Annotated in this window: 41 protein-coding genes (1 of these 41 running past the window's edge); 33 read left to right on the top strand and 8 right to left on the bottom strand. The window is 73.5% G+C overall.

All coding sequences use genetic code 11. From position 1 onward, the window contains the following. The 3 genes in view from BLR33_RS32190 to BLR33_RS32180 are tightly spaced (at most 35 nt apart) and all read left to right on the top strand, a layout consistent with a single transcriptional unit that may run on beyond the window. A protein-coding gene (locus BLR33_RS32190; RefSeq protein WP_093788216.1) for an ABC transporter permease crosses the window boundary here: on the top strand, positions 1–348 show its final stretch. It extends 663 nt beyond the left edge of the window; 348 of the gene's 1011 nt are visible here — the last part of the coding sequence; the start codon falls outside the window, past its left edge; the stop codon is at positions 346–348. After that, on the top strand, positions 345–1487 hold the full coding sequence (locus BLR33_RS32185; RefSeq protein ID WP_093788214.1) for an ABC transporter ATP-binding protein: 1143 nt from the start codon (positions 345–347) through the stop codon (positions 1485–1487). The genes BLR33_RS32190 and BLR33_RS32185 overlap by 4 nt, the downstream gene beginning before the upstream one ends. Positions 1488–1522: 35 nt before the next feature. Next, positions 1523–2722 (top strand): ABC transporter ATP-binding protein, encoded by a 1200-nt coding sequence (locus tag BLR33_RS32180; RefSeq protein WP_176930708.1) that lies wholly within the window; start codon positions 1523–1525, stop codon positions 2720–2722. An 86-nt stretch (positions 2723–2808) separates the two neighbouring features. On the opposite strand, the gene BLR33_RS32175 is transcribed toward BLR33_RS32180, so the two are convergent. Continuing rightward, entirely contained in the window at positions 2809–3975 is a 1167-nt protein-coding gene (locus BLR33_RS32175) for a cysteine desulfurase family protein (protein WP_093788212.1), read from the bottom strand. 480 nt (positions 3976–4455) lie between these two features. Further along, a complete protein-coding gene (locus tag BLR33_RS32170; protein ID WP_093788210.1) occupies positions 4456–5316 on the bottom strand; it encodes a thioesterase family protein in 861 nt (286 codons plus the stop codon). A 122-nt stretch (positions 5317–5438) separates the two neighbouring features. Here BLR33_RS32170 and mnmA point away from each other — a divergent pair, with 122 nt between their 5' ends. The 12 genes from mnmA to BLR33_RS32105 all read left to right on the top strand — a co-directional run bounded on the left by mnmA (position 5439) and on the right by BLR33_RS32105 (position 23583). Then, a complete protein-coding gene (gene mnmA / locus BLR33_RS32165) occupies positions 5439–6626 on the top strand; it encodes a tRNA 2-thiouridine(34) synthase MnmA (protein ID WP_093788208.1) in 1188 nt (395 codons plus the stop codon). A 200-nt stretch (positions 6627–6826) separates the two neighbouring features. Beyond that, positions 6827–7357, top strand: a complete 531-nt coding sequence (locus BLR33_RS32160) for an LOG family protein (protein WP_093788262.1) — start codon at positions 6827–6829, stop codon at positions 7355–7357. After that, positions 7354–8040 carry an SDR family oxidoreductase gene (locus BLR33_RS32155; RefSeq protein WP_093788206.1) on the top strand — a complete coding sequence of 229 codons (687 nt, stop codon included), beginning with the start codon at positions 7354–7356 and terminating at the stop codon, positions 8038–8040. The genes BLR33_RS32160 and BLR33_RS32155 overlap by 4 nt, the downstream gene beginning before the upstream one ends. Positions 8041–8312: 272 nt before the next feature. After that, on the top strand, positions 8313–9272 hold the full coding sequence (locus tag BLR33_RS32150; protein WP_093788260.1) for a methionine synthase: 960 nt from the start codon (positions 8313–8315) through the stop codon (positions 9270–9272). A 47-nt stretch (positions 9273–9319) separates the two neighbouring features. After that, positions 9320–11536 (top strand): NAD-dependent DNA ligase LigA, encoded by a 2217-nt coding sequence (ligA, locus tag BLR33_RS32145; protein WP_093788204.1) that lies wholly within the window; start codon positions 9320–9322, stop codon positions 11534–11536. 234 nt (positions 11537–11770) lie between these two features. Continuing rightward, complete coding sequence (locus tag BLR33_RS32140) at positions 11771–13864, top strand: putative bifunctional diguanylate cyclase/phosphodiesterase (RefSeq protein WP_093788202.1); 2094 nt, start codon at positions 11771–11773, stop codon at positions 13862–13864. A gap of 116 nt (positions 13865–13980) precedes the next feature. Further along, positions 13981–14280 (top strand): Asp-tRNA(Asn)/Glu-tRNA(Gln) amidotransferase subunit GatC, encoded by a 300-nt coding sequence (gene gatC / locus BLR33_RS32135; RefSeq protein WP_093788200.1) that lies wholly within the window; start codon positions 13981–13983, stop codon positions 14278–14280. 5 nt (positions 14281–14285) lie between these two features. Beyond that, entirely contained in the window at positions 14286–15779 is a 1494-nt protein-coding gene (gene gatA / locus BLR33_RS32130; protein ID WP_093788258.1) for an Asp-tRNA(Asn)/Glu-tRNA(Gln) amidotransferase subunit GatA, read from the top strand. Then, positions 15776–16036 carry a hypothetical protein gene (locus BLR33_RS32125; RefSeq protein ID WP_093788198.1) on the top strand — a complete coding sequence of 87 codons (261 nt, stop codon included), beginning with the start codon at positions 15776–15778 and terminating at the stop codon, positions 16034–16036. The genes gatA and BLR33_RS32125 overlap by 4 nt, the downstream gene beginning before the upstream one ends. 30 nt (positions 16037–16066) lie before the next feature. After that, positions 16067–17569, top strand: coding sequence for an Asp-tRNA(Asn)/Glu-tRNA(Gln) amidotransferase subunit GatB (gatB, locus tag BLR33_RS32120; RefSeq protein ID WP_093788196.1), 1503 nt, complete (start codon positions 16067–16069; stop codon positions 17567–17569). A 167-nt stretch (positions 17570–17736) separates the two neighbouring features. Then, positions 17737–20022: an MMPL family transporter gene (locus BLR33_RS32115; protein ID WP_093788194.1), complete on the top strand. Its 2286-nt coding sequence runs from the start codon at positions 17737–17739 to the stop codon at positions 20020–20022. Positions 20023–20571: 549 nt separating this feature from the next. Next, entirely contained in the window at positions 20572–23583 is a 3012-nt protein-coding gene (locus BLR33_RS32105; protein WP_093788192.1) for a helix-turn-helix transcriptional regulator, read from the top strand. 114 nt (positions 23584–23697) lie between these two features. On the opposite strand, the gene BLR33_RS32100 is transcribed toward BLR33_RS32105, so the two are convergent. Together BLR33_RS32100 and BLR33_RS32095 are read right to left on the bottom strand one after the other, a co-directional pair. Then, positions 23698–24858, bottom strand: coding sequence for a PQQ-dependent sugar dehydrogenase (locus BLR33_RS32100; RefSeq protein WP_093788191.1), 1161 nt, complete (start codon positions 24856–24858; stop codon positions 23698–23700). Positions 24859–24976: 118 nt separating this feature from the next. Next, positions 24977–25966 (bottom strand): aldo/keto reductase, encoded by a 990-nt coding sequence (locus BLR33_RS32095; RefSeq protein ID WP_093788190.1) that lies wholly within the window; start codon positions 25964–25966, stop codon positions 24977–24979. Positions 25967–26014: 48 nt separating this feature from the next. On the opposite strand from BLR33_RS32095, the gene BLR33_RS32090 reads away from it, so the two are divergent. From BLR33_RS32090 to serA, 6 genes are all read left to right on the top strand, one after another. Continuing rightward, complete coding sequence (locus BLR33_RS32090) at positions 26015–27007, top strand: 2-hydroxyacid dehydrogenase (RefSeq protein ID WP_093788189.1); 993 nt, start codon at positions 26015–26017, stop codon at positions 27005–27007. 247 nt (positions 27008–27254) lie between these two features. Then, positions 27255–30299, top strand: coding sequence for a putative bifunctional diguanylate cyclase/phosphodiesterase (locus BLR33_RS36535; RefSeq protein ID WP_245771807.1), 3045 nt, complete (start codon positions 27255–27257; stop codon positions 30297–30299). Positions 30300–30495: 196 nt separating this feature from the next. Further along, positions 30496–32367 carry an acetolactate synthase large subunit gene (locus BLR33_RS32080; RefSeq protein ID WP_093788188.1) on the top strand — a complete coding sequence of 624 codons (1872 nt, stop codon included), beginning with the start codon at positions 30496–30498 and terminating at the stop codon, positions 32365–32367. Positions 32368–32433: 66 nt separating this feature from the next. Further along, entirely contained in the window at positions 32434–32961 is a 528-nt protein-coding gene (ilvN, locus tag BLR33_RS32075; RefSeq protein WP_093788187.1) for an acetolactate synthase small subunit, read from the top strand. Positions 32962–33036: 75 nt separating this feature from the next. After that, on the top strand, positions 33037–34035 hold the full coding sequence (gene ilvC, locus BLR33_RS32070; RefSeq protein WP_093788186.1) for a ketol-acid reductoisomerase: 999 nt from the start codon (positions 33037–33039) through the stop codon (positions 34033–34035). 268 nt (positions 34036–34303) lie between these two features. After that, positions 34304–35896, top strand: a complete 1593-nt coding sequence (serA, locus tag BLR33_RS32065; RefSeq protein ID WP_093788185.1) for a phosphoglycerate dehydrogenase — start codon at positions 34304–34306, stop codon at positions 35894–35896. Positions 35897–36215: 319 nt separating this feature from the next. Here the strand turns inward: serA and BLR33_RS32060 are convergent, their stop codons facing one another. After that, positions 36216–37496, bottom strand: a complete 1281-nt coding sequence (locus tag BLR33_RS32060; protein ID WP_093788184.1) for a PucR family transcriptional regulator — start codon at positions 37494–37496, stop codon at positions 36216–36218. 189 nt (positions 37497–37685) lie between these two features. Between BLR33_RS32060 and BLR33_RS32055 the strand changes: the two genes are divergently transcribed. From BLR33_RS32055 to BLR33_RS32010, 10 genes are all read left to right on the top strand, one after another. Next, a complete protein-coding gene (locus BLR33_RS32055) occupies positions 37686–38615 on the top strand; it encodes a proline dehydrogenase family protein (RefSeq protein WP_093788183.1) in 930 nt (309 codons plus the stop codon). Positions 38616–38679: 64 nt separating this feature from the next. Beyond that, positions 38680–40311 (top strand): L-glutamate gamma-semialdehyde dehydrogenase, encoded by a 1632-nt coding sequence (gene pruA, locus BLR33_RS32050; RefSeq protein ID WP_093788182.1) that lies wholly within the window; start codon positions 38680–38682, stop codon positions 40309–40311. A gap of 519 nt (positions 40312–40830) precedes the next feature. Beyond that, positions 40831–41874 carry a 3-isopropylmalate dehydrogenase gene (locus BLR33_RS32045; RefSeq protein ID WP_093788181.1) on the top strand — a complete coding sequence of 348 codons (1044 nt, stop codon included), beginning with the start codon at positions 40831–40833 and terminating at the stop codon, positions 41872–41874. 162 nt (positions 41875–42036) lie between these two features. Further along, the gene (locus BLR33_RS32040) at positions 42037–43125 is read left to right on the top strand and encodes a branched-chain amino acid aminotransferase (RefSeq protein WP_093788180.1); all 1089 of its coding nucleotides are present in this window, start codon (positions 42037–42039) and stop codon (positions 43123–43125) included. Between the two features lie 427 nt (positions 43126–43552). Beyond that, positions 43553–45160 carry a citramalate synthase gene (gene cimA / locus BLR33_RS32035; protein ID WP_093788179.1) on the top strand — a complete coding sequence of 536 codons (1608 nt, stop codon included), beginning with the start codon at positions 43553–43555 and terminating at the stop codon, positions 45158–45160. A 104-nt stretch (positions 45161–45264) separates the two neighbouring features. Next, entirely contained in the window at positions 45265–45759 is a 495-nt protein-coding gene (locus BLR33_RS32030; RefSeq protein ID WP_245771806.1) for a GNAT family N-acetyltransferase, read from the top strand. Positions 45760–45823: 64 nt separating this feature from the next. After that, a complete protein-coding gene (locus BLR33_RS32025) occupies positions 45824–46885 on the top strand; it encodes an HpcH/HpaI aldolase/citrate lyase family protein (RefSeq protein ID WP_093788178.1) in 1062 nt (353 codons plus the stop codon). Further along, the gene (locus BLR33_RS32020) at positions 46882–47754 is read left to right on the top strand and encodes an HpcH/HpaI aldolase/citrate lyase family protein (RefSeq protein ID WP_093788177.1); all 873 of its coding nucleotides are present in this window, start codon (positions 46882–46884) and stop codon (positions 47752–47754) included. The genes BLR33_RS32025 and BLR33_RS32020 overlap by 4 nt, the downstream gene beginning before the upstream one ends. A 167-nt stretch (positions 47755–47921) precedes the next feature. Next, positions 47922–49505: an acyl-CoA carboxylase subunit beta gene (locus BLR33_RS32015; protein ID WP_093788176.1), complete on the top strand. Its 1584-nt coding sequence runs from the start codon at positions 47922–47924 to the stop codon at positions 49503–49505. Positions 49506–49609: 104 nt separating this feature from the next. Then, entirely contained in the window at positions 49610–49810 is a 201-nt protein-coding gene (locus BLR33_RS32010) for an acyl-CoA carboxylase subunit epsilon (protein WP_093788175.1), read from the top strand. A 137-nt stretch (positions 49811–49947) separates the two neighbouring features. Here BLR33_RS32010 and gltX read toward each other — a convergent pair whose 3' ends face one another. From gltX to BLR33_RS31995, 3 genes are all read right to left on the bottom strand, one after another. Beyond that, positions 49948–51447, bottom strand: a complete 1500-nt coding sequence (gene gltX, locus BLR33_RS32005) for a glutamate--tRNA ligase (RefSeq protein WP_093788174.1) — start codon at positions 51445–51447, stop codon at positions 49948–49950. After that, complete coding sequence (locus tag BLR33_RS32000; protein WP_093788173.1) at positions 51440–52234, bottom strand: fumarylacetoacetate hydrolase family protein; 795 nt, start codon at positions 52232–52234, stop codon at positions 51440–51442. Before BLR33_RS32000 ends, gltX begins: the two co-directional genes overlap by 8 nt. 131 nt (positions 52235–52365) lie before the next feature. After that, entirely contained in the window at positions 52366–52614 is a 249-nt protein-coding gene (locus tag BLR33_RS31995; RefSeq protein WP_093788172.1) for a hypothetical protein, read from the bottom strand. Positions 52615–53001: 387 nt separating this feature from the next. On the opposite strand from BLR33_RS31995, the gene BLR33_RS31990 reads away from it, so the two are divergent. Then, positions 53002–57306 carry a sensor histidine kinase gene (locus BLR33_RS31990; RefSeq protein WP_093788171.1) on the top strand — a complete coding sequence of 1435 codons (4305 nt, stop codon included), beginning with the start codon at positions 53002–53004 and terminating at the stop codon, positions 57304–57306. A gap of 9 nt (positions 57307–57315) precedes the next feature. Beyond that, a partial coding sequence (locus tag BLR33_RS31985; RefSeq protein WP_322987220.1) for a roadblock/LC7 domain-containing protein occupies positions 57316–57671 on the top strand: 356 nt, incomplete at its 3' end.

Genomic DNA, 57671 nt, shown 5'->3' with positions numbered 1-57671 from the left:
ACCCGGGCCGGCATGCTGGAGACGATGGGCGAGGACTACATCCGCACCGCCCGCGCCAAGGGCCTGCCCGAGCGGACGGTGGTGCTCAAGCACGGGCTGCGCTCCGCGCTCACCCCGATCGTCACCATCTTCGGCCTGGACTTCGGCCTGCTCATCGGCGGCGCCCTCCTGACCGAACAGGTCTTCTCCCTGCAGGGCATCGGCAACTACGCCGTCGGCGCCGTCCAGGACAACGACCTGCCCAAGATCCTCGGCGTCACGCTGATCGCGGCGTTCTTCATCGTGGTCTGCAACCTGCTGGTCGACATCGTGTACGCCGCCCTCGACCCCCGCGTGAGGTACTCGTGAGCAGCGACGACGGCAACAGCAGCACTCCGGGCGTATCGGTCGCCAAGGAAGCGGCCGGGCCGGTCCCCGAGCAGCGGGGGGCGGTCGGCGAGCCGGTCGCCGCCGCGGCCCCGGCCGCCGCCGACGCCTACCTGTCGGTGCGGGACCTGCGGATCCAGTTCCACACCGACGACGGCATCGTGAAGTCGGTGGACGGCCTCAGCTTCGACGTCCGGCGCGGCCGCACCCTGGGCATCGTCGGCGAGTCCGGCTCCGGCAAGTCCGTCACCTCGCTGGGCATCATGGGCCTGCACCGCGGCGCCCGCGCCAAGGTCAGTGGCGAGGTCTGGCTGGACGGCGAGGAGCTGATCGGGGCCGACCCGGACAAGGTCCGGCGGCTGCGCGGCAGCAAGATGGCGATGATCTTCCAGGACCCGCTGTCCGCGATGCACCCGTACTACACGGTCGGCAGCCAGATCGTCGAGGCGTACCGGGTGCACCACAAGGTGTCCAGGCGCGAGGCCGCCGAGCGGGCGATCGAGATGCTCGACCGGGTCGGCATCCCCGAGCCGCGCAAGCGGTTCCGGGACTACCCGCACCAGTTCTCCGGCGGTATGCGCCAGCGCGCCATGATCGCCATGTCGCTGGTGAACAACCCCGAACTGCTCATCGCCGACGAGCCGACCACCGCGCTCGACGTGACGGTGCAGGCGCAGATCCTGGACCTGATCCGGGACCTGCAGCAGGAGTTCGGCTCCGCGGTCATCATGATCACCCACGACCTGGGCGTGGTCGCCGAGGTCGCCGACGACCTGCTGGTGATGTACGCGGGGCGGGCGATCGAACGCGGCACCGCCGAGAAGGTGTTCACCCAGCCGCAGCACCCCTACACCTGGGGCCTGCTCGGCTCGATGCCCCGGCTGGACCGCGAGCGGTCCGAGCGCCTCAACCCGGTCAAGGGCACCCCGCCGAGCCTGATCAACGTGCCGTCCGGCTGCGCCTTCCACCCGCGCTGCCCGTACGCCGCGCTCACCGGCGGCTCCTCGGATTCGGTCGTCCCCGAGCTGCGCGAGGTGGCCCCCGGCCACGTCGTCGCCTGCCACCTGGCCGAGGACGAGCGGACCCGGATCTGGACCGAAGAGATAGAACCGAAGCTGTGAAGGGCCAGGACGAAGCCGTGGCGGAGAACACCTCGCTGGACCAGGCGGGCAAGGCACCGGACAGCACGCCGGACGGCCCCGGTACGACCGCCGAGGCGGCCGTGGCCAAGCCGCGCAAGGCGCCGGGCGAGCCGCTGCTGAAGGTCGAGGGGCTGGTCAAGCACTTCCCGATCACCAAGGGGCTGCTGCGCCGCCAGGTCGGCGCGGTCAAGGCGGTGGACGGGCTGGACTTCACGGTCGCGGCCGGCGAGACGCTGGGCGTGGTCGGCGAGTCCGGCTGCGGCAAGTCCACCATGGGCCGGCTCATCACGCGGCTGCTCGAACCCACCGGCGGCCGGATCGAGTTCGAGGGCCGCGACATCACCCACCTGAGCACCGGGGCGATGCGGCCGATGCGCCGCGACGTCCAGATGATCTTCCAGGACCCCTACTCCTCGCTGAACCCCCGCCACACGATCGGCACGATCGTCGGCGCGCCCTTCCGGCTGCAGAAGGTCGCCACCGAGAACGGGGTGAAGAAGGAGGTCCAGGGGCTGCTGGAGCTGGTGGGCCTGAGCCCGGAGCACTACAACCGCTACCCGCACGAGTTCTCCGGCGGCCAGCGGCAGCGCATCGGCATCGCCCGCGCGCTGGCGCTCAAGCCCAAGCTGGTCGTCGCCGACGAGCCGGTCTCCGCGCTGGACGTCTCGATCCAGGCGCAGGTGGTCAACCTGCTGGACGACCTGCAGTCCGAGCTGGGCCTGACCTACGTGATCATCGCCCACGACCTGTCGGTGATCCGGCACGTCTCGGACCGGATCGCGGTGATGTACCTCGGCAAGGTGGTCGAACTCGCCGACCGCGAGTCGCTCTACTCCGCGCCCTTCCACCCCTACACCCGGGCGCTGCTGTCCGCGGTGCCGGTGCCGGACCCCAAGCGGCGCCAGGAGGCGGTGGCCAAGACCGAGGAGAAGAAGGCGGCGCTGGCCGCCGGCACCGCGCCGAAGGAGGCCGCCGCCGACGGTCCGGCCCAGATCGGCGCCGGCGGCCGCATCCTGCTCACCGGTGATGTCCCCTCGCCGATCGCGCCGCCGCCCGGCTGCCGCTTCCACACCCGCTGCTGGAAGGCGACGGAGATGTGCGCGGTCACGCCCCCGCCGCTGGTCGAGCTGGCCCCCGGCCACCAGGTGGCCTGCCACCACCCGGAGAACGCGGAGGACCAGCACCCCGGCGACAAGGCCCTCGCCAGGGCCTGACCGGCGGACTCGGCAGAACGCCCCCGGGGCGCCCGCGCACATCGCGTGCGGGGCGCCCCGGGGGCGTTTCCGGCTACGGGAGGCCGTCAGGTCAGGCCCGCAGCGCGGGCGCGGCTGACGGCCGGGCCGATGGCCGCGGCGAGGTCGGCGACATCCTGCGGGGTCGAGGTGTGGCCCAGGGAGAACCGCAGGGTGCCGCGGGCGTCGTCGGGGGAGCGGCCCATGGCGAGCAGCACATGGCTGGGCTGGGCGACGCCCGCGGTGCACGCCGAGCCGGTGGAGCAGGCGATGCCCTGGGCGTCCAGCAGGAGCAGCAGGGCGTCGCCCTCGCAGCCGGGGAAGGTGAAGTGGGCGTTGCCCGCCAGGCGCCCCTCGGGTGACGGGTCGCCGTTGAGCACCGCGTCGGGCACCGCGGCCAGCACCTGCGCGACCAACCGGTCGCGCAGGGCGCCGATCTCGTGCGCGAAGTCGGCCTGCCGCTGGGCCGCGAGGGCGCCGGCGGTGGCGAAGGCGGCGATGGCGGGCACGTCCAGGGTGCCCGAGCGGCTGCGCTCCTGGCTGCCGCCGTGCAGCAGCGGTACGGGGGTGTCCTCCCGGCGCAGCAGCAGGGCGCCCACGCCGTACGGGCCGCCGACCTTGTGCCCGGTGACGGTCATCGCGTGCAGGCCGCTGCGGGCGAAGTCCACCGGGGTCTGGCCGAACGCCTGGACGGCGTCGGAGTGCATGGGCACGCCGAACTCGCAGGCGATCTCGGCGAGTTCGGCGATCGGGAGGATCGTGCCGACCTCGTTGTTCGCCCACATCGCCGTGATCAGGGCGACGTCGTCGGGGTTCTTCTCCAGGGCCGCGCGCAGCGTCGCGGGCCGCACCCGGCCGAGGTCGTCCACCTCCAGCCACTCGACGACCGCGCCCTCGTGCTCCTCCAGCCAGAAGACGGTGTCCAGCACGGCGTGGTGCTCCACCGGGCTGGACAGCAGCCGCACCCGGCGCGGGTCCTCCGCCCGGCGGGCCCAGAACAGGCCCTTCACGGCGAGGTTGTCCGACTCGGTGCCGCCGCCGGTGAACACCACCTCGCTCGGGCGGGCACCGAGCGCTGCGGCGAGGGCCTCGCGGGACTCCTCCACGGTGCGGCGCGCCCGCCGCCCGGGGGCGTGCAGCGACGAGGCGTTCCCCGTGGCGGTCAGCTGGGCGGTCATCGCCTGCACGGCCTCTGGGAGCATCGGCGTTGTGGCGGCGTGATCGAGGTAGGCCATGATCCCCCGAGTCTACGGCTCCCCCCGGGGTTCCCGGCGCCACGGTTGCCCCTCGCTTTCGGGCGGGCGGGGGCGGAGTCCCGCCGTCGGGGTTCGCCACCGTTGCCGCCTGCCGCGCCGTCGTGGCCGGTCGCGTAGTTCCTCCCCCAGAGCTTCGCCTGGGAGGTACCCCCAGCGCCCCTTTCGGGTTCCGTCTGCCCCACGGGGTTCGATGCCGTCCCGAGGCCGGTGGTCTCTTCTGGGGGTGCCCCCTCTGGGGGAGCAGTTCCCCGCGCCCCTGAGGTGCTCGCCCTGGGCGCGAAGGGCGAGGTTTTTCAGGGGCGCGGGGAACTGCGCGACCAGCCCAGGACCGGCCGGCGGCCGGGGACGCGGAGAAGCTCCTACGGCGGGGAGCCGTTCTTGGGGGCGCGGGGAACTGCGCGACAAGCCATGTGCGGGCGGCACTCGGCACCGTAGAGGAACCCTTGCGGCGGGGAGCCGTCACCCTCTCGGGGCGCGAGCCAATTGGCGGGACTGCGCCACGAGCCGGTCCTCGCAGTCCCACACCTCGGCGTCCTCCTCGAGGAGCCCGCCCGCCAGGTTGCGGGTGGTGATGGCGACCCGCAGGCGCCCCGGGGCGGGGCGGCGGCGGACGTGGACGGTGAGTTCGAGCGTCGGCGTCCAGCCCTTGAGCCCGAGGTCGAACGCGGTCGGCGGCAGCGCGTCCACCGCGAGCAGCAGGGAGAGCGCGTCGTGCGGGCGCCCGTCCGCGAGCCCGAACCAGCCGCGCATCTCGCCCCTGCCGGAGGGCGCGCCGACCGCCCAGCCGCAGGTCGCGGGGTCCAGCCGCAGGTCGATGCGGTCCAGGAAGTCCTGGGAGCCGCTGACCGGGCCGCCCTCGGGCCCGTCCGCGGACGACAGGCACTGCTCGTACGCCGGCATCCGCGGCGGCCGCGCGGTGGTCCGCACCTCCCCGGGCAGGGCGTCCAGCTCGCCGTACGCGGCGACGACCCGCATCCGCTCGACCTCGCGCCCCTCGGCGTCGAACTGGTACAGCGACGCCTGCCCGGTGGACATGCTGCGCCCGGTGCGCACCGCCTCGGTCCGCACCACGGCCGGGCCGGCCTGGGAGGGGGTGAGGTAGTGCGCGGTGATGGTGAGCGGGTCGCCGTGCGGCAGCGCGTCGCGCAGGGCGCGGCCGACGAGGGCGAGCAAGTAGCCGCCGTTGACCGCCGCGATGATCGTCCAGCCGCCGGAGAGGGCGCAGTCGTACACGCCGGGCTCGCCGGGCCGCGGCACCACCGCGGTGTCCCGGTCGAACTCGCTGTCCCCGATGGCCGCCAGGGCCGGTGCGTCTGCCATGTCCGTAGGTTACCCATCGGTAGGGAAGGGTTGTCCACCCGCACAGGGCGAACACCGGGGGACCGCCCGGTCTTCCTGAACCGTCCCGGCCGCGTCACGGCAGTGTCCCGGCGCCGCGGGAAATGCCGCGCGGGCCGCCCGCCCGCGGCCGTTACCCTGGACGGGTGAGCGACTTCCCCAATGAGCCCCCGCGGCAGCGGCTGCGCGTGCTGGCGGCGATGAGCGGCGGTGTGGACTCCGCGGTCGCGGCCGCGCGGGCCGCCGAGGCCGGGCACGACGTGACGGGGGTACACCTCGCCCTGTCGGCGAACCCGCAGAGCTTCCGCACCGGCGCCCGCGGCTGCTGCACTGTCGAGGACTCGCGCGACGCCGCCCGCGCCGCCGACGTCATCGGCATCCCCTTCTACGTGTGGGACCTCGCCGAACGCTTCCGCGAGGACGTCGTGGACGACTTCGTCGCGGAGTACGCCGCCGGCCGCACCCCCAACCCCTGCCTGCGCTGCAACGAGAAGATCAAGTTCGCCGCGCTGCTGGACAAGGCGCTCGCCCTCGGCTTCGACGCGGTCTGCACCGGCCACTACGCCGCCGTCGTCACCGGCCCCGACGGCCGCCGTGAGCTGCACCGCTCCGGCGACGCCGCCAAGGACCAGAGCTACGTGCTCGGCGTCCTGGACGAGCGGCAGCTCGCCCACGCGATGTTCCCGCTCGGCGACACCCCCGCCACCAAGGACGAGATCCGCGCGGAGGCCGAGCGGCGCGGCCTGGCCGTGGCCCGCAAGCCCGACAGCCACGACATCTGCTTCATCGCGGACGGCGACACGCAGGGCTTCCTCGCCAAGCGGCTGGGCGCCCAGGAGGGCCCGATCGTGGACGAGAGCGGCGCCGTGGTCGGCACCCACACCGGCGCCTACGGCTTCACCGTCGGCCAGCGCAAGGGGCTGCGGCTGGGCGTGCCCGCGGCGGACGGCAAGCCGCGCTACGTGCTGGACATCTCGCCGGTGCGCAACACCGTCACCGTGGGCCCGGCCGAGGCGCTGGAGGTCACCGCGCTCACCGCGATCCGCCCGCGCTGGTGCGGCACCCCGCCGCAGGGCCCGGCGGCCTACACCGCGCAGCTGCGCGCCCACGGCGAGGACGTGCCCGTCACCGCCGAACTGGCGGACGGCACCTTGTCGGTGGAGTTCGCCGAGCCGGTGCGCGGTGTCGCCCCCGGCCAGGCCGTCGTCCTCTACGACGGCACCCGTGTGGTCGGCTCGGCGACCATCGCCACCACCGACCGCGCCACCGCGTCCGTACGGCGCACCGCGTGAGCGGCTCCACCAACGGCCCGGCGGCCGGGTCCGCCGCCGGCCCCGAGCCGGTGGGCGAGCCCGTGACCGAAGTGACCGAACTCACCGAACTCATCGAAGTGACCGAGGTGACCGAGGCCGGCAGCGCTCCGGCCGGGCCCGGCCGGGGCGCCGCGACCGACCCGCTGACCGGTCCGGCCGCCGCGCCGCCCGCCCGGCCGATGAACGTCTGCGTGTTCCTGTCGGCCGCCGACCTGCCCGAGCGCTACACCGCCCCGGCCCGGGAGTTCGCCGAACTCCTCGGCAAGGGCGGCCACACCCTGGTGTGGGGCGGCTCGGAGGCGGGGCTGATGAAGGTCGTCGCCGACGGGGTACGGGCGGCCGGCGGCCGGCTGGTCGGGGTCTCCGTGGAGTTCCTGCACCACAAGGCCCGCCCGGACGCCGACGAGATGGTGGTCACCGCGGACCTGGCCGCCCGCAAGGCCGAACTGCTGCGCCGGGCCGACGCGGTGGTCGTCATGGTCGGCGGCATGGGCACGCTGGACGAGGCCACCGAGATCCTGGAGCTGAAGAAGCACGGGCTGCACGCCAAACCTGTGGTCCTGCTCAACAGCGCCGGGTTCTACGACGGCCTGCTGGAGCAGTTCCGCAGGATGGACGCCGACGGCTTCCTCCCGCTGCCGCTCGCCGAACTCGTGTACTTCGCCGACGACGGCGCCGACGCGATGGCCTACCTCCAGGAGCACGTGTGATCCACCTCGTCACGGGCGCCGGGTCCGGCATCGGCAGCGCGCTCGCCCGCCGGCTGCTCGACCGCGGCGACGAACTGTGGCTGCTCGCCAGGGACGCCGGGCGGGCCCGCACGCTGGCCGCCGAGTTCCCCGGCGCCCGCACCCTCGTCGGCGACCTCGCCGAGCCGTCCCGGCTGTCCTGGGCGCTCGGCCACCAGACCCCGCCGGACCGGCTGGACTCCCTGCTGCACGTGGCCGGCACGGTCGAACTCGGCGCGGTCGGCGACCTCACGCCGAAGGTCTGGAACGAGACCCTGGCGGTCAACCTCGTGGGCCCCGCCGAGCTGACCCGCCTGCTGCTGCCCCAGTTGCGGCTCTCCCGCGGCACCGTGGTCTTCGTCAACTCCGGTGCGGGCCTGAGCGCTTCGGCCGAGTGGAGCGCCTACGCGGCCAGCAAGCACGGCCTGAAGGCGCTCGCCGACTCGCTGCGCGCCGAGGAGCACGCCGCCGGCGTCCGGGTGACCACGGTGTACCCCGGCCGCACGGCGACCCCGATGCAGCAGAAGGTCCACCAGCAGGAGGGCAAGGCGTACGACCCGCAGCGGTGGATCGCGCCCGACTCGGTTGCCACCGCGGTCCTCACCGCCCTCGACCTGCCCCGCGACGCCCACATCCCCGACCTCACCATCCGCCCGGCGCACTAGCCGCCACAGCCTCCCGCGCCCCCGGGCCGTACGGGGCTCGCTTTGCGCGCGAAGGGAAAGGTTCGTCCAGGGGCGCTGGGGGTACCTCCCAGGCGAAGCTCTGGGGGAGGAACTGCGCGACCAGCCCGGACGGCGCGGCAGTCGGCAACGGCGGCGAACCCCGACGGCGGGTGGCCGCCCCCGCGCCCGGCGGCGGATATGGTGCGGGCGTGAGTAGCGATGATCTCGACAAGGCCCTGCTGGAGCCCGCCGCGGCGACCGGAGTCGGGTCGATGCCCGGGGGCGACGCACGCGAGGCGGTGAAGGTCGCGGTCGAGGCGGTGCCGCTGCCCTTCCTGCCGGAGCTGCCGGCCCGCGGCGCCGGGGCGGACATGATCGGGCGGACGCTCGGGATGCTCGTGGAGCTGTACGCCCGGGTGGAGCCCAGCGGGTGGCGGTTCGGCGACCGGCCGGGGCGGGACAGCCGGCGGTCCGTCTCGTGGCTGGGCGAGGACCTGGACGCCCTGGAGGAGTTCACCCAAGGCTACGAGGGCCCGCTGAAGGTGCAGGCCGTCGGGCCGTGGACGCTGGCCGCGGGCGTGGAGCTGCACAACGGCGAGGCCGCGCTCGGCGACCCGGGCGCCTGCCGGGACCTGGCCGCCTCGCTCGCCGAGGGCCTGGCCGCCCACCTGCGGGACGTCCGCCGCCGCGTGCCCGGCGCCAGGCTGCTGCTCCAGCTCGACGAACCCTCGCTCACCGCCGTCCTGCGCGGGCGGATCCGCACCGCCAGCGGCTACCGCACCCACCGGGCCGTGGACCGCGCGGTCGCCGAGGGCGCCCTGCGCGACCTGATCGAGGCGGCAGCCGCCGAGGGCGCCCGCACCCTCGTCCACTCCTGCGCGCCCGACGTGCCCTTCGCGCTGCTGCGCCGGGCCGGCGCGGCCGGCGTCTCCTTCGACTTCGACCTGCTCACCGAGCGTGACTGGGACCCCGTCGCCGAGGCCGTCGAGGCCGGCACCGCGCTCTTCGCCGGTGTCGTGCCCGGCAAGGATGCCCCGTTGTCGGACCCAGCCGGTAGCGTCAGTGGTGTCCGGGAGCTGTGGCGCAGGCTGGGGCTGGCACCGGGGGTCCTGGGGACCTCCGTGGCCGTCACCCCCTCCTGCGGTCTGGCGGGGGCCTCGCCGGCCTACGCCCGGGCCGCGCTCGTGCACTGCGCGAAGGCGGCCCGCTCGCTCGTCGACAACCCGGAGTGACCGCAAGGGCCGCCGGGACGCAGGCCGTACGAAGGAGGGACACGGACGTGGCAGCCGAACAGGACGCCGGGCAGGCGGAGATCCCCGCCGAGGCCCGCGAGGAGCACGCGCGCCTGGCCGAGCAGGTCGAGGAGCACCGCTTCCGCTACTACGTCAACGACGCGCCGGTGGTCAGCGACGCGGAGTTCGACCGGCTGCTGCGCCGGCTGGAGGCCCTGGAGGAGGAGCACCCGGGCCTGCGCACCCCCGACTCGCCCACCCAGAAGGTCGCGGGTGCCTACGAGACGGAGTTCACCTCCGTCCGGCACCGCGAGCGCCTGCTCTCGCTGGACAACGCCTTCACCGACGAGGAGCTGACCGCCTGGGCCGACCGGGTCGCCGCCGAACTCGGCCCGCCGGACAACGAGCGCAGCCCGTACCACTTCCTGTGCGAGCTGAAGGTGGACGGCCTCGCGGTCAACCTGACGTACGAGCACGGCCGCCTCACCCGCGCCGCCACCCGCGGGGACGGCATCACGGGCGAGGACATCACGCCCAACGTGCGCACCATCCGCACCATCCCCGAGCGGCTGTCGGGCGACCGCGTGCCCGCGCTGGTGGAGATCCGCGGCGAGGTGTACTTCCCCGGCGAGGCGTTCGAGGAGCTGAACGCCAAGCTGGTCGAGGGCGGCGACAAGCCGTTCGCCAACCCCCGCAACGCGGCGGCCGGTTCGCTGCGGCAGAAGGACCCGCGGATCACCGCCTCGCGCCCGCTGCGGATGGTGGTGCACGGCATCGGCGCCCGCGAGGGCTTCGCCATCGACCGCCAGTCGCACGCCTACGAGCTGCTGCGCGAGTGGGGCCTGCCCACCACCACGCACGCCAAGGTGGTCGACTCCATGGCCGGCGTCGCCGACTTCATCGCCTACTACGGCGAGCACCGGCACGACGTGGAGCACGAGATCGACGGCGTCGTCGTCAAGGTGGACGAGATCCCGCTGCAGGGCCGGCTCGGCTCCACCTCCCGGGCCCCGCGCTGGGCGATCGCCTGGAAGTACGCCCCGGAGGAGGTCAACACCAAGCTGGTGGACATCCGGGTGGGCGTCGGCCGCACCGGCCGCGTCACCCCGTACGCGGTGGTCGAGCCGGTCACCGTGGCCGGCTCCGAGGTCGAGTTCGCCACCCTGCACAACCAGGAGGTCGTCAAGAAGAAGGGCGTCCTGATCGGCGACACCGTGGTGCTGCGCAAGGCCGGGGACGTCATCCCCGAGATCCTCGGCCCGGTCGCGGACCTGCGCGACGGCAGTGAGCGCGAGTTCGCGATGCCCGCCGAGTGCCCCGAGTGCGGCACCGCGCTGCAGCCGATGAAGGAGGGCGACATCGACCTGCGGTGCCCCAACGCCCGCTACTGCCCGGCCCAGTTGCGCGAGCGGATCTTCTACCTCGCAAGCCGCCGCGCGCTGGACATCGAGGCGCTGGGATACGTGGCGGCCACCGCGCTCACCCAGCCGATCGAGGGCGAGCCGCCGCTGAAGGACGAGGGCGACCTGTTCGGCCTGGACATCGACCGCCTGCTGCCCATCCGCTCCTACGTGCTCGACCAGGACAGCGGCCTGCCCAAGCGGGACCCGGAGACCGGCGAGGAGAAGACCGTCACCTTCTTCGCCACCCAGAAGGGCGAGGCGAAGAAGAACGCGCTGGCCATGCTCGACAACATCGCCGCCGCCAAGGACCGCCCGCTGTCCCGGTTCCTGACCGGTCTGTCGATCCGGCACGTCGGCCCGGTCGCCGCGGCCGCGCTGGCCCGCGAGTTCCGCAGCCTGGAGCGGATCATGGCCGCCGAGGAGGAGCAGCTCGCCGCCGTCGAGGGCGTGGGGCCCACGATCGCCGCCTCCGTCGTGCAGTGGTTCACCGAGGACTGGCACCGCGAGATCGTCCGCAAGTGGCAGGAGGCCGGCGTCTCCTTCACCGAGCCCGGCGGCGACGAGGGCCCGCGCCCGCTCGAAGGGCTCACCGTCGTGGTGACCGGGACACTCACCGGGCATACCCGGGATGGCGCAAAGGAGGCGCTGGGCAGCCGAGGTGCGAAAGTGACCGGTTCGGTGTCGAAGAAGACCGACTTCGTGGTCGTCGGCGACAACCCCGGCTCCAAGTACGACAAGGCCGTGCAGCTCAAGGTGCCGATCCTGGACGAGGAGGGGTTCGCGGTGCTGCTGGAGCAGGGCCCCGAAGCGGCGCGTGAAGCTTCGGTGAATCCACCGGAAACTGCGCCCGCGGAGGACTGAACTACCCCAGGATGTCACTCGATCGGCCGATATCCGCATCCCTCGTTCCGGTGAGGAACTCCCCGTTCGCATTCGGGCAATGGCAGCCGATCGGTGCCCGCGGCGGCGCCGCGCGGCCTACTGTTGAGGGGCGCTCCTGTCGGGGCACCAACATTGCAGTGGCCGGGCGGGGATCGCCGGGCCGACCGGCGCGGCGCACCTGTGCGTACGACCACGCTGGGAGAGGGAACGGGCATGGAACCCACGCAGAGCGCCGGGGGCGCGCCGCCCGGCGCGGTGCTGCGCCTCCTGCCCGCTCCTCCCGCCCGGGTCGTGCGCTGGCTGGTGCCGCCGGCCGCGGCGGCCGCCCTCGTCCTCGGTCTGCTCGACGCGCTCTCCGACGGACACGCGCTCTTCCCCGGCGGCACCCTCGGCTGGGCGCTGGCGGTGCTCACCGGGATCGTGGTCGGGCACTTGGTGGCGATGGGGCGCGACCGATGGTGGGGCGGTACCGGTTCCGGTGCCGCCCTCGTGCTTGCGGTGCAGATGCTCGCCGGCTGGGTGCCCGCCGTGCTGGTCAGCCTCGCCGTGGTGGTGCTGGTCGGCGCCGCCCGCCGGCACCGCTGGCGGCAGGCGCTGCTGCACGGCGCCGTGGACATCCTCGGGATCGGCGCCGCCGCCGGGACGCTCGGCCTGTTCGGCCACCACCCCTCCGTGGAGCGGCCCTGGGTGCCCGACAACTGGTCGTGGACCGCGCTGCCCGCTGTCGTCGTCACCGCGCTGGCCTACCTGGCCGTCACCCGCATCCTGCTGTGGGCCGTCCACGCCCCCCGCGGCGGGCTGCCCACCGTGGCCCGGATCGCGCTGGCCCGGCAGGGCATGGTGGGCGTCGCACTGCTCGGCATCTCGCCGCTGATCCTCGTCGTCGCCTGCCACGAGCCGGCCGTGCTGCCGCTGTTCGCGGTGCCGCTGATCGCCCTGGACTCCACGCTGTGGATCGCCCACGCCCGCGCCGAGGAGCAGCTGCGCGACCCGCTCACCGGCCTGCCCAACCGCCAGTGGCTGCTGGAGCGCGCCTGGGCCGCGATCGACACCGCGGGCGAGGAGGACGACGCCAAGGTCGGGCTGATCCTCATCGACCTGGACAAGTTCCGCTCGGTCAACGACACCCTCGGCCACCTCGCCGGCGACCGGCTGCTGCTGCAGATCGCCGAGCGGCTGCGGCTGGCCCTGCCGCGCGGCGCCGAGGCGGCCCGGCTCGGCGGCGACGAGTTCGCGGTGCTGCTGCCCGCCTGCGACTCCGTGACCCGCGCCCAGCGGGTGGCCCGCGGCCTGGTCGCCGCTCTCGGCTCCCCGCTGGACCTGGACGGGATGACGCTGGTGCTGGAGGCGAGCGCCGGCGTCAGTGTCTACCCCGAGCACGCCTGCGACGCCGAGGGGCTGCTGCGCCGGGCCGACGTGGCGATGTACCAGGCCAAGCGGGACCGTAGCGGCGCCGAGGTCTACGAGGCCCGGCGCGACGCCAACACCCCCGACCGGCTCGGGCTGCTGGGCGACTTGCGCCGGGCGCTGGACTCCGGCGAGGTCCAGCTCCACTACCAGCCCAAGGTGCGCTTCGACGGCGAGGTGGCCGGCCTGGAGGCCCTGGTCCGCTGGGTGCACCCGGAGCGGGGCCGGGTCAGCCCGGAGGAGTTCATCCACATCGCCGAGACCTCCGGCCTGATGCCGCGCCTTACCGAATACGTGCTGGACACCGCGCTGGCGCAGATCGCCCGCTGGCGGCGGATGGGCCTGTTCGCACCGGTCGCGGTCAACATCTCGCCGCGGGACGTGCACAGCCCCGGGTTCGCCGGCGCGGTCGCCGCGCGGCTGGCCCGGCACCAGGTGCCGCCCGGCGCCCTGCAACTGGAGATCACCGAGCACGTGCTGCTGGAGGACCCGCAGCGGGCCGCCGACACGCTCAACGGGCTCACCGGCCACGGCGTGAAGATGTCGCTGGACGACTTCGGCACCGGCTACTCCTCCCTGGTGCACCTGCGGCGGCTGCCGGTCAGCGAGCTGAAGATCGACCGCTCCTTCGTCGCCCGGCTGATCGCCGACGCCGAGGACGCCGAGATCGTCCGCTGCACCATCGACCTCGCCCATTCGCTCGGCCTGCTGGTCGTCGCGGAGGGCGTCGAGGACGACGAGACGTGGGAGCGGCTGCGGGACCTGCACTGCGACGCCGTCCAGGGCTGGCTGGTCGCCGCCGCGATGCCCGCCGACGAGGCCACCGCGTGGCTGCGCGCCCGCCAGGCCCGCCCCACCGCCGCCCTGGACCTGCGGGGCTCCCAGGTCCCCAACCTGTAGGACCCCCGCGGGCCTCCGCGCGCCTCCGCGGGAGGGGCCGTCGCGACGCCGGGGGTGCGCGGGCCCGTAGGATTGGGGATCACGGAAACACCCACCCCCTCAAAAAGGATCGCTGCATGCCTGGCATCACGCGCGAGGAGGTCGCCCACCTCGGCCGGCTGGCACGTCTGGAGCTGTCCGGCGAAGAGCTCGACCACTTCGCCGGACAGCTCGACGACATCATCGGCGCCGTAGCCCGCGTATCCGAGGTGGCCGGCGAGGACGTCCCGCCGACCTCCCACCCGCTGCCCCTGACCAATGTGATGCGCCAGGACACCGTCCGGCCGTCGCTGACCGCGCAGCAGGCCCTTTCCGGCGCGCCCGCGCAGGAGCAGCAGCGTTTCAAGGTGCCGCAGATCCTGGGCGAGGAGGCGTGACCGCCGTGACCGACATCATCCGGCTGACCGCGGCCGAGACCGCGGCCCGCATCGCCTCCGGCGAGCTGACCGCCGTCGAGGTCGCCGAGGCGCACCTGGCCCGGATCGAGGCCGTGGACGAGAAGGTCCACGCCTACCTGCACGTGGACCGCGAGGGCGCCCTCGCGCAGGCCCGCGCGGTGGACGCCAAGCGGGCGGCGGGCGAGCCGCTCGGCCCGCTGGCCGGCGTGCCGCTGGCGCTGAAGGACATCTTCACCACCGAGGGCGTGCCCACCACCGTGGGCTCGAAGATCCTCGAGGGCTGGATCCCGCCGTACGACGCCACCGTCACCAAGCGGCTGAAGGACGCCGACGTGGTGATCCTCGGCAAGACCAACATGGACGAGTTCGCGATGGGCTCCTCCACCGAGAACAGCGCCTACGGCCCGACCGGCAACCCGTGGGACCTCACCCGCGTGCCCGGCGGCTCCGGCGGCGGCTCGGCCGCGGCCCTGGCCTCCTACCAGGCGCCGCTCGCGATCGGCACCGACACCGGCGGCTCGATCCGGCAGCCCGCCGCGGTCACCGGCACCGTCGGTGTGAAGCCCACCTACGGCGGGGTCTCGCGCTACGGCATGGTCGCCTTCTCCTCCTCGCTCGACCAGGGCGGGCCCTGCGCGCGCACCGTGCTGGACGCCGCGCTGCTGCACGAGGTGATCGCCGGGCACGACCCGATGGACTCCACCTCCATCGACGCCCCCGTGCCCCCCGTGGTCGAGGCCGCCCGCAGCGGCGACGTGGCGGGCCTGCGGGTCGGCGTGGTCAAGGAGCTCGGCGGCGAGGGCTACCAGGCCGGCGTCGTCGAGCGGTTCAACGAGTCGGTGGAGCTGCTGCGCGGTCTGGGCGCCGAGGTCGTGGAGCTGTCCTGCCCGTCGTTCACCTACGCGCTGGCCGCCTACTACCTGATCGCGCCCTCGGAGTGCTCCAGCAACCTGGCCCGCTTCGACGCGATGCGCTACGGGCTGCGGGTCGGCGACGACGGCAGCCACTCCGCCGAGGAGGTCACCGCGCTCACCCGCGAGGCCGGCTTCGGCCCGGAGGTCAAGCGCCGGATCATCCTGGGCACCTACGCGCTCAGCTCCGGCTACTACGACGCGTACTACGGCTCGGCGCAGAAGGTCCGCACCCTGATCGCGCGCGACTTCGAGCGGGCCTTCGAGCAGGTCGACGTCGTGGTCTCGCCCACCACGCCGACCACGGCATTCCCGATCGGCGAGCGGGTGGACGACCCGCTGGCGATGTACCTGGCCGACCTGTGCACCATCCCGGTCAACCTGGCGGGCAACGCGGCGATGTCGCTGCCCTGCGGACTGGCACCGGAGGATGGTCTCCCGGTGGGCCTGCAGATCATCGCGCCCGCGCTCAAGGACGACCGGCTCTACCGGGTCGGCGCCGCCGTCGAGGCCGCCTTCGTTGCGAAGTGGGGCCATCCGCTGCTCGAGGAGGCACCGCAGCTGTGACCACCGACAAGAAGTCCACCGCGAAGACCACGGACAAGGGCGAGAAGAGCGGCAAGGGCAAGGGCGGCACGTACCTGTCCATCGGCACCTCGCTGTTCAGCGGCTTCACCGCCGTGAAGAAGGTCCGCGCCGCCCGCGCCGAGGACGACACGCTGCAGCTGGTCGACGCCCTGCTGCGGGCCGCCGTGGTGACCACCGGCATCGTGCTGCTCGTCCGCGAGCTGCGCAGGGCCAACGACGACAGCCTCAGCGGCTGACCGGCCGGAGACGAAGAGGTAGAGCGAAAAGTGACCGTCACGGATCTGCTGTCCTACGAGGACGCGCTGGCGTCGTACGACCCGGTGATGGGCCTGGAGGTCCACGTCGAGCTCGGCACCAGGACCAAGATGTTCTGCGGCTGCTCCACCGCGCTGGGCGCCGAGCCCAACTCGCAGACCTGCCCGACCTGCCTCGGCCTGCCCGGCGCACTGCCGGTGGTCAACGAGAGCGGCGTGGAGTCCGCGATCAGGATCGGTCTGGCGCTCAACTGCGAGATCGCGCAGTGGTGCCGGTTCGCCCGGAAGAACTACTTCTACCCGGACATGCCGAAGAACTTCCAGACCTCGCAGTACGACGAGCCGATCGCGTACAACGGCTACCTGGACGTCCAGTTGGAGGACGGCGAGGTCTTCCGGGTGCACATCGAGCGCGCCCACATGGAGGAGGACACCGGCAAGTCCACCCACATCGGCGGTGCCACCGGCCGCATCCACGGCGCCTCGCACTCGCTGCTGGACTACAACCGGGCCGGCATCCCGCTGATCGAGATCGTCACCAAGCCGATCGAGGGCGCGGGCGCGCGCGCCCCCGAGGTGGCCCGGGCGTACGTCGCCGAGCTGCGCGAGCTGATCCGCGCGCTCGGGGTCTCCGAGGCCCGGATGGAGATGGGCCAGCTGCGCTGCGACGTCAACCTGTCGCTGCGCCCGCTGGGGGAGAAGAAGTTCGGCACCCGCAGCGAGACCAAGAACGTCAACTCCCTGCGCAGCGTGGAGCGCGCGGCCCGGTTCGAGATCCAGCGGCACGCCGCCGTGCTCTCCTCGGGCGGCACCATCGTGCAGGAGACCCGGCACTTCCACGAGGAGGACGGCTCCACCACCTCCGGCCGGATCAAGGAGGAGGCCGAGGACTACCGGTACTTCCCCGAGCCCGACCTGGTGCCGATCGCCCCGCCGCGGGAGTGGGTGGAGGAGCTGCGCGGCTCGCTGCCCGAGCTGCCGCTGGCCCGCCGGGAGCGGCTGAAGAAGGAGTGGGGCATCTCCGACTTCGAGATGCAGTCCGCCCTCAACGCCGGTGCCATCGACCTGATCACGGCCACCATCGACGCCGGCGCGGACGCCGCCTCGGCCCGCAAGTGGTGGATGGGCGAGCTGGCCCGGCACGCCAACGAGGCCGGGGTGGAGCTGTCCGAGGTGGCGATCACCCCGCAGCAGGTGGCCCGGATCTCCGCGCTGGTGGCGGCCGGCGAGCTCAACGACAAGCTCGCCCGGCAGGTCATCGAGGGCGTGCTGGCCGGCGAGGGCGACCCCGACCGGGTGGTGGAGAAGCGCGGCCTGAAGGTCGTCTCCGACGAGGGCGCGCTGAACGCGGCCGTCGACCAGGCCATCGCGGACAACGCGGCGGTCGCCGACAAGATCCGCGGCGGCAACCTGGCCGCGGCCGGCGCCCTGATCGGCGCGGTGATGAAGCTCACCCGCGGCCAGGCCGACGCCAAGCGGGTCCGCGAGCTGGTGCTGGAGAAGCTGCAGGGCTGACCCGGCGCCAGATCCCGCCGAAGGCAGGGAATCCAAGGAGCGGCACCCTTCGCGGGGTGCCGCTCCTTATCTTTTCCGGACACTTGTGAGGAGAAGCACGAAAGCGGCAAAGGATCACTTTCTCCTGGCAGAGTGTCGGGGACGTCTAGCACAGGGGTTCCCGCGGAATGGCCGTACTCGCCAGGTGGTGTCTGCACCGCCGCCTCACCGTCGTCCTCCTGTGGGTGGCTGTGCTGCTGGGCCTGACCGCCGCCGCGGCCGCCGCCGGGTCGTCCTACTCGCACCGGTACGACGCCCCGCACACCGAGTCCGGCCGCGCCGCCGCGCTGCTGCAGGAGGCGTTCCCCGGCCAGGCCGGCGACTCCGAGACGATCGTCTGGCACACCGCGCACGGCAGCGTGCGGGCGGCCGCCGTCGAGCAGGACATGGCCCGCGTCCTCGACCACGCCCGCACCCTGCCCGGCGTCACCTCCGTGACCGGGCCCTACGGCGCCGCGGGCGCGGACCAGGTCAGCCGGGACGGCCGTACCGCGTACGCCACCGTCGACTACGCCACCGACGCCGACAGCATCGGCCGCGCCCAGGCCCAGGCCCTGGTGGACACCGCGAAGGCCGCCGACCGCCCGGGCCTGGAGGTCGAGTTGGGCGGCGCCGCCGTCGGCAGCACCGAGTCGGCCGGCGCCCATCTGTCGGAGGCCGTCGGGGTCGCGGTGGCCGCCGTGGTGCTGCTGGTCGCCTTCGGCTCCTTCGCCGCCATGCTGCTGCCCATCGCCACCGCCCTGATGGGCTGCGGCACCGCCTACATGGGCACGGTGCTGCTCGGCCACGGCATGACCGTGGCCGACTTCGCGCCCATGCTCGGCATGCTCATCGGCCTCGGTGTCGGCATCGACTACGCGCTCTTCCTCGTCACCCGGCACCGCAGGGGCCTCAAGGCGGGCCTGTCCGTCGCCGCGGCCGCCGAGCAGGCCGTGGCCACCACCGGCAGAGCGGTGGTCTTCGCCGGCGGCACGGTGTGCACGGCCCTGCTCGGCATGCTGATCCTGCGGCTGGACTTCCTCAACGGGGTGGCCGTCGCCTCCGCGCTCACCGTGCTGCTCACGGTCGCCGCCGCGGTGACGCTGCTGCCCGCCCTGCTCGGCCTGATCGGCATGCGCGCCCTGTCCCGCCGGGAGCGGCGGGCGCTCGCGGCGGGCGAGGAGCCGCCGGTGCGGGCGGACGGCGGGCCGCAGGCCGCGCCCCCGCACGGGGCCGCCGCCCGCTGGTCCGCCTTCGTCGAACGCCACCCCCGGGTGCTCGCCGGGCTCGCCGCCGCCGTGATGCTCGTGCTCGCCCTGCCCACCTTCGCCCTGCACCTCGGCACCGCCGACCAGGGCAACGACCCCGCGGGATCGACCACCCGCAAGGCGTACGACCTGGTCGCCCAGGGCTTCGGGCCCGGTACCAACGGCCCGCTCACCCTGGTCGCCAGCACCTCCGGGGCCCGCGCGGTGGTCGCCCTGGACGACCTTCCGCGGACGCTGCGGCACACCCCCGGCGTCGCCTCGGTCAGCGCCGCCGCCTTCGACCCCTCCCGCACCACCGGCGTCGTCACCGTCGTCCCCGACAGCTCGCCGCAGTCCACCGCCACCTCCGCGCTGGTGCGCACCCTGCGCGACCAGGTGCTGCCGGCCGCCGAGCACGGCACCGGCCTGAAGGTGTACGTCGGCGGCGCCACGGCCAGCTACGACGACTTCGCCGGCGTGGTGGTCGGCAAGCTCCCCCTCTTCGTCGGCTGCGTGGTCGGGCTCGGCTGCGTCCTGCTGCTGCTCGCCTTCCGCTCGATCGGTGTGCCGGTCAAGGCCGCCGTGATGAACATCGCCGCCGTCGCCTCCTCCTTCGGGGTGGTGACGGCGATCTTCCAGTGGGGCTGGGGCAGCGAGTGGCTGGGGCTGGGCCGGGCCGGCCCGATCGAGCCCTTCCTGCCGGTGATCATGGTCTCGGTGCTCTTCGGGCTCTCGATGGACTACCAGGTCTTCCTGGTCAGCCGGATGTACGAGGAGTGGCGCGCGACCGGTGACAACTGCCGGGCGGTACGGGTCGGGCTCGCCGAGACCAGCCGGGTGATCAACTCCGCCGCGGTGATCATGATCGCGGTCTTCCTCGCCTTCGTGCTCAGCGGCGACCGGGTCATCGCGATGTTCGGCATCGGGCTGGCCTCGGCGGTCGCGCTGGACGCCTTCGTGCTGCGCACCCTGCTGGTGCCCGCCCTGATGCACCTGCTCGGCCCCGCCAACTGGTGGCTGCCGGGCTGGCTGGAGCGCAGGCTGCCGCGGCTGAGCATCGAGGCGCCGCGCCCGGCCCTGCCCGCGCCGCCCCCGCTCGACCCGGCCCTGGACCTGCTCGCGGGCGCCCGGCGGCCGGCCGCGACCGGCACGCCTGAGGACCCGGCCGACCGGGCGGTGCCGGTCTGAGGCCGGTCTGGGGCCGGTCTGGGGCCGGTACCCCGTTCCGGCGAGGGCGTCTAAGGCCCCCTCAGAGCGCCGGTCGCGGTGCCTTAGGCGGCCCCGGGCTGCTTGCGGGGTGCGGAAGTTCGGGAAGGTGCCCGATGCGGATCACCCCCCTGGGAAACGAGCCTTGGGTCATCGGAAAACGATGACTTCCCAGGGAGTAACCGTGATGTTCGCCCATGAGATGGATGAGTTGCGCCGGGCCGAGCTGCAGCGCCGCGCCGCCGGCTGGCGGCTGGCCCGCGACGCCCAGGCCGCCGCGCGCGGGTCCCGTGCCGGGGCGCGGCGGGTGCGGGCCGCGGAGCGCACGGACGCCGGGGAGGCCCCTTCCCCGGCCTCCCCGGCATCTGCGCCTTCCCCCGCGTCCGAGGCTGCCCCTGCTGCCCCCGCTTTCGAGGCCGCCGCGCCGTCCCGGCCCCGGCGCGCCGGTCTGCTCGGCCGGGCGCACCCGCGCCCGCGGGGCGCGGCGTGACCGCGCCGGTAATCGCTGTCGCGCCGCGCCCCGGGCGTGCCATGCTCGGCAGCGTGCAGACGCAGAGCCTCAGCCCGGAGTTCATCGGCCGCGGCGCCGAGCTGAGGAAGCTGTCCGCCGTCCTGGCCGCGGCCGACGGCTGCGAGCCGCAGGCCGTGCTCATCGGCGGCGAGGCGGGGATCGGCAAAACCCGCCTGGTCGAGGAGTTCCTGGCGGCGGCGCGCACGACGGGGGCCGTCGTCGCCGTGGGCGGCTGCGTGGAGATCGGCGCGGACGGCCTTCCGTTCGCGCCGGTCTCCACCGCGCTGCGGCACCTGTACCGCAAGCTCGGCGCCGAGCTGACCGCGGCGGTGGCGGGCCAGGAGGCCGAACTCGCCCGCCTGCTGCCCGAGCTGGGCCCCGGCACCGCCGCCCACCGCGGGGTGCACGACGAGGACGGCCGGGTGCGGCTGTTCGAGCTGACCGCCCGCATGCTGGAGCGGCTGGGCGCCGAGCGCACCCTGGTCGTCGTCGTGGAGGACCTGCACTGGGCCGACCGCTCCACCCGCGAGCTGCTGTCCTACCTGTTCCGCTCGCTCCAGCGGTGCCGGGTGGTGGTCGCGGCCACCTACCGCAGCGACGACATCCACCGCCGCCACCCCTTGCGCCCCTTCCTCGCCGAGACCGACCGGCTGCGCACCGTGGAGCGGGTGGAGCTGGCCCGCTTCACCCGCGACGAGGTGCGCCGCCAGCTCGCCTCGATCCTGTCCGGGCCGCCCGACGAGGCCCGGGTGGACGAGGTGTTCGCCCGCTCCGACGGCAACCCCTTCTTCGTCGAGGAGCTGGCCTGCAGCTACCGCGGCGGCTGCCCGACCGCCATCAGCGACTCGCTGCGCGACCTGCTGCTGGTGCGGGTCGAGGCGCTCTCCGAGCCGGCCCAGCGCGTCGCGAAGTTCGTCGCCGAGGGCGGCAACACCGTGGAGTACCGGCTGCTGGAGAAGATCACCGGGCTCGCCGAGGACGACCTGCTCGACGCGCTGCGCACCGCCGTCGGCGCCAACATCCTGCTGCCCTCCGGCAGCGGCGACGGCTACCGTTTCCGGCACTCCCTGGTTCGCGAGGCCGTCGGCGACGACCTGCTGCCCGGCGAGCGCAGCCGGATCAACCGCCGCTACGCCGAGGCGATCGAGGCCGATCCCACGCTGGTGCGCGCCGACGAGCGCGCCGCCCGCCTGGCCAGCTACTGGTACGCCGCCCACGACCCGCAGAAGGCGCTGCCCGCCGTGCTGCGCGCCGCCGCCGAGGCCCGCGACCGCCACGCCTACGCCGAGCAGTACCGGATGCTGGAGCGCGCCCTCGAACTGTGGGACGACGCCTCACCGGAAGTGCTCGCCGCCCTGCGCGCCGCCGACCACGTCGAGGCGTACTGCCCCGACACCCCCGCGGACGACCGCGGCCCCGACGCCCCGGACCCGTGCCCCGCGCGCGACCCCGACACCCCGCTGGTCTTCCTCGACCTGCTCGCCGAGATCGCGGTGGCCGCCCGGCTCGGCGGCGAGCGCGAGCGGGCCTTCACCATCACCCGCCGCGCGCTGCGGCTGCTCGAACGCGAGGGCGGCGGCGACCCGTTGCGTGCCGCCTGGTTCTGGTCGCTGCGCTCCCGGCTGGTGGAGGACCTCGGCCGCGGCGACGGCTGGGAGGAGGTGGCCCGCTCCCGCGAACTCGTCCGCGGCCTGCCGCCTTCCGCCGCGCACGCCGAGGTGCTCGCCCACGTGGCCGGCTGGATCATGATCCACAAGTCCGGCACCGAGGGCATCACCACCGCCCGGCACGCCGTGGAACTGGCCCGCCGCAGCGGCTCGCGCGACACCGAACTGCACGCGCGCCTCACCCTCGGCATCCTCCAGGCCGACAACGGCGACATCGAGGGCGGCATCGCCGGGATCGAAGAGGTCCGCCGGATCGTCGCCGACCAGCGGATGCCCGGCCTGACCGCCCGCGTCCACGGCAACCTGGCGTCCGTCCTGGAGGGCGCCGGGCGCTCGGTGGAGGCGGTGGCGACCGCCCGCACCGGCCTGAGCCTGATCGGCACCCAGGTCTCCGACGCCACCCGCGCCTGGCTGCTCACCAACGAGGCGGAGTCCCTGATCGCCATGGGCCGCTTCGAGGAGGCCGCCCAGCCGGCCGGCGAGGCGCTGCGGGCGGTGGACGGCCCCTTCCTGCGGGCCGGGGTGCACCTCCAACTCGGCCTGCTCGCCGTGGGCACCGGCGACCTGGACGCCGCCGAAGCCCACCACGGCGCGGCCGCCGAGGCGCTGCGCCACGACACCCAGCCGCAGCACTGGATACCCCTGCGGATGCTGGGACTGCGCATCGCGCTCGGCCGGCACCGCCCCGAGCAGGCCCGCGAGCAGCTGCACGGCGCGCTCGCCGAGGGCTTCCCGCCGGGCACCACCCGCTACGCCTGGCCGATCCTGGAGCTGGGCACCCGTGTCGACCCCGACGCGGTCGCCGCCGTGCTGCCGGACCTGGACCGCCCCACCGCCCTCACCGAGGCCTACGCCCGCTGGATCGAGGCCGCGCTGGCCGGCGGCGACCCGCAGCTGTGGGCGGCCGCCGAGACGGCCTTCGCCGGGCAGGAGCGCCCGCTGCAGCTGGCCGAGATCCGCTCCCGGCGGGCGGAGGCGCTGCTGGCCGCGGGAGGCGGCCCGGACGTGCGCGAGAGCGCCGGGCGGCTGTTCTGCCTGGCCCTGGAGGCGGCCACCCGCAGCGGCGCGGTGCCGCTCGCCGACGCGGTCGCCGAGGTCGCCCAGCGGGCGCGGCTGCTGCCCGGCCCGGCGGCCGGCCCCGGTGAGGACCCCGCGGCCTCCTGGCACCTGACCGCCCGTGAGAAGGACGTCCTGCACCTGGTGGCGCGGGGCCGCACCAACCGGCAGATCGCCGAGGAGCTGTTCATCTCGCCGAAGACGGCCAGCGTCCACGTCTCGAACATCCTCGCCAAGCTCCAGGTCGCCACCCGCACCGAGGCCGCCGCGCTGGCCCACCGGCTGCGGCTGGTCGCCACGGAGGGCTGAGCCGCCTGAGAACGGCCGCAGACGGCCGCAGACGGCCGCAGACGTCCCCCGGCGACCACCGGCGAAGGTCCGGCGGGACTTCCGGGTTTCCGGCGGGCGTTCCGGGCGGGCGGCTCAGCTGACGGCGACCCGCAGGATGCGGTCGTCGCCCTTGTGCGGGGTGCCGCGATCGTCGGTGTTGCTCGTGGTCAGCAGCAGGGTGTGGTCGTCGATCGCGACCACCGTGCGCAGTCGCCCGTAGGTGTGGGTGAGGAACGCCTGCGGGGCCGCGTCCGGCTTGGCGCCGTCCAGCGGGATGCGCCACAGCTGCTCGCCGTGGAGCGAGGCCATCCAGATGCAGCCGGCCGCGTAGGCGATGCCGCTGGGGGAGGCCGCGTCGGGGTGCCACTGCTCGACCGGGTCGATGAAGCCCGGGTGGTGCGCGATGCCCTCGACGGTCGGCCAGCCGTAGTTGCCGCCCGGTGTGATCAGGTTGAGCTCGTCCCAGGTGTCCTGGCCGAACTCCGAGGCCCACAGCCGCCCGGCGCTGTCCCAGGCCAGGCCCTGCACATTGCGGTGGCCGGGGGAGTAGACCAGCGAGCCGTGCACCGGGTTGTCCGCGGGCGGCTGTCCGTCCGGCGTCATCCGCAGGATCTTGCCGCCGAGCGAGGACATGTCCTGCGCCAGCTGCCGCTGCCCGGTCTCGCCGGTGCCCGCGTACAGGTCGCCGTCCGGGCCGAAGGCGATCCGGCCGCCGTTGTGCAGGGTCCCGGTGGGGATGCCGCGCAGGATCGTGTCGGGTGCGCCCAGCTGCTCGCCGGCCGGCTTCGAGGGGTCGTAGAGCAGGCTCGCGACGCGGTTGTCGGAGTCGGTGGAGAAGTAGGCGTACAGGGTGTGGTCGGCGCCGAAGTCGGGGGACAGGGCCAGGCCCAGCAGGCCGTTCTCGCCGCCCCGGGTGTGGCTGACGCCGGGCACGATGCCCACCCTGGCCACGGTGTGCTTGCCGGGGTCGACGCGCGAGATCGTGCCGGTGTTGCGCGAGCCGACCAGGAGGCTGCCGTCGGGCAGCTGGACCAGCCCCCAGGGCGAGTTCAGGCCGCTCGCCACCGTGCCGGTGACCTTGGCGGTGCCCTTGGCCGGCGCGGCCGAAGGGGAGGGACTGGCCGGGGCGGCGCTCGCGGTGGTGTGCGCGGGCGGCGAGGGCGGGGTGGTGCGGGGCACCAGCGGGGAGGTGCCCGAGGAGCACCCGCTCACCAGGACGGCCGCCGCCGCGCCCGCCGTCAGCAGGCCGCGCACCCGCGCCGGTGTCCGTACCCTGCGTACGGTCCCGATGTCTTTCCTCACCGTCAACTCCCGCACCGTGGCCGTGCCCCCGTCCCAGCCAAGCACACCACACCGGGGATCCGCAGCGCGGTCAGTCCCAGGAGCCGCGCCCCTGCGGCAGCGCCGAGATCTCCGCCAGGTCGGCCGGGGTCAGGCGCAACCGCGCCGCGCCCGCGTTCTCCGCGGCGTACCGGGCCGTCTTCGTGCCCGGCACCGGCACCACGCTGGGGTGCTGCGCCAGCGCCCAGGCCAGCGCCGCCTGCCCCGGCGTCGCGCCGTGGCGGGCGGCCACCCGGCGCAGGCCCGCCACCACCGGCTGGTTCGCGGCCATCATCTCGGCGGTGAAGCGCGGGTGCCGGGCCCGGGGGTCGTCCGGCTCGAAGCCCTGGCCCGGGGTGAGGGTGCCGGTCAGGTACCCGCTGCCCAGCGGCATCGCCGCCAGGAACCCCACTCCTCTGGCCGCGCACCACGGCAGCAGCTCGGCCAGCGCCTCGCGCGCCCACACCGACAGCTCCGCCTGCACCGCCGCCACCGGGAACACCTGCTGCGCGCGGGCCAGATGACGCAGCGTCTCCTCGTACCGGTGCCGGCCGCGCCGCCCGCCGTGCGCGCCCACCGCGGACATCCCCAGCGCCCGCACCTTGCCCGCGGCGACCAGTTCGGCCATCGCGCCCCAGGTCTCCTCCACCGGCACCTCGGGATCCACCCGGTGCAGCAGGTACAGGTCGATCACCTCGGTCTGCAGCCGCCGCAGTGAGGCGTCGCAGGCCCTGCGCACGTACGAGGGACGGCCGTTGGCGACCAGGTGCTGCTCGCCGACGAGCAGCCCGCACTTGGTGGCGACGAAGGCATCGGAGCGCCGCTCGCGCAACACCCGCCCCAGCAGCAGCTCGTTGGTGAACGGGCCGTACATGTCGGCGGTGTCCAGCAGGGTCACGCCGTGGTCCAGCGCGGTGTGCACGGCGCGCACCGACTCCTCGCCGTCCCGCCGGGAGGCGGTGTACGCCCAGCTCATCGGCATGCACCCCAGGCCCACCGCACCCACCGTGAGCGCCGTCGCCCCGACCGTCCTGCGCTCCACCCGTCACGACCTCCTTGCGCCGCCCCACTGTGCCATAGCCTCCTGACCATGACCGACACGACCCGAAACCACGGCGCAGCAGGCCCGAGCACTCCGCAGGCACCCGACGGCCGGCCCCAGGTGTGGCTGTCCCTGCCGCCGCAGGACATCGACGGACTGCCCGACGACTTCGCCTACCTGTTCTGGGACGGGGACGAGGACTTCCCCGGCGACCCCGCGGAAGCGGTCTTCTACGTCGTCCCGTACGCGAGCGGCTTCACCGTGGGGCCCCGGCCGCTGCCGCGGATGCGCAACCTGCGCGTGGTGCAGACGCTCAGCGCCGGCGTGGACCACATCCTGCCGCACCTGGGCCAGCTGCCGCCCGGCACCAGCGTGTGCAACGCCCGCGGGGTGCACGAGGCCAGCACCGCCGAACTCGCCCTGACCCTCACCCTGTCCGCGCTGCGCGGCATCCCCCGCTTCGTGCGCGGCCAGGACAACGAGAAGTGGTACTCCGGCTTCTACCCTGCGCTCGCCGACCGCCGGGTGCTCATCGTCGGCTACGGCTCGATCGGCGCCGCGGTCGAGGAGCGGCTGATCCCCTTCGAGTGCGCGGTGGACCGGGTCGCCCGCAGCGCCCGGCAGTCGCCGCGCGGCCCGGTGCACGCCATGGCGGACCTGCCGGGGCTGCTGCCCGCGGCCGACGTCGTGGTGCTCACCACGCCGCTCACCGAGCAGACCCGCGGCCTGGTCAACGCGGCCTTCCTGGCCGCCCTGAAGGACGGCGCCCTGCTGGTGAACGTCGCCCGCGGGCCGGTGGTGGACACCAAGGCGCTGCTCGCCGAGACCGAATCGGGCCGGCTGACCGCGGCCCTGGACGTCACCGACCCCGAGCCGCTGCCGGCCGGCCACCCGCTCTGGCACGCGCCCGGCGTGCTCATCAGCCCGCACGTCGGGGGCAGCACCTCGGCCTTCCTGCCGCGCGCAAAGCGCCTGGTGGCGGCCCAGTTGCGGCGGTTCGCCGCAGGCGAACCGCTGGAGAACACCGTCGCCGTGAGCTGACGGCGCCGCTCCGCCCCGGCTGCGGGCGGTGGCCGGCGGCCCCCAGATGGTTACGCACAGTAGAAAGTCCCTGTCCCAGAGTGACCAATCTGGTGTATCGTCGGCATACGGGGGCACGTTGTGACCGAACGACACGGACACGGCGTTGGCGACGACGACTTGAGTGAGGGGGGTGAGCGGCGATGCCCGACCGGACGCACCTCCGGGCGGCGCGGCACCCGCGCACCACGGCCCGGCGGAGCACACCGTGAGCACCGGCGAAGCGGTGCCGGCGGTGCGCACCACCACCGCCTGGCGTACCGGACTGCTGCCCCAGGTGCTGCTCGCCGTGCTGTGCGGCGGCTACACCACGGGCGCCGTGCTGGGCTGGGGCAGCGAGCAGGTGGCGCTGTTCATGGGCGACTTCGGGCTCTCCGGGGCCGCCGCGGCCGCCGCCGTCTCCGCCCTGCTCTACGGCCGCGGGGCCGACGGCCCGCACCGCCTGGCCTGGCTGCTGTTCGCCTTCTCCTCCTCGATGACCGCCCTGGGCAACGCCATCTGGGGATGGTACGAGGTGGTGCTGCACCGCCCGGTGCCGCAGACCTCCGCCGCCGACTTCTGCTTCCTGCTGTTCGCCCCGCCGGCCATCATCGGGCTGCTGGTGCTGGCCAAGCGGCCGGTGACCAGGGCCGGTTGGGTCTGCCTGGCGCTGGACACCTGGCTGATCGGCGGCTCGCTGCTCACCTTGTCCTGGAGCCTCGCGCTGGCCCGCACCGCCGCCATCGACGGACCGAGCACCGCCCGCCTCGCGCTCTCGCTCGCCTACCCGCTGCTGGACATCGTGCTGGTGAGCATGGTGCTCGCGCTGCACTTCCGGCGCTCGGGGGTGAACCGGGCGGCGGTAAACACCGCGCTGGCCGCCCTCGCCCTCACCGTGCTGTGCGACGCGCTGTTCACCTCCCCGCTGCTGCGCGCCCACTACCGCTCGGGCCAGGTGCTCGACGCCGGCTGGTTCGCCGCCAGCCTGCTGATGGCGTACGCGCCCTGGGTCGACCCGCGCCGGCACCCCGCCCGCCGCTCGGCCGCCACCCGCCGGGTCGCCACCTCGCTGACCGCCCTGACGCCGTACCTGGCCGCCGGCGTCTGCACGTTGAGCATCCTGTCCACCGTGATCACCGGCCAGAGGTGCGACCGGGTGGTGCTCTCCACCGGCTGCACCGTGGTGCTCGCCCTCATCGTCCGCCAGGGCATCATGCTGCTGGACAACATCGCACTCACCCAGGAACTCGCCCACAAGGAAAGCCACTTCCGCTCCCTGGTGCAGGGCTCCAGCGACGTCATCATGATCGCCGCGCCCAACGGGGTGCTGCGCTACGTCAGCCCCGCCGCCCAGGGGGTCTACGGGCGGGACCCCGCCGAGATGATCGGCACCGAGCTCGCCGCGCACATCCACCCCGACGACCTCGGCCGGGTGCTGCACGAGGTGCGCCGCTTCCTGGCCGCCCAGCCCGCCGACGAGCCGGCCACCCGCATCGAGTGCCGCATCCGCTCCGGCCGCCCCGCCGCGGCCGCCGGCCGGCCCGAGCAGCGCCCCGGCTGGCTCACCGTGGAGTCCAGCGTCACCCGCTACCAGGGCGGCCTGATCTTCAACAGCCGCGACATCACCGAACGGGTGCGGCTGCAGGCCCAGTTGCAGCACAACGCCTCGCACGACCCGCTTACCGACCTGCCCAACCGCGCGCTGTTCCTGGACCGGCTCGGCCGCGCGGTCGGCGGCCGCCGCTCCGGCGACCAGACAGCCGCCGTGCTCTACGTCGACCTCGACGGCTTCAAGGAGGTCAACGACACGGTGGGCCACCAGGCAGGCGACGACCTGCTCGTCCAGGCCGCCCGGCGGCTGCGCGAGACCCTGCGGGCCACCGACATCGCCGCCCGGCTCGGCGGCGACGAGTTCGCCGCCCTCGTCTCGGGCCCCGACACCGGCCCCATCCCGCACCCCCGCCCCGCCGAGTGCGTCACCGCCCCCGCGGGCCCCGCGCCCGGCTCCGGCGCCCGGCTCGCCGCCGAACCGGCCGGGGCCGGCCCCTCCGCCCAGAGCACCGACCCGGGCGGCACCCCCGGCAGCGGCCCCACCGGCACCCCGAGCGGTGAGGCCCGGGTCCGCGACATCGCCGAGCGGCTGCGCGCGGCCCTGTCCGAGCCCTACCGGGTGGACGGCATCGAGGTGCGGGTCGGCGCCAGCATCGGCGTCGCCTTCGCCGAGCCCGGCAGCACCCCCGCCGATGTCATGCGCCACGCCGACCTCGCGATGTACCGGGCCAAGCAGGCCGGCAAGGGCCGCGTCGAGCTGTACAGCCCGCAACTGCAGGCCGACGCCGTCCGTCGGCACGAGCTGGCCGGCCGGGTCAGGAAGGCGCTGGACGACGGCGAGTTCACCCTGCTCCACCAGCCCGTCGTCGAGCTGTCCAGCGGCCGCGTCACCGGCCTGGAGGCCCGCGCCCGCTGGCGCTCCTCGCAGGGCATACTCTTCACCCCCGCCGAGTTCCTCCACGGCGACCTGCAGCGCGACCGCGGCTTAGACATGGGGTGGTGGCTGCTCGAACAGGCCGTCGAGCAGGCGGCGCAGCGCTACGGCGCCGGCCACCGGGTCCCCGTCACCGTACGGCTGCCGCTGCGCCGGCTGCTCCACCGCGACCCGCCCGCCCGCGGCATCGAGCACCTGCTCGCGCGGCACGAGCTGCCGCCCGGCTGTCTGGTCGTCGAAGTGGCCGGCGCCGACCCGCAGGCGACCCTGCAGGAGCTGGAGCACCGGCTCGCCGGGCTGCGCCGCCTCGGGGTGCGGATCGCCCTGGCCGGCTTCGCCGCCGGCCCCGGCTCGCCGGGTGGCTCGCTGGGCGTGCTGCGCACGCTGCCGGTGGACGTCATCAAGCTCGACCGCGCCTTCACCGAAGGAGTGGTGGAGTCCACCCGCCAGCACAAGATCACCCGCGGGCTGGTCGGGATCGCCACCGACCTCGGCATCCGCACCGTCGCCGATGGCATCGACCGGCCCGAGCAACTGCTAGCGATGCGCGAGATGGGCTGCGTGGCGGGCCTGGGCATGGCCTTCTCCGGGCCGCTGGAGGAGAAGCCGCTGCGCGGCTCGCTGGGCCGCGGCTGCTACCCCGTGCCGCGGCAGGCCGAATACGACAGCCGCGACGGCCGGGACGGCCGCGATCCGGCCCGGGACCACCGGCGCGAACAGGTCGTCGCGCGCCCCCTGCCGCCCCTGCCGAGGCGTTCGAATGCTGAGACGCCCGTCCCGCCGGCTTGACACTCGCCCAGGCGCGGGAGGAGGGTCGGGCCATGCGCACCCGAATCCTCGTACTTGGAAAGCGCGTCGGCTGATCGAGGCCCACTCCTCGCTCGCACCGGCGCGCTCCCCTCGCTTGCCTGACGGCACGAGGGGTTTTTTGTTGTCCGGTACCCAAAGAAAACCCTCATCTTCGAGAGAAGAGAAGAGAACGCAGATGACCGAGCAGGCCACCGGGTCCCACCATCCGCAAGGCCGGGCCCGCAGCACGGCGCCCGCCGCCACCGCCGAGCGCATGACCGGCGCCCAGGCCCTCATCCGCTCGCTGGAGGCCGTCGGCGCCGATACCGTCTTCGGCATCCCGGGTGGCGCGATCCTGCCGGCCTACGACCCGCTGATGGACTCCGCCAAGGTGCGCCACGTCCTGGTCCGGCACGAGCAGGGCGCGGGCCACGCCGCCACCGGCTACGCGCAGGCCACCGGGAAGGTCGGGGTGTGCATGGCGACCTCGGGCCCGGGCGCCACCAACCTGGTGACGCCGATCGCCGACGCCCACATGGACTCGGTGCCGATCGTGGCGATCACCGGCCAGGTCGCCTCGAAGTCCATCGGCACGGACGCCTTCCAGGAGGCGGACATCTGCGGCATCACGATGCCGGTCACCAAGCACAACTTCCTGGTCACCGACGCGGCCGAGATCCCGCGCACGATCGCCGAGGCGTTCCACATCGCGAGCACCGGCCGCCCGGGCCCGGTCCTGGTGGACATCGCCAAGGACGCGCTGCAGAACGAGACGACGTTCTCCTGGCCGCCGCACCAGGAGCTGCCCGGCTACCGCCCGGTGACCAAGCCGCACGCCAAGCAGATCCGCGAGGCGGCCCGGCTGATCAACGAGGCCCGCCGCCCGGTCCTCTATGTCGGCGGCGGGGTGATCAAGGCCCGGGCCACCGCCGAGCTGCGCATCCTCGCCGAGCTGACCGGCGCCCCGGTGACGACGACCCTGATGGCGCTGGGCGCCTTCCCCGACAGCCACCCGCAGCACGTCGGCATGCCGGGCATGCACGGCGACGTCTCGGCGGTCACCGCGCTGCAGAAGGCGGACCTGATCGTGGCGCTCGGCGCCCGCTTCGACGACCGGGTCACCGGCCGGCTGGACACCTTCGCGCCGCTGGCCAAGGTGGTGCACGCCGACATCGACCCGGCGGAGATCTCCAAGAACCGCATCGCCGACGTGCCGATCGTCGGCGACGCCCGCGAGGTGCTGGCCGACCTGATCGTCGCCGTGCAGGCCGACCACGAGGCCGGGCACCGCGGCGACTACACCGACTGGTGGCGGCAGCTGAGCTTCTGGCGCAACACCTACCCGCTCGGCTACGACCTGCCGGCCGACGGCAGCCTCGCCCCGCAGCAGGTCATCGAGCGGATCGGCGAACTCGCCCCGGAAAACACGCTGTTCGCCGCGGGCGTGGGCCAGCACCAGATGTGGGCCGCGCAGTTCATCAAGTACGAGCAGCCGGGCACCTGGTTCAACTCCGGCGGCGCCGGGACCATGGGCTACGCGGTGCCGGCCGCGATGGGCGCCAAGGCGGGCCGGCCGGACGCCACGGTGTGGGCGATCGACGGCGACGGCTGCTTCCAGATGACCAACCAGGAACTGACCACCTGCGCGCTGAACAACATCCCGATCAAGGTCGCGATCATCAACAACGGCGCCCTGGGCATGGTCCGCCAGTGGCAGAACCTCTTCTACGGCGAGCGGTTCTCCAACACGGTGCTGCACGACGGCGCCGACGCGGTGCCCGGCTCCACCCAGGGCGTGGGGTCGATCCGCAACCGCGGCACCCGGGTGCCGGACTTCGTGAAGCTGGCGGAGGCGATGGGCTGCGTGGGCCTGCGCTGCGAGAGCCCGGACGAGCTCGACGCGGTGATCGCCAAGGCGAACGCGATCAACGACCGGCCGGTCGTGGTGGACTTCATCGTCCACGAGGACGCGATGGTCTGGCCGATGGTGGCCGCCGGCACCTCCAACGACGAGATCATGGCCGCCCGCGACGTCCGCCCGGACTTCGGCGACGGCGAGGACGACTGAGCCCGGGAGGGCCAGTCCGCGACAGACCCGACGACCGACCGCACGGCAGACCGAGGAACCCCCGCCATGTCCAAGCACACCCTGTCCGTCCTGGTGGAGAACAAGCCCGGCGTCCTCGCCCGGATCACCGCGCTCTTCTCCCGCCGCGGCTTCAACATCGACTCCCTGGCCGTCGGCACCACCGAGCACCCCGACATCTCCCGGATCACCATCGTGGTCAACGTGGTGGACCAGCTGCCACTGGAACAGGTGACCAAGCAGCTCAACAAGCTGGTGAACGTGCTCAAGATCGTCGAGCTCGATCCCACCGCGGCCGTCGCCCGCGAGCTGGTGCTGGTCAAGGTGCGCGCCGACAACGAGACGCGCTCGCAGATCGTGGAGATCGTCCAGCTCTTCCGGGCCAAGACCGTGGACGTCTCGCCCGAGGCCGTCACCGTGGAGGCCACCGGCGGCGCCGACAAGCTGGAGGCCATGCTGAAGATGCTGGAGCCCTTCGGCATCAAGGAGCTGGTGCAGTCCGGCACCATCGCCATCGGCCGCGGCGCCCGCTCCATCACCGACCGCTCGCTGCGCGCGCTCGACCGATCCGCATAGCGAGACCCGGCAACCCCCCGCCGTGCGCCCGTCGTACGGTGGGCCGTACCAAACCCGAGCAAGGAGAGACCCGAAGTGGCCGAGCTGTTCTACGACGACGACGCCGACCTGTCCATCATCCAGGGCCGCAAGGTCGCGGTCATCGGCTACGGCAGCCAGGGCCACGCCCACGCGCTGTCGCTGCGCGACTCCGGTGTGGACGTGCGCGTCGGCCTGCACGAGGGCTCGAAGTCCAAGGCGCAGGCCGAGGAGCAGGGCCTGCGCGTGGTGTCGGTCGCCGAGGCGGCCGAGGAGGCCGACGTCGTCATGATCCTGGTGCCGGACCCGATCCAGGCCCGCGTCTACGAGGAGTCCATCAAGGACCACCTCAAGGACGGCGACGCGATCTTCTTCGGGCACGGCCTGAACATCCGCTACGGCTTCATCAAGCCGCCGGCCGGTGTGGACGTGTGCATGGTCGCCCCCAAGGGCCCCGGCCACCTGGTGCGCCGCCAGTACGAGGAGGGCCGCGGCGTGCCGTGCATCGCGGCCGTCGAGCAGGACGCCACCGGCAAGGGCTTCGCGCTGGCGCTGTCCTACGCCAAGGGCATCGGCGGCACCCGCGCGGGCGTCATCAAGACGACCTTCACCGAGGAGACCGAGACCGACCTGTTCGGTGAGCAGGCCGTGCTCTGCGGCGGCACCTCCGCGCTGGTCAAGGCGGGCTTCGAGACCCTGGTCGAGGCCGGCTACCAGCCGGAGATCGCCTACTTCGAGTGCCTGCACGAGCTGAAGCTGATCGTCGACCTGATGTACGAGGGCGGCCTGGAGAAGATGCGCTGGTCGGTCTCCGAGACCGCCGAGTGGGGCGACTACGTCTCCGGCCCGCGGATCATCAACGAGGGCACCAAGGCGGAGATGAAGAAGATCCTCGCCGAGATCCAGGACGGCTCCTTCGCCAACAACTGGATCGCCGAGTACAACGCCGGCCTGCCGCGGTACAACGAGTACAAGAAGGCCGACGAGAACCACCTGCTGGAGACCACCGGCAAGAAGCTGCGCAAGCTGATGAGCTGGGTGGACGAAGAGGCGTAACCGCCGCGCCGGATGCGTCGCTTCGTATACCTCCCGCGGGCCCCGGCCGGCGGGAAGGCGCAGGCCCGAGCGGCCTTTGTACGAAGCGACGCACCCTTGCGGGTGATCCTGCCAATTCGGCGATGGCGCGCGGTGGCACCGCCGATACACTCCCTTAACAAGCGCGTCAGGCTCACAGCGTCGTGCGTCTTCCACGCGGCAAGCCATCCCGCCCTCCCCGGAGCGGCCGCACGGGACCGGCCGCCCCCGCAGGACAAGTGAGGACCACGTGAGCCAGAAGCCTGTCGTACTCATCGCCGAAGAGCTCTCGCCCGCCACGGTGGACGCGCTCGGCCCGGACTTCGAGATCCGGCACTGCAACGGCGCCGACCGCTCCGAGCTGCTCCCCGCCATCGCCGACGTGGACGCCATCCTGATCCGCAGCGCCACCAAGGTGGACGCCGAGGCCATCGCCGCCGCCCGCCGGCTGCGGGTGGTCGCCAGGGCCGGCGTCGGCCTGGACAACGTCGACGTCGCCGCCGCCACCAAGGCCGGCGTCATGGTCGTCAACGCGCCGACCTCCAACATCGTCACCGCCGCCGAGCTGGCCTGCGGCCTGCTCATCGCCTCCGCCCGCAACATCGCCCCGGCGAACGCGGCGCTGAAGGCGGGGGAGTGGAAGCGCAACAAGTACACCGGTGTCGAGCTGAGCGAGAAGACCCTCGGCGTGGTCGGCCTCGGCCGCATCGGCGTGCTGGTCTCCCAGCGGATGGCCGCCTTCGGCATGAAGGTCGTCGCCTACGACCCCTATGTGCAGCCCGCCCGCGCCGCCCAGATCGGCGTGAAGCTGCTCAGCCTGGACGAGCTGCTGGAGGTCTCCGACTTCATCACCGTCCACCTGCCCAAGACCCCCGAGACGATCGGCCTGATCGGCGACGAGGCGCTGCACAAGGTGAAACCCTCGGTGCGCATCGTCAACGCCGCCCGCGGCGGGATCGTCGACGAGGAGGCGCTGGCCGCGGCCCTCAAGGAGGGCCGGGTGGCCGGCGCGGGCCTGGACGTCTACGCCAAGGAGCCGTGCACGGACTCCCCGCTCTTCCAGTTCGACAACGTGGTGGCCACCCCGCACCTGGGCGCCTCCACCGACGAGGCGCAGGAGAAGGCCGGCATCGCGGTCGCCAAGTCGGTGCGGCTCGCGCTCGCCGGCGAGCTGGTGCCCGACGCGGTCAACGTGCAGGGCGGTGTCATCGCCGAGGACGTCAAGCCAGGCCTGCCGCTGGCCGAGAAGCTGGGCCGGATCTTCACCGCGCTGGCCGGCGAAGTGGCCGCCCGGCTCGATGTCGAGGTGTGCGGCGAGATCACCCAGCACGACGTGAAGATCCTCGAACTCAGCGCGCTCAAGGGTGTGTTCGAGGACGTGGTGGCCGAGACGGTGTCCTACGTCAACGCGCCGCTGTTCGCCCAGGAGCGCGGGGTCGAGGTCCGGCTCACCACCAGCTCCGAGTCGCCGAACCACCGCAACCTCGTCACCGTGCGCGGCACGCTCGCCGACGGCAGCGAGGTCTCGGTCTCCGGCACCCTGGTCGGGCCGAAGAACCTGCAGAAGATCGTCGGCGTCGGCGAGGAGGACGTGGACCTCGCGCTCGCCGACCACATGGCGTTCCTGCGCTACACCGACCGCCCCGGCGTCGTCGGCACGGTGGGCCGCATCCTCGGCGAGGTCGGCGTCAACATCGCCGGCATGCAGGTCGCCCGCTCGGCCGTCGGCGGCGAGGCGCTGGTCGCCCTCACGGTGGACTCCACCATTCCCGCCGGTGTCCTCGCCGACATCGCCGACGAGATCGGCGCCACCTCGGCCCGCGCGGTGAACCTCACCGACTGACCCCGACCGACCGGCCGGGTCCGATCCCGTCCGTACGTCCCGAAGGCGGTCCGCTCTCCCGTCGCTCAGGCGGCTAGGGCGTGTCTGGGAAATAGCGGCGTCCGCCCGTGAGGGCGGGGTCGGCGGGGTCTGGTGCTCCCCCTTGCCTTCGGCGGGGGTGCCCCCAGATCGCAAGGCGGAGGGTGGGGGTACCTCCCGGGCCGTAAGGCCCAGGGGGAGGGCTGCGCCGACGACCGACAACGCGGCTGGGGGTCCCCCCGCCGAAGGCAGGGGGCGCGTGCCAGGGCCCGGCGGCCAGGCGGGATTTGCCAGAGACGCCCTAGAGGCGGGCCGCCTTCAGCGCCATGTGGAGCAGCAGGCGCGACTCGCCGTCGGCCAGGTCCAGGCCGGTGAGCTGCTCGATCCGCGACAGGCGGTAGTAGAGCGTCTGGCGGTGGATGGCCAGCGCGGTGGCGGTGCGGCCGGCCTGGCCCGCGTGGTCGAGGAACACCTCGGCGGTGTGGGCGAGTTCGCGGTGGTCGGGGGTGAGCAGGGGCGCGACCGCGGGGTCGGGCGGGGCGTCGGCGGGCAGCGCGGTCAGCAGCCGGTAGGGGCCCAGGCCCGACCACTTGGCGACCGGGCCCAGCAGCGGCTGGGCACGCGCGGCCCGGGCGGCGGAGGTGGCCTCGCGCCAGGCGGCCGGCAGGTCGGCGAGCGAGGTGCGCGAGTCGCTGAGCCCGGCCACCGGCCCGCCCAGCTCCGGCGGCGCCGGCTCCGGGCCGCCGACCGCGGCCAGCACCCGGGTCGCCGCCGAGCGGGCCGGCGCCAGCACGTGCGGGGAGCGCAGCCGGACCAGCACCGCCACCGCCTCCCAGCGGCCCCAGCCCGGCACCCGGACGATCGCCGCCGCGCCCGGCACCGCCCGTATCCCCGGCAACTCGTCCGCGGCGAGCGGCACATGGCCCGCCGAGCCGTTCACGCCGTCAGGTACGGCGGTTCCGTTCGCTCCCGCCGCCGCCAGCCGCTTGCCGCCGCGCGAGGGCGGCCACACGCAGACCAGGGCGTGCGGCAGGTCGGCGTCCGGGCCGAGGGCAGCCCGCAGGTCGTCCTCGGCGGTGTCGCGCGCCGCCCGGGAGAGCGCGGTGAGCAGCGCCCGCAGCGCCTGCCCGGCGCCGGCGCCCGCCTCGGCCAGCTCCGCCAGCCGGTCGCCGATCCGGGCGGCCACCGCCATCGCGGCCGACAGCTGCGCGGGGGAGTGCTCCGCCTCGTCGAGCAGCCACACGTAGCCGTGCACCACCCCGCCGTGCCGCACCGGCAGGCACAGCCGGCCGCGGAAGACGCCCGCCTCCGGCTCGGCAGGGATGCGCACCGGGCCGGTCGCCCGGGCGATGCCGAACCGCTCGAACCAGGCGCGCACCTCGGCGGTGGAGCGGCGGGTCAGGATGGAGCGGGTCCGCACCGGATCGACCGCGGAGTCGTCCTCGCTGTCGTGCACGCCGAACGCGATCAGCCGGAAATCCCGGTCCTCCAGCGTCGCGGGCGCCCCGAGCAGCGCCGATACCTCGTCCACCAGCTCCTGGAAGTCACCGTAGTCAGCGGGCACCCCTCCATTGTCCCCCATCGGCCTCATACATCTGTATGAGGGGAGGCACCCGAATGCGTGACAGCTGTCGATGGTCCAGGGGGTAGCCGATACCTAGATTCACGGTGACGGCCCGCTTGCGCCGTGCCTCCCGCGCCCGCGCGGGCGGTGCCCGCGAGCGTCCGGAAGGACCCGAAGAATCCGTATCCGCCCCGCCAGGAGGCCCCCGTGCTCGGTCCCGTGCTGCTCGCCGCCTCGCGCAGCGACCGTATGCGGCAGATCGTCGCCGCCGCGCCCGTCACCCGGCCCGTGGTCCAGCGGTTCATCGCCGGCGACGAGCTTGGCCCGGCCATGGACACCGTCCGCGCGCTGACCGCGAGCGGCCTGCAGGTCACCCTGGACCACCTCGGTGAGGACGTCACCGACCGCGCCACCGCCCACGCCACCCGCGATGCCTACCTGCGGCTGCTGGAGACGCTCGCGGCCGCCGGCCTCGGCGAGCGGGCCGAGGTGTCCGTGAAGCTCTCCGCCTTCGGCCAGTCGCTGCCCGACGGCGGCCACGACATCGCCCTGGAGGGCGTGCGCCAGGTCGCCGAGCTGGCCACCGCGAGCGGCACCACGGTCACCCTCGACATGGAGGACCACACCACCGTGGACTCCACCCTGGCCGTCCTGCACGAGCTGCGCCGCGACCACCCGGGCACCGGCGCCGTCCTGCAGTCCTACCTGTTCCGCACCGAGGACGACGCGCGCGCCCTGGCCGTGGCGGGCTCCCGGGTGCGCCTGGTCAAGGGCGCCTACAAGGAGCCGGCGAACGTCGCCTTCCAGGACCGCAAGGACGTCGACCGCTCCTACGTCCGCGCGCTGCGCACCCTGTTCGCCGGCGACGGCTACCCGATGGTCGGCTCGCACGACCCCCGCATGATCGCCATCGCCCAGGAGCTCGCCGCCCGCCACCACCGCGCGGCGGACACCTACGAGTTCCAGATGCTGTACGGGATCCGCACCGCCGAGCAGCGCCGGCTCGCCGAGGCCGGTCAGCGGGTGCGCGTCTACGTGCCCTACGGCGCAGACTGGTACGGGTACTTCATGCGCCGCCTGGCCGAGCGCCCGGCCAACCTCGCCTTCTTCCTGCGCTCCTTCGTCCCGGCCCGCTGAGCCGCGGCCGAACCCGCCCCGGCCGACGGCCGCCCGCTCCGAACACCCCGAGGAGAGACGTCCCATGGACGCTGTGACCCAGGTCCCCGCGCCGGTCAACGAGCCGGTGCACACCTACGCGCCCGGCAGCCCGGAGCGCGCCCGGCTGGAGGCCAAGCTCAAGGAGCTGGCCGGCAACCCGGTCGACCTGCCGATGTTCATCGGCGGCCAGGAGCGGATGGGCGGCGGCGAGCGCTTCGACGTGGTCCAGCCGCACAACCACGCCGCGCGCCTGGGCACGTACGCCAACGCCACCGAGCAGGACGCCCGCGACGCGGTGCAGGCCGCGCTCGCCGCCGCGCCCGCCTGGCGCGCCACCTCCTTCGACGACCGCGCCGCGATCCTGCTGCGCGCCGCCGAACTGCTGGCCGGCCCCTGGCGCGAGACGCTCGCCGCCTCCACCATGCTCGGCCAGTCCAAGACGGTCCAGCAGGCCGAGATCGACAGCCCCTGCGAGCTGGTCGACTTCTGGCGGTTCAACGTCCACTACGCCCGGCAGATCCTCGCCGAGCAGCCGGTCGCCAACGCGCCGGGCGTGTGGAACCGCCTCGACCACCGCCCGCTGGAGGGCTTCGTCTACGCCATCACGCCGTTCAACTTCACCGCCATCGCGGGCAACCTGCCCACCGCGCCCGCCCTGATGGGCAACGTCGTGGTGTGGAAGCCCTCGCCGACGCAGACCCACTCCGCGGTGCTGCTGATGCGGCTGCTGAAGGAGGCCGGACTGCCCGACGGCGTGATCAACCTGGTGACCGGCGACGGCCTGGCCGTCTCCGAGGTGGCGCTGAAGCACCCGCTGCTGGCCGGCATCCACTTCACCGGCTCCACCAAGACCTTCCAGTACCTGTGGCGCACGGTCGGCGAGAACATCGAGAAGTACCGCTCCTACCCGCGGATCGTCGGCGAGACCGGCGGCAAGGACTTCGTCGTCGCCCACCCCTCGGCCGACCCGGCCGTCCTGAAGACCGCGCTGACCCGCGGCTCCTTCGAGTACCAGGGCCAGAAGTGCTCGGCCTCCTCGCGCGCCTACATCCCCCGCTCGATCTGGGAGGGCGGCTTCAAGGAGGAGTTCGCCGCCGAGGTGGACGGCATCACCATGGGCGACGTCACCGACCTCAGCAACTTCCTCGGCGCCCTCATCGACGAGCGGGCGTTCGCCAAGAACAAGGCCGCCATCGACCGCGCCAAGGCCGACCCGACCGTCGAGGTCGTGGCCGGCGGCACCTACGACGACTCCGTCGGCTGGTTCGTCCGCCCGACGGTGCTGGTCTCCACCGACCCCGAACACGAGATCTTCCGCGAGGAGTTCTTCGGCCCGGTGCTCGGCGTGTACGTCTACGAGGACGCCGACTTCGAGGCGATGCTCGCGCAGATGGAGTCCGTGGCGCCCTACGCGCTCACCGGCTCGGTGATCGCCCGCGACCGCGCCGCCGTGGCGCGGGTGATGGACGTGCTGCGCGACGCCGCAGGCAACTTCTACATCAACGACAAGTCCACCGGTGCCGTCGTCGGCCAGCAGCCCTTCGGCGGCGGCCGCGCCTCGGGCACCAACGACAAGGCGGGCGCCGCGCAGAACCTGATGCGCTGGACCTCGACGCGGGCGATCAAGGAGGCCCTGGTCCCGCCGACCGACTACCGCTACCCGCACCAGGGCTGAGCGCGCATCCGCGCCCCGGACCGCCGCCCCCGTCTCCCGCCCACCCCGCGGAGACGGGGGCGGCCCCTGTTCCGCGTGGTGAACGAGTGATCGTCTGTCTCAGATAGTAGGAAGTCCGAGTAAATCGCGGACAGGAGCCGCTGACGTGGCCTAACGTGGAATCGGCCGAACGTTTCCCGCCCGATCGGGCGGTCGGCGGACGCGAGCCCGGCGCACCTTCCGCGGGTCACCCCCGCATGCGCGGCTCCCCGCCTGCGTTCCATGGCTCCCCCCTCTCCTTCCGATTCCCTTGTGGAGTTGATCCCCATGGACGAGACCGCCCGCCAGAACGCCCTGCGCGCCCTGCAGCGCTCCATGGACCGCCGTGACAACGGCGGCTCGACCGGCCACGAGCGCGACTGACGCCCGGCCGACCCCCCATCGCATCGCCACCGCGCCACGACCTCCCGACCACCGCCGTCCGTCCGGCATGCGGACGTCCTGTGTCAGGGTTCAAGACGCAGGAGTAGGGTGCCGGACATGTCTCGCAGCATCAACCTCGCAGTGATCCCCGGTGACGGAATCGGCCAGGAAGTCGTGGCGGAGGGCCTGAAGGTGCTCTCCGCCGTGCTCCCGCAGGAAACCAAGCTGGAGACGAAGGAGTTCGACTTCGGCGCCAAGCGGTACCACGCCACCGGCCAGACCCTCACCGACGAGGACCTGGCCGAGTTGAAGGGGTACGACGCGATCCTGCTCGGCGCGATCGGCGACCCCTCGGTCCCCTCCGGCGTCCTGGAGCGCGGCTTCCTGCTCAAGCTGCGATTCGCCTTCGACCACCACGTCAACCTCCGCCCCAGCACGCTCTTCCCGGGCGTGGACAGCCCGCTCGCCGGGCAGCCGGAGATCGACTTCGTGGTCGTCCGCGAGGGCACCGAGGGCCCCTACACCGGCAACGGCGGCACGATCAGGACCGGCACTCCGCAGGAGGTCGCCACCGAGGTCAGCCTCAACACCGCCTACGGCATCGAGCGCGTGGTCCGCGACGCCTACGCCCGCGCACAGGCCCGCCCGCGCAAGAAGCTCACCCTGGTGCACAAGAACAACGTGCTGGTGCACGCCGGCCGGCTGTGGACCCGGATCTTCGAGCAGGTCGGGGCGGAGTACCCCGACGTCACCACCGACTACCTGCACGTGGACGCGGCGACGATCTTCCTCGTCACGCAGCCCGAGCGGTTCGACGTGATCGTCACCGACAACCTGTTCGGCGACATCATCACCGACCTCGCCGCCGCCGTCTCCGGCGGCATCGGCGTGGCCGCGAGCGGCAACATCAACCCCAGCCGCGAGTTCCCCTCGATGTTCGAGCCCGTGCACGGCTCGGCGCCGGACATCGCCGGCCAGTCCAAGGCCGACCCGACCGCCACCGTGCTCTCCGTCGCCCTGCTGCTGCGGCACCTCGGCTACGAGGCGGAGGCCGACCGGATCGACGCGGCCGTCCGCGCCGACCTCGCCGGGCGGGCCGGGCAGCCGGCCCGCTCCACCGTCGAGATCGGCGACGCGCTGGCCGCCCGCGTATCGGGCTGACCCGGCGCCCGAGCCGGGCCGGCCGCACCGCCCGGCCGGCCCGACAGGTACCACCCGGCCCCGCCGCTGCGATAATCAGTGGCGGGGCCGCCTTTCGGCGGGAAAGTCGGACGTCCTAGCACTTCGGGAAGGGACGCCACGCGAGACGGTGAAGGAACAGACATGACGACGCCCACGATCGAGCTCAAGCCCTCCGCCCACCCGCTGTCCGACGCCGAGCGCGAGGCGATCCTGGCCAGCCCCGGTTTCGGCCGGCACTTCACCGACCACATGGTGACGATCAAGTGGACCGAGGGCCGCGGCTGGCACGACGGGCAGCTCGTCCCGTACGCGCCGCTCTCGCTCGACCCGGCGAACATGACGCTGCACTACGCCCAGACCATCTTCGAGGGCCTCAAGGCGTACCGGCAGCCCGACGGCTCGGTGGCCACCTTCCGCCCCGAGGCCAACGCCGAGCGGTTCCAGAACTCCGCGCGCCGGCTGGCCATGCCGGAGCTGCCGGTCGAGACGTTCATCGAGGCGTGCGAGGTGCTGGTCCGCCAGGACCGGGCGTGGGTGCCGAGCCAGGGCGAGGCGTCGCTCTACCTGCGGCCCTTCATGATCGCCACCGAGGTCGGCCTCGGGGTGCGCCCGGCGAACGAGTACCTGTTCATCCTCATCGCCTCGCCTGCCGGCGCCTACTTCTCCGGCGGCGTGAAGCCCGTGTCGGTGTGGCTCTCCGAGGAGTACGTGCGGGCCGCCCCCGGCGGCACCGGCGCGGCCAAGACCGGCGGCAACTACGCGGCCTCGCTGGTCGCCCAGGCCCAGGCGATCGAGCAGGGCTGCGACCAGGTGGTCTGGCTGGACGCGATCGAGCGGCGCTGGATCGAGGAGATGGGCGGGATGAACCTGTACTTCGTGTACGGGTCCAGGATCGTCACCCCCGAGCTGTCCGGCTCCCTGCTGCCCGGCATCACCCGCGACTCGCTGCTCACCATCGCCGCCGACCTCGGCTACGAGGTCGCCGAGGGGCGGATCAGCGTCGAGGACTGGAAGGCGGCGAACGAGGACGGCTCGCTCACCGAGGTCTTCGCCTGCGGCACCGCGGCCGTGATCACCCCGGTCGGCTCGGTGAAGTCCACCCGGGCGAACTGGACGGTCGCCGACGGCGAGCCCGGCGCGGTCACCATGCGGCTGCGTGCGGCGCTGCTGGACATCCAGACCGGCCAGGCCCCCGACAAGCACGGCTGGATGCACCCGCTGGGCGCCTGACGGCGGTGCCCGCACGTCGACGGGGTCCGCGGGAGCGGCAAGGGGGGCGGGGCACTCGGCCCGCCCCCTCGGCCGAGTGCCCGGGCGGGCCCGTCGAGTGACCCATCGCACCCCCGGGCCGCGGCCCCCGTATGGCAGAATGCAGACGTGTCCTCGTACGCCATGATTATTGGCCGCAGGCACGCCGGTCCGCAGTGAGCGTTCCTTACTGACCCCAGTGGAACGCCACCGTGTCCCAGACCCGCGTGCAGACCTCTCGCATCCGCGAGAGGTTTTTTCGTTTCCCGGACCATCCGCGCCGGGGGCGGACGCGCACGGGGGGACTGGGGGCAAGTGGAGTCGGAACCACCGGGCGTACGGCCGCGCGCGAGCGCCGCCGTACCGCCCGGCGGCAACCCCATCCACCCGACAGGAAGTTGCATCAGCCATGACCGCCGAACGGGACGACAGTTTCCACGTCTTCGACACCACGTTGCGCGACGGCGCCCAGCGTGAGGGCATCAACCTCACGGTCGCCGACAAGCTGAGCATCGCACGGCACCTCGACGACTTCGGCGTGGGCTTCATCGAGGGCGGCTGGCCGGGCGCCAACCCCCGCGACACCGAGTTCTTCGCCCGGGCCGCGACCGAACTCGAGCTGCGCAACGCCACCCTGGTCGCCTTCGGCGCCACCCGCAGGGCCGGCGCGAAGGCCGCCGACGACCCGCAGGTGCGCGCGCTGCTCGACTCCGGCGCCCCGGTGATCACGCTGGTCGCCAAGTCCCACGACCGGCATGTGGAGTTGGCGCTGCGCACCACGCTGGAGGAGAACCTGGCGATGGTCCGCGACACCGTCTCGCACCTGGTCGCCCAGGGCCGGCGGGTCTTCGTGGACTGCGAGCACTTCTTCGACGGCCACCGGGCCAACCCCGCCTACGCGCTGGCGGTCGTGAAGGCCGCGCACGAGGCGGGCGCCTCCGTCGTGGTGCTCTGCGACACCAACGGCGGGATGCTGCCCGCCCAGGTGCACGAGGTGACCGCGCGGGTGATCGAGGAGACCGGCGCCCGCATCGGCATCCACGCCCAGGACGACACCGGCTGCGCGGTCGCCAACACCCTTGCCGCGGTGGACGCCGGCGCCACCCACGTGCAGTGCACCGCCAACGGCTACGGCGAGCGGGTCGGCAACGCCAACCTCTTCCCCGTCACCGCCGCCCTGGAGCTCAAGCACGACCGCCGGGTGCTGCCCGAGGGGGCGCTCGGCGAGATGACCCGCATCTCGCACGCCATCGCCGAGATCGTCAACCTGCCCTCCGCCACCCACCAGCCCTACGTCGGCGTCTCCGCCTTCGCGCACAAGGCCGGACTGCACGCCTCCGCGATCAAGGTGGACCCCGACCTCTACCAGCACATCGACCCCGAGCGGGTCGGCAACACCATGCGGATGCTGGTCTCCGACATGGCCGGGCGGGCCTCGATCGAGCTGAAGGGCAAGGAACTCGGCATCGACCTCGGTGACGACCGCGAGGTGGTCTCCCGGGTGGTGGAGCGGGTCAAGGAGCGCGAACTGAAGGGCTACACCTACGAGGCCGCCGACGCCTCCTTCGCGCTGCTGCTGCGCGACGAGATCCGCGGCGCCGCCGACCGGCCGCTGCGCTTCTTCCGGATCGAGTCCTGGCGGGCGATCATCGAGGACCGCCCCGACGGCTCGCACGCCAACGAGGCCACCGTGAAGCTGTGGGCCAAGGGCGAGCGGACCGTGGCGACGGCCGAGGGCAACGGCCCGGTCAACGCGCTGGACCGGGCGCTGCGGGTGGCCCTGGAGCGCATCTACCCGCAGCTGGGCGGCTTCGCGCTGGTCGACTACCGGGTGCGCATCCTCGAGGGCCGCTCGGGCACCGACTCCACCACCCGGGTGCTGATCACCACCACCGACGGCGCCGCCGAGTGGTCGACGGTCGGCGTCGCCGACAACGTCATCGCCGCCTCCTGGCAGGCGCTGGACGACGCGTACACCTACGGGCTGCTGCGGGCCGGCCTGGAGCCGGAGGAGTAGCCCCGCCGAGTGGCCGCCGCCGCCCGGCCGCGGCGGGGGCCGCCGCGGCGGCCGGGCGGAAAACCGGTCGAGCGGCCGGCGGGGGAGGGCCTAGCGTGCCCGCTGTGACGGACACAGCGCAGAAGTTCGCCGTACGGCCGGCCGCCCCCGCCGACGCGGCCGCCATCGCCCACGTGCACATCACCTCCCGCGAGGTGACGATGCCCTACCTGCCGCCGCGCCGGCGCAGCGACGCCGAGGTGGTGCGCTGGGTGCGCAACGTGGTGCTCACCGAGAGCACGGTGTGGGTGGCCGAGGACGGCAGCGGGGCCGTCGTCGGCTACGCGGCGGTGGCGGGGGAGTGGCTGGAGCACCTCTACCTGCTGCCGGAGGTCCGCCGGCAGGGCGTGGGCACGCTGCTGCTGGAGCGCGCCAAGCGGCTGCGGCCGGCCGGCCTCGCCCTGCACGTCTTCCAGAAGAACACCGGCGCCCGGGCGTTCTACGCGCGCCACGGCTTCTCGGTGGTGGATCTGAACGACGGTTCGCGCAACATGGAGAACGAACCGGACATGACGTTGCGCTGGACCCCGGTGACCAACGGCACACCTACCGACGGGTAACCACGGGCGGCCGGGGGCCCTAAGGTGAGCGCCACACCCTCGACCGCGACCACCGGGAGGCCGCATGCGCTCGGCGAAGGACTTCTTCCGCCCGCTGGCAGTGGGGGCGCCGGCCCCACTGCGCGAGGTGCCGTTCCGCCCCTCGCGGATGATCCACTTCTTCGACCCCGGCAACGAGAAGATGGCCGCCAAGGTCCCCGCCCTGGTCTCCGAGGTCGACGTGCTGCTCGGCAACCTGGAGGACGCCGTCGCCGCCGACCGCAAGGAGGCCGCCCGCGCGGGCCTGGTGAAGACCGCCCGCGCCACCGACTTCGGCGGCACCCAGTTGTGGACCCGGATCAACAGCCTCGACTCGCCCTGGGCGCTGGACGACCTGGTCACCCTGGTCACCGAGATCGGCGACCGGCTCGATGTCGTCATGGTGCCCAAGGTGGAGGGCCCGCAGGACATCCACTACGTGGACCGGCTGCTCGCCCAGCTGGAGGCCAAGGCCGCTCTGACCCGGCCGATCCTGGTGCACGCCATCCTGGAGACCGCGGCGGGCGTGACCGCCGTGGAGGAGATCGCCGCCGCGAGCCCCCGCATGCAGGGCATCTCGCTGGGGCCGGCCGACCTGGCCGCCGACCGGCGGATGAAGACCACCCGCGTCGGCGGCGGGCACCCCGGCTACCTGGTCCGCGAGGACCCCGGCGGCCGCGCCCCGCGGGCGACGTACCAGCAGGACCTGTGGCACTACACGCTCGCCCGGATGGTCGACGCCTGCGCGGCGCACGGCATCCTGCCGTACTACGGCCCCTTCGGCGACATCCAGGACACCACCGCGTGCGAGGACCAGTTCCGCAACGCGTTCCTGCTCGGCTGCGTGGGCGCCTGGTCGCTGCACCCGGTGCAGATCGGCATCGCCCGGCGGGTGTTCTCGCCCGCGCCGCAGGAGGTCGCGTGGGCCCGCCGGGTCATCGCCGCCATGGGCGACGGCACCGGGGCGGTGATGATCGACGGCAAGATGCAGGACGACGCCACCTACAAGCAGTGCCGGGTGGTCGCCGAACTCGCCGACGCGCTGGCCGCCCGCGACCCCGAACTCGCCCGCGCCTACGCCGAAGCCACCGAGGAGGCCGCCCGATGACCCCTCAGGCACCGCGCCCCCGCCGCTCCGTGCTCTACATGCCCGGCGCCAACGCCCGCGCACTGGAGAAGGCGAAGGAGATCCCCGCCGACGCCCTCATCCTCGACCTGGAGGACTCCGTCGCCCCCGACGCCAAGGCCGACGCCCGCGAGCGGGTCGCCGCGGCCGCGGCGGGCGGCGGCTACGGCCACCGCGAGGTCACCATCCGCGTCAACGCCCCCGGCACCCCCTGGCACGAGGACGACCTGCGGGCGGCCGCGGCCGCGGGTCCCGACGCCGTGGTCGTGCCGAAGGTCGACTCCGCCGCCACCGTGCACGCGGTCGAGGCCGCCCTGGAGGCCGCCGGCGCCCCCGAACACACCGCGATCTGGGCGATGCTGGAGACCCCGGTGGCGATCCTGGATGCCCGCGCCGTCGCCGCCGCCTCGCCGCGGCTGACCGTCCTGGTGATGGGCACCAACGACCTCGCCAAGGAGCTGCGGGCCGAGCACGTCCCCGGCCGGGAGCCGCTGCTCACAGGCCTGACCCTCGCCCTGCTGGCCGCTCGCGCGGCAGGCAAAGCGGCTTTGGACGGTGTCTACAACGACGTCCACGATTTGACCGGCTTCGAGGCCGAGACCCTCCAAGGCCGCCGGCTCGGCTTCGACGGCAAGACCCTGATCCACCCCCGCCAGGTCGAGCCCTGCAACCGGATCTTCGCGCCGGCCGCCGAGGAGGTCGACCGGGCCGAGCGGATCATCGCCGCCTTCGAAGAGGCCACGTCACAGGGGCGCGGGGTGGCCACGGTGGACGGCAGGATGATCGAGAACCTGCACGTCGCCGAGGCCCGCCGGGTGCTGGCCCTGGCCGCCGCGGTCGCCGGACGCTGAACCGCGGCGGCCCCCGGCCGCCGCACGCACGTCCCCGGAGCCGGCCGAACGCCGGCTCCGGGGACACGTTTGGCGCAGCGCGTCTGTGGGGTTCCGCCATGTAGAGCCGGTGGACACTGTACGAAGCAGATGGCCGATTACCGGCTTCGCGCTCGTACTGTCGGTGTATGACCACATCGCAAGAGGTGCCCGTCACGGCAGACGACGCCCGCGGGCGCGTCGCCGAGCTCCACGCCATCCGCGCGGAAGTCCTGCGAGGCCCGAGCGAGAAGGCGACCGCCGCCCAGAAGGCCAAGGGCAAGCTGACGGCGCGGGAGCGGATCGACCTGCTGCTGGACGAGGGGACCTTCCGTGAGGTGGAGGGCCTTCGCCGGCATCGGGCGACGGGGTTCGGGCTGGAGGAGAAGCGGCCGTTCACCGATGGTGTGATCACGGGCTGGGGGCTGGTGCACGGGCGGACGGTGTTCGTCTACGCGCACGACTTCCGGATCTTCGGCGGGGCGCTGGGCGAGGCGCACGCGCAGAAGATCCACAAGATCATGGACATGGCCATCGCTGCGGGTGCGCCGCTGGTGTCGCTGAACGACGGTGCCGGCGCCCGGATCCAGGAGGGCGTCTCGGCGCTGGCCGGCTACGGCGGGATCTTCCAGCGCAACACCCGGGCGTCGGGCGTCATCCCGCAGATCAGCGTGATGCTCGGCCCGTGCGCGGGCGGCGCCGCCTACTCCCCGGCGCTGACCGACTTCGTGTTCATGGTGCGGGAGACCTCGCAGATGTTCATCACGGGTCCGGACGTGGTCAAGGCCGTCACGGGTGAGGACATCACGCAGAACGGGCTGGGCGGCGCCGACGTCCACGCCGGCGTCTCGGGCGTCTCGCACTTCGCCTACGACGACGAGCAGACCTGCCTGGAGGAGGTCCGCTACCTCCTGTCGCTGCTCCCGCAGAACAACCGCGAGAACCCGCCCGCCGTGGAGAGCGGCGACCCGGCCGACCGCCGCAGCGAGACCCTGCTCGACCTCGTGCCCGCCGACGGAAACCGCTCCTACGACATGCACAAGGTGATCGAGGAGATCGTCGACGACGGCGAGTACCTGGAGGTCCACGAGCGCTGGGCCACCAACATCATCACCGCCCTGACCCGGCTCGACGGCCAGGTGGTCGGCATCGTCGCCAACCAGCCCGCCTCGCTCGCCGGCGTCCTGGACATCGAGGCGTCCGAGAAGGCCGCCCGCTTCGTCCAGATGTGCGACGCGTTCAACATCCCGATCATCACCCTGTTGGACGTCCCCGGCTTCCTTCCCGGGGTGGCCCAGGAGCACGGTGGGATCATCCGGCACGGCGCGAAGCTGCTCTACGCGTACTGCAACGCGACCGTGCCGCGGATCTCGCTGATCCTGCGCAAGGCGTACGGCGGTGCGTACATCGTGATGGACTCGCAGTCCATCGGCGCCGACCTGACGTACGCGTGGCCGACCAACGAGATCGCGGTGATGGGGGCGGAGGGCGCGGCGAACGTGATCTTCCGCCGGCAGATCGCGGACGCCGACGACCCCGAGGCGATGCGGGCGCGCATGGTCAAGGAGTACAAGGCCGAGCTGATGCACCCCTACTACGCGGCCGAACGCGGCCTGGTGCACGACGTGATCGACCCCGCGGAGACCCGCGAGGTCCTCATCTCCTCCCTCGCCATGCTGCGCACCAAGCACGCGGACCTGCCCTCGCGCAAGCACGGCAACCCGCCGCAGTAGCCGGCAACGCGACCGCAAGGCCGCCGCAACGCGGCGGCCACGGCCGTGAGGAAGACTTCGGACGATCCGCCGGCCATCCCGGCGGCCCACCCCAGGAGACCACCGTGAGCACACCCGCCGATTCACTCGTGCGCGTCGAGAAGGGCCACGCCGCCCCCGAGGAGGTGGCCGCGATCACCGCACTGCTGCTCGCCCGCGCCGCCGCCGCTCCCGCCGCCCCCGCTCGCCCGGCCCGCAGCACCGCCGGCTGGCGCCGCCTGGAGCGCACCCCGGGCTTCCGCGCCCCCCACTCCTGGCAGGGCTGAGCACCGGGAGCGGCGCCGGGCGGTCCGATCCGCACACGAGGGCAAAGGCCCGCACACGACGGCCCAGGACCCGCATGCGACGAGGCCCCCGCACCCTTTCCGGGTACGGGGGCCTCGTGCGTACGGCCCGCGTGCGCTCACGCCAGCCGGGCCACCGCCGCGTCGATCCGGGCCAGCGACCGCTCGCGGCCGAGGATCTGCAGCGACTCGAAGAGCGGCAGGCCGACCGTGCGCCCGGTGACCGCCACGCGGACCGGCGCCTGCGCCTTGCCGAGCTTGAGGCCGTGCGCCTCGCCCGCGGCCAGCACCGCCGCCTTCAGCGCCTCCGCCGAGGACCAGTCGGCCTCGGCCAGGCGCTCCCGGGCCGTGGCCAGCAACTCGGCCGACCCCTCCTTCATCGCCTTCTGCCACGACGCCTCGTCCCGCACCGGCTCCGGCAGGAAGAGGAAGTCGACGTTGTCGGTGATGTCGGAGAGGACGGTCACGCGGGTCTGCGCATAGGGTGCGATGGCCTGCCAGGCGTCCTCGTCGAAGGCGTCGGGCTCCCAGGGTGCGTACGGCGCCCGCAGCCACGGCCGGCACGCCTCGGCGAACGCCTTCGGGTCCAGCCGCCGGATGTGGTCGGCGTTGATCGCCTCGGCCTTCTTCAGGTCGAAGCGCGCCGGGTTGGCGTTGACGTCGGCGACGTCGAAGCGGGCGACCATCTCCTCCAGCGAGAACACGTCCTGGTCCGCGGAGTACGACCAGCCCAGCAGCGAGAGGTAGTTGAGCAGTCCCTCGGGCAGGAAACCGCGCTCGCGGTAGAGGTTGAGCGATGCCTGCGGGTCCCGCTTGGACAGCTTCTTGTTGCCCTCGCCCATCACATAGGGCAGATGCCCGAAGGCCGGCACGGTGGTGGCCACGCCCAGCTCGATCAGCGCCTCGTACAGGGCCAGTTGGCGCGGGGTGGAGGAGAGCAGGTCCTCGCCGCGCAGCACGTGGGTGATCTGCATCAGCGCGTCGTCGACCGGGTTGACCAGGGTGTAGAGGGGCGCGCCGTTCGCCCGCACGATGCCGTAGTCCGGCACGTTCTCCGGCTCGAAGGTCAGCTCGCCGCGGACCAGGTCGGTGAAGGTGATGGTGCGGTCCGGCATCCGGAACCGGACGATCGGGGTACGGCCCTCGGCCCGGTAGGCGGCCGTCTGCTCGGCCGTCAGGTCCCGGCAGTGGCCGTCGTAGCCGGAGGGGCGGCCGGCCGCGCGCGCGGCCTCACGGCGGGCCTCCAGCTCCTCGGTGGTGCAGTAGCAGTCGTAGGCGTGCCCGGTCTCCTTCAGCCGGCGCGCCACGTCCGCGTAGACGTCCATCCGCTGCGACTGGCGGTAGGGCGCGTACGGGCCGCCGACCTCGGGGCCCTCGTCCCAGTCCAGGCCGAGCCAGCGCATGGAGTCCAGCAGCTGCGCGTAGGACTCCTCGGAGTCGCGGGCGGCGTCGGTGTCCTCGATGCGGAAGACGAAGGTGCCCTGCTGGTGGCGCGCGAAGGCCCAGTTGAACAGGGCGGTGCGGACCAGACCGACGTGCGGGTTGCCGGTCGGCGAGGGGCAGAAGCGGGCGCGGACCGCCGGAGCGGCCGCGGGTACGGGAGAGGGGGCGCTAGCCACGCGAGATCACCTTGTTGGTGAGAGTGCCGATGCCTTCGATGGTGACGGCGACCTCGTCGCCGGGGAGGAGCGGGCCCACGCCCGCCGGGGTGCCGGTGAGCAGGACGTCGCCGGGGAGCAGCGTCATCGCCTCGGTGATGTTGACGATCAGGTCCTCGATGCCGTGGACCATCTGGCCGGTGCGCCCGGCCTGCCGCAACTCGCCGTTGACCGTCGCGGTGATCGCGAGGTCCGAGGCGGTGGCCAGGTCGATCGAGGTCTCGATCCAGGGGCCCAGCGGGCAGGCGGAGTCGAAGCCCTTCGCCCGCGCCCACTGCTTCTCGGTCCGCTGGGTGTCGCGCGCGGTCACGTCGTTGGCGCAGGTGTAGCCGAGGATCACGTCCTTGACCCGCTCGCGCGGCACGTCCCGGCACAACCGGCTGATGACGACGGCCAGTTCGGCCTCGTGGTGCACCTCCTGCGAGAAGGAGGGGTACACGATCGGGTCGCCCGGGCCGACCACCGACGTCGAGGGCTTGAAGAACGCCCAGGGCGCGTCGGGCACCTCGTTGCCGAGTTCGGCGGCGTGGGCGGCGTAGTTGCGCCCGATCGCGACGACCTTGTTCGGCAGCACCGGCGGCAGCAGCCGCACCTTGCTCAAGGGGACCTTGGTGCCGGACAGTTCGAACTCGGCGAAGGGCACGCCCTTGATGATGTCGACGAGCAGGGCGTCGGGGCCGCCGGCGGGGTCGCCCTCGACCGCCCCGAACGCGACGTTGCCGTCGATGGAGAACCTGGCGATGCGCATGGCCCTCAGCCTAGCGGCCGGCCCCGGTGCCGCCCGCTTGGCTCAGTGCGCGAGCCACCGGCCGCGGAAGCGTGATCGCCGCAGGTCGGCCAGGTACCGGCCGGGCATCTCCGCCACGCGGCGGCGGGCGGTCAGGAAGCGGTGTGCGGCTTGGGCAGTTCGGTGAGGATGGTGCGGCGCGGGTTCGCGGTGCGCCGCGGGAGCAGCCGGACGGTCTCGGTGTCCTGCTCCTGGGCCCCGCCGGTCGCGCCGCCTCCGGTAACCTCGGTGTCCTGCGCGGCCTGCAGCCGGGAAGCCACCAGCTCCGAGGCGTCCTTGAGGTGCGCCAGCGTGGTGCGGCGCGGGTTGGCGATCTGACGGGAGCTCAGCGTGGTCTTCATCGCCACCAGATTAGTCGCGCCGGTTCCCTGAACGGCCGGGCCCACTCACCTGACACATTGTGATTTTGCTCACCACTCGCGCCACCAAAGGTACGTACCGGGCAATCGGCTTCGCCCCGCTCAACAGTGTGTGCTGAGATCATTGCCGGGAGTGACGCATTCCAACGGCTTGGCCACGGGCCTTGTTGTCGCATCCGGCACTGTGCTGGAATTCCCCGGACCGCCGCATCACATCGAGCCGGCGCGCAGGGGGCGCGCACGAGCACCGAGCGGCGGTGAAGGGCACGTGGGCCTTCTCGCGATCCGGGGCGGCCTGAGCCCCCATGACTCGACACCGTCCTGTCCGCCTCGCGGCGGGGGACGCCTGGTCCAGAGGTTGCGACGCTAGTGCAGGGACGTTTCAAGAGGGACAGCGGCGCTGCGGGCGACCCGGAGCAGCAGCAGCCCGGCGGGGCCGGCAACGGCACCTCCCAGGCCGCGGCCGACTCCGGCTCCGCCGCGCCGGGTACCAGCACGGCGCCAGGGCGGATGAACATGCCAGGCGGCATGGAGGCCGGCAAGATCACCGGCCTGGACTCCAAGCCCGGGCCGCGAATAGCCATGCGCAACTGGCGCATCAGCACCAGACTGGTCTCCCTGCTCGCCCTGCCGGTGGTGACCGCCTCCGCGCTCGGCGGCCTGCGCATCAACAGCTCGGTGGAGAACATCCAGCAGCTGAAGCACCTCAAGACCCTCACCGACATCACCGAGCACGCCACCGACCTCGCGGCCGCACTCCAGGAGGAGCGCGACTCCTCGGCCGGCCCGCTCACCTCGCACCAGCAGGACAACGACGCCGTCGCCGCCTCCCGGCAGGCCACCGACCGCGAGCTGAAGCAGTACGAGGCCGCGGTCGACAACGTCTCGGGCACCGACTCGGTCTACAGCGGCGTGCGCGCCACCCTGGTCTCCATCGGCGGCCAGCTCGCGAACATCCAGCAGATCCGCGCCACCGCGTACGACCAGAAGACCGGCATCTCGCAGACCGTCTCCGAGTACGACGGCCTGGTCAACTCGCTGCTCTCGCTCTCCCAGGACATGGCGCAGGCCACCTCCAGCCCGGAGATGATCAAGGCCACCCGCGCCCTGGCGGCCTTCTCCTCCGCCAAGGAGTACGAGTCGATCCAGCGCGCCGTGATCAGCGCCGCGTTCGCCCAGGGCGGCCAGCTCAACACCGCCGACTTCCAGACGGTCCAGGTCGCCGCCACCGACGAGAACAGCGACCTGACCCGGTTCCAGAAGATCTACGGCGACAACGCGGCCGCCCTGCTGCAGCCGATCGAGGGCGGCAACGCGGTCATCGCCGCGCACGACGCCATGCGTCAGCGCATCGCCGGCTCGCAGAACGCGATCACCAAGATCCACAGCTCCTACCTGGACTGGGACGACGCGGCGAAGACCAAGATCGACGCGATGAACCAGATCGAGCGCTCGCTGCTGAACGAGATGCAGCAGAAGTCGCTCAGCCTGCAGAACGAGGCGAAGCAGGAAGCGCTCATCTCCGGCGCGATCATCCTGCTCGTCCTCGGCGTCGCCGTGGTCGGCGCCTTCATCGTCGCCCGCTCGATGATCCGCTCGCTGCGCCGGCTGCAGCAGACGGCCCAGGACGTCGCCCAGAAGCGGCTGCCGGAGCTGGTCAAGCAGCTCTCGGAGTCCGACCCGCAGGACGTCGACACCTCGGTGGAGTCGATCGGCATCAACAGCCGCGACGAGATCGGCCAGGTGGCCCGCGCCTTCGACGAGGTGCACAGCGAGGCGGTCCGGCTGGCTGCCGAGCAGGCGCTGCTGCGAGGGAACGTCAACGCGATGTTCACCAACCTCTCCCGCCGCAGCCAGGGCCTCATCCAGCGCCAGCTGTCGCTCATCTCCGAACTGGAGTCCCGCGAGGCCGACCCGGACCAGCTCTCCTCGCTCTTCAAGCTCGACCACCTCGCCACCCGCATGCGCCGCAACGGTGAGAACCTGCTGGTGCTCGCCGGTGAGGAGCCGGGCCGCCGGTGGACCCGCCCGGTCCCGCTGGTCGACGTGCTGCGCGCCGCCGCCTCCGAGGTGGAGCAGTACGAGCGGATCGAACTGACGTCGGTACCCACGGCCGAGGTCACCGGCCGCATCGTCAACGACCTCGTCCACCTGCTCGCCGAGCTGCTGGAGAACGCCACCTCGTTCTCCTCCCCGCAGACCAAGGTGCGCGTCACCGGCCACTCGCTGCCCGACGGCCGGGTGCTCATCGAGATCCACGACACCGGCATCGGCCTGTCGCCCGAGGACCTCGCCGACATCAACGAGCGGCTGGCCAACCCGCCCACCGTGGACGTCTCGGTCTCCCGCCGGATGGGCCTGTTCGTGGTCGGCCGGCTGTCCCTGCGGCACGGCATCCGCATCCAGCTGCGGCCCTCGGACTCCGGCGGCACCACCGCGCTGGTCATGCTGCCGGTCGACGTCACCCAGGGCGGCGCCAACGCCAAGCCCGGCCCTGGCGGCCGCCCGGCGGGCGCGCCCCCGGCCGGTCAGGGCATCGCCGGCGCCTTCGGCAACTCCCCGCGCTCCGCGGCGGCAGCGGCGCCCGGGCCGCAGCGCGGCCAGGTCGGCGGCACCGGCCAGCGGCCCGCCCTCAGCCCGGGCGGCCCCGGCGCGCCCGGCGGCGCCCCCCAGCAGCCGCAGGCGCCGGGCGGCCAGCGCTGGGCGGCCGCCCAGGACAACCCGCAGCAGGGCTTCCCCGACGAGACCCCGCGCGGCCACGAGGAGGCCGAGGCGCCGGCCTTCGACGCCTTCGACCAGCCGCAGGCCCCGCGCGGCCCCGGTTCGGGCGTCCGGCCGAACCTGCCCGGGCGGCCGAACCAGGGCCGGCCCGGCGGCGCCGGCTTCCCGCCGCCGCAGCCGCAGAGCACCGGCCCCTCCGGCTTCCGCTCCGACGTCTTCGGCGGCCGCTCCGGCCCGACCCCGCGGCAGGGCGAGGCCCCCGCAGCGGCCGGCCGGGGCGGGCCCGGCGACACCAGCGAGTTCCCCGCGGTCCGCGACGACTTCCCGCAGCAGGGCGGCCGGCCGGACCAGGGCGGGCGCCCGGCCGCGGGCGGCGGCCGCGGCCCGCTGCCGCAGCGCCAGCAGCGCGGGCGCCAGGGCACGCCGGGCTGGAACCCCGCGGAGCAGCAGCAGGACCCCTTCGCCGCGAACGCCTCCGGCGGCTTCCCGGCCCAGGGCGGTCCCGGCGACACCGGCCAGTTCCCGCCGATGCGGGACGACTTCGCGCCCAGCGCGCAGAACGGCCCCGGTGACACCGGTCAGTTCCCGGCCGTCCGCGACGACTTCGCGGGCGCCGGTCAGGGCGGGTACCAGGGTGGCCGTCCGGGCGACACGGGTTCGTTCCCGATGCAGGGCGGCCCGGGCGACACGAGCCAGTTCCCCGCTGTCCGCGACGACTTCGCGGGCGCCGGTCAGGGCGGGTACCAGGGTGGCCGTCCGGGCGACACGGGTTCGTTCCCGATGCAGGGCGGTCCGGGCGACACCAGCCAGTTCCCCGCCGTGCGCGGTGACGAGTACGCGCCCACCGGCCAGGGCGGCTACCCGATGCAGGGCGGCCCGGGCGACACGAGCCAGTTCCCCGCCGTCCGGGGCGACGAGTACGCGCCGACCGGCCAGGGCGGCCGTCCCGGCGACACCGGCTCCTTCCGGATGCCGGGCGGCCCCGGCGACACCGGCCAGTTCCCGCCGGTGCGCGGCGAGGACGGCGGCGCCCCCGGCGGCTTCCCGCGCCGCGCGGGCCGGCCGCAGCCCGCGAACCCGGGCGGCGGCCCGAACCAGGGGCAGAACCAGGGGCAGGGCCAGAACCAGCAGCAGGGCAACGCCGGTTGGGCCGGCCAGCAGGGCCCGAACCCGTACGACACCGGCTCGCACCAGCTGCCCGGCCAGTACCCGCAGCAGAACGGCACGGCGGGCGGCCGCCCGTACCCGGGCCAGCAGATCGGGCAGCCGGCAGGCCAGCAGCCCGGTCAGGGGCAGCCCGGCCCGCAGGGCCCCCAGCAGGGCCAGCTGCCCGTGCGGCGGCCCGAGCCGCAGCCGAGCGAGCCGATGGCGCTGCCGCCCGCCCCCACCCGGGGCGACGAGCCGACGCCGATCTTCTCCGCCATCGAGTCCGACTGGTTCCGCACCGGCCAGGCCGAGCGGATGCAGCAGATCCACGTGGAGCAGCCCGGCCGCGGCCAGCAGGCCCCGCCGCCGCGCCCGGTGGGCCGCACCGCCCCCCCGCAGCGGCGACCCGCGGCCGCGCCGCAGAGCGGTCCCGCGCGGCCCGGCGGCGGCCCGCAGCCCGCGGCGGCCCAGACGGCCGCGCCCGCGGCGCAGCCGCTGCCCCGGGAGACCCCGAACTGGCGTACCTCGCCCAACGACGCGCTGCGCCAGCGGGCCGAGTCGATCCGCGAGCCCACGGCCGGCGGGGTCACCCCGTCCGGTCTGCCGCGGCGGGTCCCGCGCGCCAACCTCGTCCCGGGTGGCGCGGCCGCGCCGCAGCAGCCGGTGACCGGGGGGCCGCAGGTCTCCAGGTCGCCGGACGACGTGCGCGGACGTCTGACCAACCTCCGCAGGGGTATCCAGCAAGGCCGCCAGGCCGGCGGTAACACCGACGGCCGTGGTTTCGGCATGAACAACCAGGAGCGCTAGTTGAGTGCGATGAGCCAGGCGGCACAGAATCTGAACTGGTTGATCACCAACTTCGTGGACAACACCCCGGGGGTGTCCCACACGGTGGTGGTCTCCGCCGACGGCCTGTTGCTTGCGATGTCGGATGGTTTTCCTCGTGATCGTGCCGATCAGTTGGCGGCGGTGGCTTCGGGGTTGACGTCGTTGACGGCGGGTGCCTCTCGGATTTTCGAGGGGGGGAGTGTGAACCAGACGGTGGTGGAGATGGAGCGTGGGTTCCTGTTCATCATGTCGGTGTCGGATGGTTCGTCGTTGGCGGTGCTGGCGCATCCGGAGTGCGACATCGGTCTGGTCGGTTACGAGATGGCCCTGCTCGTCGACCGGGC

The sequence above is a fragment of the Actinacidiphila guanduensis genome, from assembly GCF_900103985.1.
GTDB lineage: Bacteria > Actinomycetota > Actinomycetes > Streptomycetales > Streptomycetaceae > Actinacidiphila > Actinacidiphila guanduensis.
The sequence above is the reverse complement of the archived record's forward strand: the minus strand, read 5'-3'. Positions and strand labels throughout refer to the sequence as shown.

Bases quoted from the DNA above. Each gene is read 5' to 3' on its own strand.
- BLR33_RS32175 (WP_093788212.1), bottom strand. From the start codon at position 3,975: ATGGCCTACCTCGATCACGCCGCCACAACGCCGATGCTCCCAGAGGCC.
- BLR33_RS32170 (WP_093788210.1), bottom strand. From the start codon at position 5,316: ATGGCAGACGCACCGGCCCTGGCGGCCATCGGGGACAGCGAGTTCGAC.
- mnmA (WP_093788208.1), top strand. From the start codon at position 5,439: ATGCCGCGCGGGCCGCCCGCCCGCGGCCGTTACCCTGGACGGGTGAGC.
- BLR33_RS32160 (WP_093788262.1), top strand. From the start codon at position 6,827: ATGAACGTCTGCGTGTTCCTGTCGGCCGCCGACCTGCCCGAGCGCTAC.
- BLR33_RS32150 (WP_093788260.1), top strand. From the start codon at position 8,313: ATGCCCGGGGGCGACGCACGCGAGGCGGTGAAGGTCGCGGTCGAGGCG.
- BLR33_RS32140 (WP_093788202.1), top strand. From the start codon at position 11,771: ATGGAACCCACGCAGAGCGCCGGGGGCGCGCCGCCCGGCGCGGTGCTG.
- gatC (WP_093788200.1), top strand. From the start codon at position 13,981: ATGCCTGGCATCACGCGCGAGGAGGTCGCCCACCTCGGCCGGCTGGCA.
- BLR33_RS32115 (WP_093788194.1), top strand. From the start codon at position 17,737: ATGGCCGTACTCGCCAGGTGGTGTCTGCACCGCCGCCTCACCGTCGTC.
- BLR33_RS32105 (WP_093788192.1), top strand. From the start codon at position 20,572: ATGCTCGGCAGCGTGCAGACGCAGAGCCTCAGCCCGGAGTTCATCGGC.
- BLR33_RS32090 (WP_093788189.1), top strand. From the start codon at position 26,015: ATGACCGACACGACCCGAAACCACGGCGCAGCAGGCCCGAGCACTCCG.
- BLR33_RS32080 (WP_093788188.1), top strand. From the start codon at position 30,496: ATGACCGAGCAGGCCACCGGGTCCCACCATCCGCAAGGCCGGGCCCGC.
- ilvN (WP_093788187.1), top strand. From the start codon at position 32,434: ATGTCCAAGCACACCCTGTCCGTCCTGGTGGAGAACAAGCCCGGCGTC.
- BLR33_RS32060 (WP_093788184.1), bottom strand. From the start codon at position 37,496: ATGGGGGACAATGGAGGGGTGCCCGCTGACTACGGTGACTTCCAGGAG.
- pruA (WP_093788182.1), top strand. From the start codon at position 38,680: ATGGACGCTGTGACCCAGGTCCCCGCGCCGGTCAACGAGCCGGTGCAC.
- BLR33_RS32045 (WP_093788181.1), top strand. From the start codon at position 40,831: ATGTCTCGCAGCATCAACCTCGCAGTGATCCCCGGTGACGGAATCGGC.
- BLR33_RS32040 (WP_093788180.1), top strand. From the start codon at position 42,037: ATGACGACGCCCACGATCGAGCTCAAGCCCTCCGCCCACCCGCTGTCC.
- cimA (WP_093788179.1), top strand. From the start codon at position 43,553: ATGACCGCCGAACGGGACGACAGTTTCCACGTCTTCGACACCACGTTG.
- BLR33_RS32025 (WP_093788178.1), top strand. From the start codon at position 45,824: ATGCGCTCGGCGAAGGACTTCTTCCGCCCGCTGGCAGTGGGGGCGCCG.
- BLR33_RS32020 (WP_093788177.1), top strand. From the start codon at position 46,882: ATGACCCCTCAGGCACCGCGCCCCCGCCGCTCCGTGCTCTACATGCCC.
- BLR33_RS32015 (WP_093788176.1), top strand. From the start codon at position 47,922: ATGACCACATCGCAAGAGGTGCCCGTCACGGCAGACGACGCCCGCGGG.
- BLR33_RS32000 (WP_093788173.1), bottom strand. From the start codon at position 52,234: ATGCGCATCGCCAGGTTCTCCATCGACGGCAACGTCGCGTTCGGGGCG.
- BLR33_RS31995 (WP_093788172.1), bottom strand. From the start codon at position 52,614: ATGAAGACCACGCTGAGCTCCCGTCAGATCGCCAACCCGCGCCGCACC.